This window comes from Pseudomonas sp. MBLB4136, assembly GCF_051904765.1.
Taxonomy (GTDB): Bacteria; Pseudomonadota; Gammaproteobacteria; order Pseudomonadales; family Pseudomonadaceae; genus Aquipseudomonas.
Genome location: NZ_CP196713.1, coordinates 4283316 through 4340754 on the forward strand (window position 1 = coordinate 4283316; position 57439 = coordinate 4340754).

Sequence of the window (57439 nt, forward strand, 5' to 3'; positions counted from 1 at the left end):
CGGTGCCCTGCTCGGCGGCCTGACCCTGACCCTGTAGCGCTGGGCCTCGCGGCGTCCGCCGTCGGGCCGGCGCGGCCAGCGGCACCGCGCCTAGCCGGCCGCGCCTGTTACACTGCGCGCCATTTCGTTCTTTCGCAGGTTCCAACCGTGACGTCCACCGCCTTCAACTCCCTGCCGCTGTCCGCCGCCATGCTGGCCAACCTCGAGTCCCTCGGCTACGCACAGATGACGCCGATCCAGGCGCAGAGCCTGCCGGTGATGCTCAAGGGCCTGGACCTGATCGCCCAGGCCAAGACCGGCAGCGGCAAGACCGCGGCCTTCGGCATCGGCCTGCTGCATCCGCTGAACCCTCGCTACTTCGGCTGCCAGGCCCTGGTGCTGTGCCCGACCCGCGAGCTGGCCGACCAGGTGGCCAAGGAGATTCGCCGCCTGGCCCGCGCCGGCGACAACATCAAGGTGCTGACCCTCTGCGGTGGCGTGCCCTTCGGCCCGCAGATCGGCTCCCTGGAACACGGCGCGCAGATCATCGTCGGCACCCCGGGGCGGGTGCAGCAGCACCTGGACAAGGGCACCCTGAAGCTCGACGGGCTCAACACCCTGGTGCTGGATGAGGCCGACCGCATGCTCGACATGGGCTTCTACGACAGCATCGCGGCGATCATCAATCAGACCCCGAGCCGGCGCCAGACCCTGCTGTTCTCCGCCACCTACCCGGCGGCCATCAAGCAGCTGTCCGCCGCTTTCATGCGCGACCCGCAGCAGGTCAAGGCCGAGGCCCTGCACGACGACAGCCAGATCGAACAGCGCTTCTACGAGATCGCCCCGGAGCAGCGCCTGGACGCGGTGGTCAAGCTGCTGGCCAGCTTCCGCCCCGAATCCTGCGTGGCCTTCTGCTTCACCAAGCAGCAGTGCCAGGAAGTGGTCGATCACCTGGGCGGCCGCGGCATCTCCGCCGCGGCGCTGCACGGCGACCTCGAGCAGCGCGACCGCGATCAGGTCCTGGCGATGTTCGCCAATCGCAGCCTGTCGGTGCTGGTGGCCACCGACGTAGCCGCCCGCGGCCTGGACATCGACGCCCTGGACATGGTGATCAACGTCGAGCTGGCGCGCGACTCGGAGACCCATATCCACCGCGTCGGTCGCACCGGCCGTGCCGGCGCCAAGGGCCTGGCGGTGAGCCTGGTGGCACCGGCCGAGGCGCACCGCGCCCAGGCCGTGGAGACCCTGCAGAAAGGCGCGCTGACCTGGCACCCGCTGGACAGCCTGAAGGCACAGGCCGGCGAGCCGCTGCAACCGCCGATGATCACCCTGTGCATCGGCGCCGGGCGCAAGGACAAGCTGCGCCCCGGCGACATCCTCGGCGCCCTCACCGGCGAGGCCGGGATTCCCGGCACCCAGGTCGGCAAGATCGCCCTCTTCGACTACCAGGCTTTGGTCGCGGTCGAGCGCGGCATCGCCAAGCAGGCGCTCAAGCGCCTCACCGACGGCAAGATCAAGGGTCGTTCGCTGCGCGTACGCGCACTCTGAGCCCCGACCAACCGCGGCCGCACCCGCTACAGGAGTTGATCGTGCGCAACATTCTGGTCATCGAAGACAGTCCGCTGGTACTGAAGATCCTCCAGCACCTGTTCCGTCAGGAACCCGAGCTGCAGCCGCTGTTCTGCGCCTCGCTGGCCGAGGCCCAGGTCATGCTGGAGAGCTCCGCCAGCCTGTTCTTCGCCGCCATCGTCGACCTGCACCTGCCGGATGCGCCGAACGGCGAGAGCGTCGACCTGGTGATGCACTATGGCCTGCCGTGCATCGTGCTCAGCGGCTCGTATGACGAACAGCGGCGTGACCAGCTGCTGCTCAAGGGGGTGGTCGACTACGTGCTCAAGGAGAGCCAGCACTCCTACGAGTACGCCTTCCGCCTGCTGCACCGCCTGGAAAGCAACAGCCGGGTGAAGATCCTCGTCGCCGAGGACTCCGACGCCACCCGCCAGTACATCCGCCATGTGCTGGCGCCGCACCGCTTCCAGCTGCTCGACGCCCGCGACGGCGACGAGACCCTGCGCATCCTCCAGGCGCAGCCGGATATCGACCTGCTGGTGGTCGACCACAGCATGCCCGGGCTCAGCGGCTTCGAGCTGGTCAAGCTGCTGCGCCAGCAGATGAAGCGCCACGAGCTGATCATCATCGGCCTGTCCGCCGACGCCAAGGGTTCGCTTAGCGCCAAGTTCATCAAGCACGGCGCCGACGACTTCCTGCGCAAGCCGTTCTGCCCGGAAGAGCTGAACTGCCGGGTGATCTCGACCCTGGAGCGGCGCGACCTGCTGCGCGCGCTCAAGCAGGCCGCGCAGTACGATGCGCTGACCGGCCTGAACAACCGCCGGGCCTTCTACGAGCAGAGCGTCGGTCAGCTGCAGCAGGCGCAGCGCGCCGGCCGCGCGCCAAGCGTGGCGATGATCGATCTGGACTACTTCAAGCGCATCAACGACCAGCACGGCCACGCCAGCGGCGACGCCGCCCTGGTCGCCTTCGCCGGCGCCTTCCTCGAGGCCTTTCCCGACGCCCTGCTCGCGCGCCTCGGCGGCGAAGAGTTCGCCCTGCTCAGCCAGCAGGACGCTGCCGACCTGGCCCAAGGCCTGAACCGCTTGCGTGTGCGCTGCGCCGGGCTGCCTTACAGCGCTGGCGCGCCGCCGCTGTCCTTCAGTGCCGGGGTCAGCCAGGGCGCGGGGGCCAGCCTGGAGAGCCTGCTGCACGAGGCCGACCAGCGCCTGTATCGCGCCAAGCACCAGGGCCGCGGCCTGACAGTCTGGCAGTAGCGCTACAGGCCGTGGCGCCGGAAGATGGCCGCATAACTGCCATCGGCGCGCATCGCCTCGATGGCGCGGTTGAACGCCTCGGCGATGCGCTGATGATCGGGGCGACCGAGCCCCACCAGGACATGCAGGCCGTTCTCGCTCAGCGGCTGCGCGACGAACTCCAGATCATCGCGGATGTCCCGCAGCTCGCGACCGAAATGGTAGCGCGCGACTATCTCGTCCTCCGGCATCAGCTCCACCCGCCTGGCATGGACCATGCGCGCGCCGCTGAGAAAGCTGCTGACCTTGACCTTGCGCAGTCGCCCGTCCTGGTCGAACGCCGGTGAATAGGCGTAGTCGCGCATCACCGCGATGCGATGGGGATAGAGATCGGCCAGCGTGTCGAACTGCAGCGGGCGATCCTTGCGTCGCAGCAGGCGGATGCGATTGACCATAAACGGCCGGGAGAAGTAACCGAAGGCGCTGCGTTCCTCGCTGTACCAGGCGTTGATCAACACGTCGTAGTCGCCCAGGCGCAGGCCGCGCACGGCTCGGGCCCAGGGCACCTCCACATAGTCGGTGGCATAGCCGGCACGGTTGAACGCGGTCTCGACCAGGTCCGAGGCCAGGCCATGGTTGAGCAGCTCCTGGTCGTTGAACGGCGGCCAGTGGCTGGCGACCAGGCGCAGCCGCTCCGCGGCCCCGGCGGACCAGGCCAGGCCGGACCAGGCCAGCAACAGCAGCGACAGACAACAGACGCGCAAACCTGTCATAACGGGCTATCCATAGCGAAACATTGGTCAATACTAGTCATCACGCACGAAAACACCTGTGGCCTGGGTCTCGTCGTGGCGCCCGCCTGGCCATTGCCCACCGCCCCGGCAACGCCATCCCATCCGCGAGGAACCGCCGATGAACAGCCTGCGATCGTTGTCGAGCCTCGCCCTGCTGCTGTGCAGCCTGCTCGCCCAGGCCGCCGACGGACTGGTGGTGCTGCCCAGCCCGCACAGCGCCGCCGATACCATGAACCGCCTGGAGCTCGCCGTAAAGCAGCGCGGGCTGCTGGTCTTCGCCCGGATCGACCACGCCGCCGGCGCCGCCAAGGTCGGCCAGCCGCTGCGTCCCACCGAACTGCTGATCTTCGGCAACCCCCAGGGCGGCACGCCGCTGCTGCAGTGCGCGCAGAGCGCCGGCATCGACCTGCCGCTCAAGGCGCTGGTCTGGGAGGATGCCGCGGCCCGGGTCTGGCTCGGCTACAACGACCCCGCCCATATTGCCGAACGGCATGGGATCGCGCAGTGCCCGGTGGTCGGCAAGTTGAGCAAGGCCCTAGCGGACATCGCCACGTCGGTCGTCACGCCCTGAAGCGCGGCCATCGGGTAAGATGCACGCTGTTCGGTTCCGCGCTGGCGGCGCCAGTCGGGTTGTGGGGAAGTGGCTGTGCAAGTGACGGATGTGGTGATTATCGGCGCCGGCGCCGCCGGTTTGATGTGCGCGCTGACCGCCGCCGGGCGCGGCCGGCGGGTGCTGCTGCTGGACCACGCCAACAAGGCCGGCAAGAAGATCCTGATGTCCGGCGGCGGACGTTGCAACTTCACCAATATGTACTGCGAGCCGGGCAACTTCCTCTCCGAGAACCCGCATTTCTGCAAGTCGGCCCTGGCCCGCTACAGCCAGTGGGACTTCATCGGCCTGGTGGCCAAGCACGGCGTGCCCTACCACGAGAAGAAGCTCGGCCAGCTGTTCTGCGACAACAAGTCCAGCGACATCCTCGAGATGCTCCTGGCCGAATGCGCCGAGGTCGGCGTCGAGTTGCGCCTGCAGACCTCGGTCAGCGAGGTCGCCCGAGTGGACAGCGGCTACCAGTTGCAGACCAGCGCCGGCCAGGTCGCCTGCCAGTCGCTGGTGATCGCCACCGGCGGCCTGTCGATCCCCACCCTGGGCGCCAGCGGCTTCGGCTATCAGGTGGCCAAGCAGTTCGGCCACCAGCTGTTGCCGACCCGCGCCGGGCTGGTGCCGTTCACCATCACCGACCCGCAACTGAAGACACTGTGCACGGAGCTGTCCGGCACCTCGGTGGAAGACTGCCTGGTCAGCTGCAACGGCCAGAGCTTTCGCGAGAACATCCTGTTCACCCACCGTGGCCTCAGCGGCCCGGCGATTCTGCAGATTTCCTCCTACTGGCAGCCGGGCGACAGCATCAGCATCGACCTACTGCCGCATATCGACCTGCCGGACTGGCTGGCCACCCAGCAGGCGGCGCGACCGAACAGCGAGCTGAAGACCCTGCTCGCCGAGTTGTTCACCAAGAAGATGGCCGGCCTGCTGGCCGACAGCTGGTTCGTTTCCAAGCCGCTGAAGCAGTACAGCCCCGCCGAGCTCAGGGCCATCGCCGAGAGGCTCGCCGACTGGCGCCTGGTACCGGCCGGCACCGAGGGCTATCGCACCGCCGAGGTGACACTGGGCGGCATCGACACCCGCGAGGTGTCGTCCAAGACCCTGGAGTCGCTGAAGAGCCCGGGCCTGTATTTCATCGGCGAGGTGCTCGATGTCACCGGCCACCTCGGCGGCTTCAACTTCCAGTGGGCCTGGGCCTCGGGTTACGCGGCGGCGCAGTATGTCTGAGCCATACCCCGCCATCCCGGCGCAGCTAGGCTGACTCCACCCCACTCGCCTCCTTCCAAGGATCGTTCGCCCGCATGACCCAAGACCAAGGACTGATCTTCGCCATCCTCGCCGCCACCATGGGCCTGTTCCTCTGGGGCCGCTGGCGTCACGACATAGTTGCCCTCGGCGCGCTGCTGGCCTGCGTGATCACCGGCCTGGTGCCGGATCAGCAGGCCTTCGTCGGCTTCGGCCATCCGGCGGTGATTACCGTGGCCTGCGTGCTGGTACTCAGCTTCGGCCTGCAAAGAACCGGGGCGGTCGACGCCATGGCGCAGCGGATATTGCCCGCCAATGCCGGACCGATGCTGTCGATCGCCGCCCTGACCGGGCTGGGCGCGGTGTTGTCGGCCTTCATGAACAACGTCGGCGCCCTCGCCCTGCTGATGCCGATCGCCTTGAAGATCGCCAGCAAACAAGAGCTGCCCCCCGGTCGCCTGCTGATGCCCCTGGCCTTTGGCACCATCCTGGGCGGCATGACCACGCTGATCGGCACGCCGCCTAACTTGATCGTCTCCAGCTTCCGTGCACAGAGCGGTGCCGGGCCCTTCGCCATGTTCGACTTCAGCCCGGTAGGAGTCGCCGTGGCGCTGACCGGCGTGCTGTTCATCGCCTTGGTCGGCTGGCGCCTGGTGCCGCGGCGCGAAGTGGCCGGCGCGGCCGGCTTTGATACGGGGACTTATATTACCGAGGCCCGGGTCAAGGAAGGCGCCAAGGCAGTAGGCAAGAGCCTGCGCGAGGTCGAGCAGCTGCTTGAGGAAGCCGACGCCCAGGTGGTGGGCATGGTGCGCAACAAGCTGCGCCTGTCGGCACCCAACCCGCGGCGCATCCTCCAGGCCGACGACGTGCTGATGATCGAGGCCGAGCCGGAGGCCCTCGGCGACGTGCTCAGCAAGCTGGGGCTGACCCTGGCCGCGGCGAAGAAAGCCGACAACAAGGCGGCTGATCAGGACGGCAACGCTGCCCAGGCAACGCCGGAAAAGAATAAAGCCGACGAGAAAAAAGACAGCAGCCATGAAGAGCGCGTCTTGCAGGAGCTGCTGGTACGCCCGGACTCTCCGCTGCTTGGCCTGGCGGCGAGCAATATCCGCTTGCGCCATCGCTACAACATCAACCTGCTGGCCATCTCACGGCACAGCCACCGTTCGATCAAGCGCCTGCGCTCAACCCAGTTCGAGCGCGGCGACGTGCTGCTGATGCAGGGCGAGGCAAGCGATATCAGTGATTTCGCCGGTGACTATGCCTGCGTGCCCCTGGCCGACCGCGCCATCAGCATCCCCAACCCGGGCCAGGCGGGCCTGGCCGCCGGGGTGATGCTGCTGGCGGTGGTGCTCGCCGCATTCGGCGTGCTGTCGGCGGCGGTGGCCTTCGCCGCCGGCATGCTGGTGTTCATGGTGGCGCGGATCGTCCCCCTGCGCCTGCTCTACCAGTCCATCGACTGGCCGGTGATCGTGCTGCTCGGCGCCATGATTCCGGTGGCCGGGGCCATGTCCGAGAGCGGCGCCGCCGACCTGTTGGCGCGCCTGCTGATGGAGCACGTCGCCCAGGGCAACCCAGTGGTGGTGCTGACTCTGCTGCTGGTGGTGACCATGACCCTGTCGGACTTCATGAACAATGCCGCAACCGCCGCGGTGATGTGCCAGATCGCCCTGAGCGCGGCCAGCCAATTGGGAGTCAGCCCCGACTCGCTGCTGATGGCGGTGGCGATCGGCGCGTCCTGTTCGTTCCTCACCCCCATCGGCCACCAGAACAACACCCTGATCCTCAGCCCGGGCGGCTTCCGCTTCGGCGACTACTGGCGCCTCGGCCTGCCGATGGAAATCCTCGTGGTAGTGGTCAGCGTGCCGCTGCTACTGCTGGTCTGGCCGCTCTGACGCGACCGGCGCTCAGGCGGTCGGCGTCACGCCGAGGACGATATTGAAGCGGGCCACCTGCTCGCGCGCCACCGAGCCGGCCACCGGCACGAATGGCACGATCAACAGCTCGCGCAGCCTGGGGTCGCCGATCGAGTTGAGGATGCCGTCGCGGGCGTTCAGGCGTTCGCCACGGATATAGCACTGGGTGGCAAAGCGCGGCTGCCCCGGCAGGGTGACGGCGAAGTGGATATGCGGCGTGCGCCCCGGGTAGGCCACCGGGCGGATGGTGCGGAAGCGGTAGCGACCGTCGCTGCCGGTGAGGAAGCGGCCGTAACCCTGGAAGTTCCCATCGCGCCGCGCACGGTCGCCGCCCTGGCTGTGCAGGTAGATGCCGTGGGCGTCGACCTGCCAGATCTCCACCAGGGCATCGGCCAGGGGCCGGCCGCGCGCATCGCGAATCCGCCCGTGCAGATGCACCACGGTGCCGCTGGCCGGCGTCAGGTTGTCGCCGACGATCAGCAGGTCATTGTCCCGGTCCAGCGGCAACGGGTCGGGATAGAAGGGGCCAAGGGTCTGTGCCGGGGTCAGCAGACGCTCGGCGAAGGCCCCCGGCGCACCGAGCAACAAGGCGGCGCTGCCCATGCCGGCCAGCAGCCGGCGCCGACTGATACACCCATTGCCCATGCCGTGCTCTCCCATGAGCCAATACCTGCACTAGAGATTAGCCGGGCTTGGCGGGGGCGTGACAACAGGACGGCCGAACCGCGCAACCGAGAAGGGGCCGCGGCGCCGCCCGCCATCCAGGCGGCGGGCGACCGAGCGCTCGGGCTAGAGGTGCTCCAGCACGCTGGTGGCCGAGTGGTACGCCAGGCCATGGGCCTCGGCGACGCTGCCGCAGGTGATCAGGCCCTTGGCCACGTTGAGGCCGTTGCACAGGTGCGGGTCCTCCTCCAGGGCACGCCGCGTGCCCTTTTCGGCCAGGGCGATGACGAACGGCAGGGTCGCGTTGTTCAGCGCCAGGGTCGAGGTGCGCGCCACCGCGCCGGGCATGTTGGCCACGCAGTAGTGCACCACCTCATCGACCACATAGGTGGGGTCGGCATGGGTGGTGGCCTTGGAGGTCTCCGCGCAGCCGCCCTGGTCGATGGCCACGTCGACCAGCACCGCGCCCGGTTGCATCTGCCTGATCATCTCGGCACTGACCAGCTTCGGCGCCGCCGCACCGGGGATCAGCACCCCGCCGATCACCAGATCGGCCGCCAGCACCTGCTCGCGCAGGGCGGTGCGAGTCGAGTAGAGGGTGGTGATGCGGTTGCCGTACTGGGCATCCAGGCGGCGCAGGGCATCGACGCTCTTGTCCAGCACGGTGACGTCCGCGCCCAGGCCGACGGCCATGGCCAGGGCATGACTGCCGACCACCCCGCCGCCGAGTATCACCACCTTGCCCGGGGCCACGCCCGGCACCCCGCCAAGCAGCACGCCGCGGCCGCCGCGGGCCTTCTCCAGGCAGCTGGCGCCGGCCTGGATCGACATGCGCCCGGCCACCTCCGACATCGGCGCCAGCAACGGCAGGCGGCCGTTGGCGTCGGTCACGGTCTCATAGGCGATGCAGGTGGCACCGCTGGCCATCAGCTCGTCGGTCTGCGGCCGATCGGGCGCCAGGTGCAGGTAGGTGAACAGCGTGTGGTTTGGCCGCAACCGGGCGCGCTCGACCGCCAGCGGCTCCTTGACCTTGACGATCATCTGCGCCTCGTTGAACACCTGGGCCGCATCCTTGGCGATCTGCGCGCCGACCGCCAGGTAGTCGGCGTCGCTGAAGCCGATGGCGCTGCCGGCATGGGTCTCGACCAGCACCTCATGCCCCAGCACGGTCAGCTCGGCCACCGACTGCGGTGTCAGGCCGACGCGGTACTCGTGATTCTTGATTTCCTTGGGAACACCGATGCGCATAACTACCTCCAGGCGGAAACCGGATGACCATAGGAAAAGTCTAGGCAACGCGCGCCCGGAGCCGGTCTGAATTGGCCGCGCTTTTCAGGAGTATTTCCTGAAATTTCTGTTTTTACGGCAGATCGACACTGGCGAAGGCCGCCCGCTGCCGGACGGTCCTACTGGCGCCTCAGTTGCCTTGGCCGAACAGCAGCTTGCGCGCCTCGGCGGTACGCAAGGCATCCGGGTCGCGGTTGACCTCAGCGGCCAGGGCATAGGCGCGCTGCACCGCTGGCCGCGCCGCCATGCGCGCGAGCCAGGCGGCCATGTGCGGGAAGTCCTCCAGACGCTGGCGCTGCGCCTCCCAGCCCTTGGCCCAGGGATAGATGGCCATGTCGGCGATCGAATAGGCGCCAGCCACGTACTCTCGCCCGGCGAGCTGACGATCGAGTACGCCATACAGGCGCGCGGTCTCCTTGACGTAGCGCTCGATGGCATAGGGGATCGACTCCGGCGCGTAGCGCACGAAATGGTGGTTCTGCCCGGCCATGGGCCCGACCCCGCCCATCTGCCAGTGCAGCCATTGCAGCACCTGATAGCGCGCCCGCGCCTCGCGCGGGAGGAACTGCCCGATCTTGTCCGCCAGGTACTCGAGGATCGCCCCCGACTCGAACAAGGCGATGGGTTCGCCGCCATCCCCCGGGCTGTGGTCGACGATGGCCGGGATGCGGTTGTTCGGCGCAATCTTGAGAAAGTCCGGGTCGAACTGCTCGCCCTTGCCGATGTGCACCGGCTTGATCCGGTACTCCAGGCCGCTTTCCTCGAGGAAGATGCTGACCTTGTGGCCGTTCGGCGTGGTCCAGTAGTAGAGATCGATCATACCGCCGCCTGTCCGCCCGGTTCGGCCCGCTTCACCGCTCCGCAGGCGCGCTCGTAGCCCTGCAACAGACGCTGGAACCAGGCCCCGACATGAGACTCCGTGGCCCAGGGCTGGGTGCCCAGGCACCAGGCCCAGAAGAACAGGCCGCCGACCAGGTAGTCGCTACCGCCGGCGCTGTCGCCGTCCAGGTAGGGCTGATCGGCCAGCCAGGCCTCCAGCGGCGCCAGCGCCTGACGCAGCTGCGCTGTGCCCGCCTCGGGATCGGCGAAGGCCTCCAGGCTCATGCCCAGAGCCTTCTCGCGGGTGCTGCGGAAATACGCCTGGTCAGCCGGCGCGATCACCGCGTGGACCCGCGGCACGAGGATCTTCAGCAGCGGCATGCGCAGCGCCTGGAAGATCACCCGCTCGAGCAGTCGCGCCCGACTCTGCGCCTCGCCAGTGCCCAGCAGGGGGCGTTCGGGATAGGCGCGGTCCAGGTACTGGAAGATCGCCACGCTGTCGTGCACCACGCTGTCGCCATCGCGCAGCACCGGCACCAGCTGCTGCCCGGAGCAGGCCAGCGGCGCCTTGTCGGTGAAGCACAACGGCCGGCTGTGGAACTCCAGTCCCTTGTGCAGCAGGGCCAGGCGCACGCGCCAGCAGTAGGGGGAAAACAGCAGCTCGGGGGCGACCCCGCGCAGCTCGAAGAGCTCACGCATGCTCATCTCCTTAAAGGTGAAGCCGAACGGCTCCTGAATAGAACGAAAAATCAGGCAAGGCTGCGCATCACCAGGCGCACCGTGGCCTCGATACTGGCCGGCGGCAGCCCGGATTTGACCTGGGTACGCAGGCCGCTCATCACGCACTGCAGGTAGTCGCCCAGGGCCTCGACATCGGCCTCGGCGCCGAGCTCGCCACAGGCCTGGGCCTGCCGCAGCGCCTGGCAGAAGACCTGACAGAACCCCTCGGTAGCCCGCCGCACGGTCAGCGCCACGCCAGGCTCGCGCTGGGAGAACTCGTTGGCCACGTTGACCAGCATGCAGCCGCGCGGCACCCCGTCGACGCCCTGATCGTCGAGCACCCCGAGCAGCCGCTGGCGGATATAGCCCAGGGGCGAGGGGCTGCGCTCGAGCAACGCGAGCAGCTCGGCCTGGCGCTGTTGGCAGTAGTGGTTGAACGCCGCCTCGAACCAGGCCTGCTTGCTGGGGTAGGTCTGGTACAGGCTGCTCTTCGACAGGCCGGTCGCCTGCTGCAGCTCCTGCAACGACGCGGCCTCGTAGCCACGCCGCCAGAACAGCTGCATGGCGCACTCCAGGGCCTGCTCGGGGCAGAAGGATTTGGGTCGTCCAGGATTCATGGGCCAATTAAGGACCGAACGGTCCTTAATTGCAACCCAGACTATAGTCGATATGAACCCTAGGATTTGGGCATCTTGATGCCTTGGAATAGCTCGACCGGCAATGGAAAGACGATGGTCGAGCTCTTGTCCCCGGCGATATTGCTCAGGGTCTGCATGTAGCGCAGCTGCATGGCGCCCGACTGGCGACCGAGCATCTCGGCGGCCTGCATGAGCTTTTCCGAGGCCTGCAGCTCGCCCTCGGCGTGAATCACCTTGGCCCGCCGCTCGCGCTCGGCCTCGGCCTGCTTGGCGATGGCGCGGATCATCGACTCGTCGAGGTCGACGTGCTTGATCTCGACATTGGCCACCTTGATGCCCCAGGCGTCGGTCTGCGCATCGAGCACATGCTGGATATCCACATTGAGCCGCTCGCGCTCGGCCAGCATCTCGTCCAGCTCATGCTTGCCGAGCACCGCGCGCAGGGTGGTCTGCGCCAGCTGGCTGGTGGCCTTGAGGAAGTCCTCGACCTGGATGATCGCCTTCTGCGGGTCGAGCACGCGGAAGTACACCACGGCATTGACCTTGACCGAGACGTTATCCCGGGAGATCACGTCCTGGGTCGGCACGTCCAGGACGATGGTCCGCAGGTCGACGCGCACCATCTGCTGGATGCCGGGGATGATGATGATCAGGCCGGGGCCCTTGACCCGCCAGAAGCGCCCCAGCTGGAACACCACGCCGCGCTCGTACTCGCGCAGGATGCGGAACGCCGAGACCAGCAGGGCGATCAGCAGCACCGCCAAGGCGGAAAAACTCAGTTCGAAACCCATGGTTACTCTCCTTTGGGCGGTGCCTCTTCGGCCGCCGCGACTTCCAGCATCAAACCCTTGCGCCCCAGCACCCGCACCTGCTGGCCGGCTTGCAACGGCACCTGGCTGACCACTTGCCACTTCTCACCCTGCAATTGCACCCAGCCGCCGCGCAGGTTGTCCGGCGCCACGGCGTCGATCCGTACCAGGCTGCCGAGCAGCTCGGTGTCGCCCCCGACCAGGGCGCGGCGCCTGGCGCGCAGGGCCATGCTCAGAATGACGAAGATCACTAGGCCGCTGGTGAGTCCCAGGGTCAGGATCAGCGCCAGGGGGATGCCGAAACCGGGCACATCGGTATCGATCAGGATCAGCGCACCAAAGCAGAACGCGACGATCCCGCCGATGCCCAGCACGCCGAAACTCGGCATGAAGGCCTCGGCGGCGATGAAGGCGATGCCCAGCAGGATCAGCGCCACGCCGGCGTAGTTCACCGGCAGCAGCTGCAGCGAATAGAGCGCCAGGATCAGGCAGATTCCGCCGAGCACGCCGCCGACTCCGGTACCCGGGTTGGAGAATTCGAAAAACAGGCCGTAGACGCCGAACATCATCAGCAGCAGCGCCACGCTGGGGTTGGTGATCACCGCCAGTAACTGGGTGCGCCAGTCCGGCTCGTGGCTGACCAGCACGGCGCCCTCGGTGTCCAGGGTGACCTCGACGCCCGCGGCGGTAAAGCGCTTGCCGTGCAGCTGCTCGAGCAGGTGCGCCAGGTCGTTGGCCAGGTAGTCGATCACCTTGAGCTGCAGCGCTTCGGCCGCGGACAGGCTGACCGCCTCGCGCACCGCCTGCTCGGCCCACTCGGCGTTGCGCCCGCGCATCTGCGCCAGGCCGCGGATATAGGCCGAGGCATCGTTGATCTGTTTCTTGCTCAGGGTATCGGTCGGCGCGCTGGCCTTTTCCGCCTTCTTCGCCTTTTCCGCCTTATCGGCCTGTTCCTGCTTGTCGGGCTGAGTGGCCGGTTCGCTTTCCTTGCTCGCCTCCGGCTGCTCCGGTTTCGGCGACGGCGAGCCGGGCATGCCACCGATCTGCACCGGCGTCGCCGCGCCGAGATTGGTTCCCGGCGCCATGGCCGCAATATGGCTGGCGTAGAGGATATAGGTGCCGGCGCTGGCCGCCCGCGCGCCGCTCGGCGCGACATAGCTGGCGACCGGAATCGGACTGGCGAGTATCGCCTTGATGATGTCGCGCATCGAGGTATCCAGGCCGCCGGGAGTGTCGATGCTGATCACCACCAGCTGCGCGCCCTCGTCCACCGCCCGCGCCAGCCCGCGCACCAGGTAGTCGGCACTGGCCGGGCCGATCGCGCCATCGACGCGCAGCTCCACCACCAGGGCGGGAGCCGCATTCAGCCAGGTCGGCACCAGCAACAGGGTTAGGGCCAGGCATACACGGCGCGCCGACGCCAACGTCGCGGAAAACTTCACGGTCCTCTCCATGACAGCCGCCACGGTGATGCCTCAGGCATGAGGCGCGACTGCCTGCCTAGAGGATAGTCCATGGTTCATCCCAGGCCGCCGCGTCGCCTGGCGCCCGTGCCTGGCATGCGCTCTGGCGTCGAGGGAGTGCCGCCGATCGCTCTATTCCAGTAGTCTTCGACGCAAGTCTCACGGACAAGGCCGTTCATCGATGTCGTCTCCCTCCCTGCGCCACTCCCTGCGTCGTCTCTGGGCGCTGGACAAGTTCAGCTACAGCCTGCGGGTGTTCATCGCCCTGGGCGGCAGCCTGCTGCTGTGCTGGTCGCAGGGCTGGATGCACGCGCTGATCCCGCTGTTCCTCGGGGTGATCGCCAGCGCCCTGGCGGAAACCGACGACAGCTGGCAGGGCCGGCTCACCGCCCTGCTGGTGACCCTCGGCTGCTTCAGCGCGGCGGCCTACACGGTGGAACTGCTGTTCCCCTACCCCTGGCTGTTCGTCGCCGCCCTGGCCCTGTCGAGCTTCGCCCTGACCATGCTCGGCGCCCTCGGCGAGCGTTTCGCCACCCTCGGCTGGGCCACCCTGATTCTGGCGATCTACAGCATGATCGGCGTGGAGCAGCGCGGCGGCAGCGTCGGCTTCGGCCTGGAACCGCTGCTGCTGGTGGCCGGCGCCGCCTGGTACGGCCTGCTCTCGGTGATCTGGAACGCGCTGTTCGCCCATCAGCCGGTGCAGCACAGCCTGGCCCGGCTGTTTCGCGAGCTGGGTCGCTACCTCAAGCTCAAGGCCGCACTGTTCGAGCCGCTGCGCCAGCTTGATGTGGAGCAGCGCCGACTGGCCCTGGCCAAACAGAATGGCCAGGTGGTGGCCGCGCTGAACGCCACCAAGGAAATCATCCTGCACCGGGTCGGCAATGACCGGCCGAACGCCAAGGTCGGCCGCTACCTCAAGCTGTACTTCCTCGCCCAGGACATCCACGAGCGCGCCAGCTCCTCCCATTACCCCTACAACGAACTGGCCGAGGCGTTCTTCCACAGCGACGTGCTGTTCCGTTGCCAGCGCCTGCTGCGCCTGCACGGCGAGGCCTGTGAACGACTGGCCCAGGCCATCGAACTGCGCCAGGCCTTCGAGTACCGCGAGCTGTGCTCCCAGGCGCTGGCCGACCTGCACGCCTCCCTCGACCACCTGCGCCTGCAGAGCAACCCGGCCTGGCGCCACCTGCTGCGCTCGCTGCAAGCCCTGGCCGGCAACCTCGCCACCCTCGACCGGCTGCTCGGCAATGCCAGCAACCCAGACGCCCTGGCCGAAGAACAGGACAGCAGCCTGCTGGACCGCGAACCGCAGTCGCTGAAGGACGTGGCCGAACGCCTGCGCCAACAGCTGACGCCGACCTCCCTGCTGTTCCGCCATGCCCTGCGCCTGGCCATTGCCCTGGCCGCCGGCTACGGCCTGCTGCACTGGATACACCCGGCCCAGGGCTACTGGATCCTGCTGACCACGTTGTTCGTCTGCCAGCCCAACTACGGCGCCACCCGGCGCAAGCTGGTGCAGCGCATCGCCGGCACGGTCCTGGGCCTGGTGCTTGGCTGGGCGCTGTTCGACCTGTTCCCCAATCCGATGGTGCAATCGTTCATCGCCGTGGCCGCCGGGGTGGCCTTCTTCGCCACCCGCAGCAACCGCTACACCCTGGCCACGGCGGCGATCACCCTGCTGGTACTGTTCTGCTTCAACCAGGTCGGCGACGGCTATGGCCTGATCATCCCGCGCCTGGTCGACACCCTGCTCGGCAGCCTGATCGCCGGCCTGGCGGTGTTCCTGATCCTGCCGGACTGGCAGGGCCGGCGACTGGACCGCATGGTGGCCAACACCCTGAGCTGCAACAGCACCTACCTGCGCCAGATCATCCAGCAGTACGCCAGCGGCAAGCGCGACGACCTGGCCTATCGCCTGGCGCGGCGCAATGCCCACAACGCCGACGCGGCGCTGTCCACCACCCTGGGCAACATGCTCATGGAGCCCGGGCACTTCCGCAAGGAGGCGGACATCGGCTTTCGCTTCCTGGTGCTCTCGCACACCCTGCTGAGCTACCTCTCGGGACTCGGCGCACACCGGGGAGAGATGCTCCTGGCCGATGGCCAGAACCAGTTGCTGAGCAGCGCCGAACGCCTGGCCAGCAGCCTGGATGAAATCGCCGGCGAGCTCGGTGACGGCCGAGCGGTGGCGATCCACAGCGATGCCGAGGAGCAGCTCGCCGCCGAGCTGGAGCGCTTGCCGGAGGAACTCGATGACCAGCAGCGCCTGGTGCAGACCCAACTGGCGCTGATCTGCCGGCAGCTCGGCCCGCTGCGCACCCTCGCCGCCCACCTGCTCAAGGGCCGCGGCGACAGCACGGCGAAGTGGGTGGGCCGCTAACGCAGCGCCGCGGCGATGCTGTGGATTTCGTCCCAGTGCTGGCTGACCAGCGAGAGGCAGCCGTCCTCATCCATCTCATCAGCGGGTGGAGTCAGTTTGCTGAAGCCCACCAGCTCGCTGAGCGGCGGCAAGTCGGCGGCGGGGTTGGTGTCCTTGACCGTGTGGTACAAGCCCAGATTGACCAGGTCGATCAGTTCGATCTGCCGCTGCCGCTGCAGGGTCCAATTGCCGGCATCACGGATGATCTGCACATAGGCCTCGTCCACTGCCCATTTCTTCAGCAGCATGACTCCCAGCGACTTGCTGTAGGCCCGGCACAACTTGTAATAGCGCTCCTGGCTGGGCACCAGTTCCTTGCTCTTGAATGCCGACAGTACGGCCAGCGAGCCAACCTCGCTGAGCAGACACGCCAGCACCGCATGGTCCGCCGGGATGCGCCCGACCATCCGGGCGAGAAAGGCGCAGATGCTGGCCTTGAGAGTCAGCCGATGCCAGGCCTCGAGGAACAGCTGCTTGTGCTCGGCGCTGTGCAGGGTGAACAGGCTTCTGACGCTGTGCACCATCACCACGCGGTCCACCTGCTGCAGGCCGAGCACCCGCAACACATCCAGCAGGTTCCGCGGCGCCATGCGCGAGCGCAGCAAGGCGCTGGACGCATACTTCATCAGCAGGGCGCTGAGCGCCGGATCCTGACCGATCAGCTCGACCAACTGGCTGATGCTGACCTCAGGCTCCGCGAGCGCGCGGCGGATCTTCCAGGTCAGGGTCGGCAGGCTCGGCAGCTGCTCCTGATCGCTCATCAGCTGAGTGATCAGGTCGCGATAGACCGAATAGTCCGACTGTACGGTTTCCATGATGACTTCCCCCGGTATCGCCCGGAGTGTAGCCAAGCGACCTTTCTATTGCGCGGCTTTCCTGAGCCCGGAGCGCTCCCCGACTTTTGCCAGCGAGCATTGCCACGCGGATAATCCGCCTTTCCCCGCCGCACCTTGTGAGTCGTCGATGGACAAGAACACGCTTCACCCGTTGATTATCGAACGCTTGCAGGCCGCTCTGGAGCTGGCGCAGCGCGCCGCATTGAGCGCCTACGAGGCGGCCACCGACGAACAGAACATCGCCGAGAACAAGTACGACACCCTCGGCCTGGAGGCCTCCTACCTGGCGACCGGCCAGGCACGCCGGGCGCAGGAGATCCGCCAGAGCCTGAGCGCCTGGCAGCAACTGACCCTGCGCCCCTTCGACCCGCTGCAGGGCATCCAGCTCGGCGCCCTGGTCTGGCTGGCCGATGCCCGGGAGCGCGAACAATGCCTGCTGCTCGGCCCGGACGGTGCCGGCCTGAAGCTTCAGTGGCTGGGACAGGAGGTAATGCTGGTCAGCCCGCGCGCGCCCCTGGGGCAGCGCCTGCTCGGCTGCGGCCCGGGCGATGAGGTGGAGCTGCGCATCGCCGGCGGCGTGCAGCACTTCGAGGTACTGCGGGTCGTCTGAGCCGGAGCGCAGGCCAGGCCGGCCGCGATCTGCGCTAGGCTGATAGGAGCATGGTTGTGCGCTGGCCGGCGCCCCATCGGCGCCTTATCCACCGAGCAGAGGTACTCGTCATGGAAAGCCCCATCCACAGTCTTCCGTCCCTGTTCAAGCAACTCGGGTTGCCCGCAGATCAGGCCAGCATCGATCGCTTCGTGCGCAACCACTCGCCGCTGGCGCCGACCTGCAAACTCGCCGACGCCGCCTTCTGGAGTCCGGCCCAGGCGACCTTCCTGCGCGAGGAGATCCTCGAGGACGCCGACTGGGCCGAGGTGGTCGATCAGCTCAACGTGATGCTGCGCGGCTGAGCGCTCAGCCGGGCTTGGCCGCCGACAGCTCGCGCCAGGTCAGGTACAGACGCAGGTCGAACTCCAGCTGGCCATAGCCGGGCAGCATGTGCTCGCATAACTGGTAGAAGGCCTTGTTGTGCTCGGACTCCTTCAGGTGCGCCAACTCGTGCACCACGATCATCTGCAGAAACTCCGGCGCCGCCTCCTTGAACAGCGAGGCGACGCGAATCTCCTTCTTGGCCTTGAGCTTGCCGCCTTGCACCCGCGAGATCGCCGTGTGCAGGCCCAGGGCGCGGTGGGTCAGGTCCAGGCGGTTGTCGTAGAGCACCTTGTCCAGCGCCGGCGCATTGCGCAGGTGTTCCTGCTTGAGCGCCACGGTGTAGGCGTACAGCGCCTTGTCACTCTGCACCGCATGACGACCGGCATAACGCCGGCTCAGGTAATCGCCCAGACGCTCTTCGGCAATCAGCTGGCGCACCTGCTCGAGCAACTGCGCGGGATAGCCCTGGAGGTATTTCAGTGGAGTCATGGCCGCGGCCCGGTTGCTCGCTGGGATGGATCGGGGCCGCGGAGTATGCCGCAGCACCGACCCGCAGGCCTACCGTTCGTCGCCTGAAGCCAGCTGGGCGAGGCCCCCGATCACCGAGCAGCCCCCTTGCGCGGTCGATTCGCGCGCGCCAAAGGGTGGACCAATTCACAGAGATGGTACGCACGCTCCAAAAACTGAAAAGCCGGGCTAGGCTTCCTCTTCGCGTCCGGATCGATGCAGTTAAGGACCAGTCGCCAGAGGCCACAAGCCGACCTGGCAACGCACTCTCCCTAAGGATTGGAGGAACCATGTCTAAAACAGTTACCCACTGGCGTTTTCTCAGTTGCTCTCTCGCCCTCGCCCTGTCCACCAGCCTGCAAGCCGCCCCGCCGTCCCCCAGCGACCTGCTCAACGAATTCTGGAGCCCGGCCCGACCGACCTCGGCCGGCTGCAATTCGGTGCTGCTGAACAACAGCCCGCTGGGCCTGCCCCGCTGCATGCAAGCGCGCAAGACCATGTACCACCTGCAGATGCTGCAGGACATCGCCGCCGCCAACGGCGGCACCCGCGCCGCCGGCCTGCCCGGCTACCAGGCCTCGGTGGACTACGTGAAGCAGACCCTCGAGGCGGCCGGCTACCAGGTCAGCCTGCAGCCCTTCCCGTTCACTGCCTTCTATCCCCAGGGCCCGGGCGAACTGGCGGCGCTGGCGCCGACGCCGGCCACCTATGAATGGGAGACAGACTTCACCTACCTGTCGCAGACCGAGGCCGGCAATGTCAGCGCAAGCGTCACGCCGGTCGACCTGGCCCTGGGGCCGAACAACGCCTCGACCAGCGGCTGCGAGGCGGCCGACTTCGCCGGCTTCCCGGTCGGCTCCATCGCCCTGATCCAGCGCGGCGCCTGCAGCTTCCAGCAGAAGGCCGAGAACGCCGCGGCGGCCGGTGCCGTCGGCGCGATCATCTTCAACCAGGGCAACACCGAAGAGCGCAAGGGCCTGCTCAACGCGACCCTCGGCGACTCCTACGGCGGCGGCATCCCGGTGCTGTTCGCCACCTACGACCTGGGCGCGGCCTGGGCCGCCACCGCCGATCTGCAGCTGCGCCTGGTGGTCGACGTGGTGCGCGAGAAGACCGAGACCTTCAACATCATCGCCGAAACCCGCCGGGGCAACCCGGACAACGTGGTGATGGTCGGTGCCCACCTCGATTCGGTGTTCGAGGGCGGCGGCATCCAGGACAACGGCTCGGGCAGCGCGGCGATCCTCGAGATGGCCCTGCAGATGCGCAAGGCCCACCCGCGCAACAAGGTGCGCTTCGCCTGGTGGGGCGCGGAAGAGTCAGGGCTGGTCGGCTCGACCCACTACGTGCAGAACCTCAGTGCGCAGGAGAAAGCCAAGATCAAGGTCTACCTGAACTTCGACATGATCGCCTCGCCGAACTTCGCCTACTTCATCTATGACGGCGACGGCTCGCAGTTCGGCCTCGAGGGCCCACCCGGCTCGGCGGCGGTGGAGAAGCTGTTCGAGACCTACTACCGCCTGCGCGCGCTGCCGTCGGAGGGTGACGAGATCAGCTTCCGCTCCGACTACGCGCAGTTCTTCCTCGACGGCATCGCCTTCGGCGGCCTGTTCACCGGCGCCGAAGTGCTGAAGAGCGAAGAGCAGGCGGCGAAGTACGGTGGCGACGCCGGCGTCGCCTTCGACCCCTGCTACCACCAGGCCTGCGACAACACCCTCAACATCAACCAGCAGGCCCTGGAGATCAACGGCGATGCCGCGGCGTTCGCCACCAGCTGGCTGTCGTTGTCGACCAAGATCATCGACGACGAAATCGCCGCGGCGCAGCAACCGAGCACCCGCGCCTTCAGCGCACAGCAGTCTGCCGCCTATGACATCACCCACTGGGGCAAGCACTGGGTCAAGTAAGGCATCGCCCCTGACCCACAACGAAGAAGCCAGGCCGCAGGGCCTGGCTTCTTCGCTACACGGCCCGGCAGGCGCTCGCCCACCGGACCGATGAACCCGCGCGCTATCAGCTGCCGCTGCTGAGCGCATGCCCGGGGAAGTGCTCCTTGAACTGGCGCTCGCTCTCTTCCAGGAGGCGACGCCCCTCTTCGATCTCGCGGTTACCGCGGGTCACCTGCTCACGCCCCTCCTCGAGGGCCTGCTCGGCCGAGTCGATCTGCTTCTCGCCCTTGCTGATGCGCTTCTCGCCGTCGCGCACCAGCTCCGAGCCACGATCCCAGTCCGCGGCAAACTGCTTCCTCAACTCCACACGAGCCTGCGCCTCATCGGCGTGTGCCCGCATCAGGTCGGCCGTGCTGGGCTGGCTGGCGCAACCAGCCAGCAGGGCGGAGGCAAAGCCAACAGCGATATAAATGGCATGCTTTCTCATTGATAACCTCGACTCATGTGGACTGCTTGTCTCGCATCCCGCATGCTCGCCTGCGCATTCACTGCACCGGCTCATCCATCCCTAGAAGGCATAGGGCGCACTTCTTCTTGCAGGCATGCTGACGAGTACATAATCAGCACCCTAGTCATTGAGAAGACTCAGATGCCAACAAAGTCACACTACGGCTGAAATACTATCCGCGTCCGCGATGAGCTCGAGATCTATCAATTCCGTCAAAAATCAGCTCCTGCGCCATGACAAGCCCTCCATCGCGGCCAACAAAAAAGGTTCTTCGCGGACTCTGGGGAAAGAGCGAGTTGACAGTCAGGGAAATGGGTAGATTGGCAGTCGCCAAACACACCAACTCCCAGTCCCTGCTGTCGCCGTGCATCCTATTGATCTTGCCGCTTTCTGGCCAGGCTACGAGGTCGTCGCCTGCCGCCCCGCCGCTGAAAACACCCTGCTGATTGAGCTGGAGCCCCAGGCCAACCGGCTACCCCAGTGTGGGCGCTGTGGCCAGCCCTGTCCGTTGATCCACGAACGGCGCATGCGCCAGGTGCGTGACCGTGACCTGCTGGATCGGCGTGTTGTTCTGCAGTTACCCGTGCGCCGCGTCGACTGCCTGACCTGTGGACGCGTGACCGAGCGGATCGACTGGTTGGGACCGGCCGCACGCCTGACTCGGCGCTTGCAGATCTGGCTCGAAGGCCTGTTGCAGCTCTTGCCGATAAGCCATGTCAGTCGCCTGACCGGCTTGCACTGGCACACCCTCAAGGCCATCGACAAGCGTCGATTGGAAGCCGCAGTGGGCGCCTTCGAGCCCGCTGACGTGCGGCGCTTGGTGATGGACGAGTTCGCCCTGCACAAGGGCCATCGCTACGCCACGGTGATCATGGATGCCGAGCGAACCCGCGTGCTGTGGGTCGGGCACGGCAACAGCCGCGAGGCTGTTCGGCCGTTCTTCGAGCTGCTTGGCGAGCGCTGCCAGCAGATCGAGGCGGTGGCGATGGACATGAACACGGCCTTCGACCTGGAGGTGAAGCGCCATTGCCCGCGGGCCGAGGTGGTGTACGACCTGTTCCATGTGGTGGCGCGCTACGGCCGCGAGGTGATCGACCGTATCCGCGTCGACCAGGCCAACCTGCTACGGCATGACAAACCGGCGCGCCAAGTGGTCAAGAGCAGTCGCTGGTTGCTGCTGCGCAACCGGGCCAACCTCAAGAGCGAGCAGGCGGTGCAGTTGCAGGAGCTGCTGCAAGCCAATCAATCACTGGCCACCGTCTACCTGCTCAAGGATGCGCTCAAGGACATCTGGTACGCGCCCGGCGTCTGGGAGGGCTGGCGGCGCTGGCGGGACTGGCAACGGCACGTCCGGGACAGTAGCCTGGCGCCGCTGCAGCGCTTCGCCAAGAACCTCAGGCGTTACCTCCGCGGCATCCTCGCCAGTGCCCGCTTCCCGATGCACACCAGCGTGCTGGAGGGGGTGAACAACCGCATCAAGGTCATCAAGCGCATGGCCTATGGCTTCCGCGACTCGGACTACTTCTTCCTGAAAATCAAGGCCGCCTTCCCCGGGAAAGTGCGATGAACCATAAAAAAGCCCGCTTTCGCGGGCTTTCTGGCTGACGCGGCGCGGGCTTAGTTGACCTTGGCCGCCAGCTCGCCCTTGGCATAACGCTGGAACATGCCTTCCAGGGAGATCGGCTTGATCTTCGAGGCGTTGCCGGCGGTGCCGAAGGCTTCGTAGCGGGCGATGCAGATATCGCGCATGGCGGTGACGGTGGCGGCGAAGAACTTGCGCGGGTCGAACTCGCTCGGGTGCTCGGCCATCATGCGGCGCATGGCACCAGTGGAGGCCAGGCGCAGGTCGGTGTCGATGTTGACCTTGCGCACGCCGTGCTTGATGCCCTCGACGATCTCCTCGACCGGCACGCCGTAGGTTTCCTTGATGTCGCCGCCGTACTGGTTGATCACCGCCAGCCACTCCTGCGGCACGCTGCTGGAGCCGTGCATCACCAGGTGGGTGTTGGGAATGCGCGCGTGGATCGCCTTGATCCGGTCGATGGCGAGGATATCGCCGGTCGGCGGCTTGGTGAACTTGTAGGCGCCGTGGCTGGTGCCGATGGCGATGGCCAGGGCATCGACCTGGGTGCGCTTGACGAAGTCGGCGGCCTCCTCCGGATCGGTGAGCATCTGGCTGTGATCGAGCACACCCTCGGCGCCGACGCCGTCTTCTTCACCGGCCATGCCGGTTTCCAGGCTGCCCAGGCAGCCCAGTTCGCCTTCCACCGAGACGCCACAGGCGTGGGCCATGGCCACGGCTTGCTGGGTCACGCGGACGTTGTAGTCGTAGTCGGCCGGGGTCTTGCCGTCTTCCTTCAGCGAGCCATCCATCATCACCGAGGAGAAACCCAGCTGGATCGAACGCTGACAGACATCCGGGCTGGTGCCGTGATCCTGGTGCATGCACACCGGGATATGCGGGAACTCTTCGATGGCGGCGAGGATCAGGTGGCGCAGGAAGGGCGCGCCGGCGTACTTGCGGGCACCGGCGGAAGCCTGGACGATCACCGGCGAGTCGGTCTTGTCGGCCGCTTCCATGATCGCGCGCATCTGCTCGAGATTGTTCACGTTGAAGGCCGGCACGCCGTAGCCGTATTCGGCGGCGTGGTCGAGCATCTGGCGCATGCTGATAAGTGCCATGGTTTCCTGTCTCCCGGTTTGGAGGTCGTTAATCGTGCAAGCCTGCCGCAGGGGCAGGCGCTATTCAAGTATTCGGGGATAAGGGGTCGCTGGGGCGCACCGCGGTACAGGCTTCAACGCCCGGCCCACGGCGCGCCCCGCGCGACTCAGCCCCGCGCGCGCTCTTCGAGCACGGCCACGGCCGGCAGCACCTTGCCCTCGACGAACTCGAGGAAGGCGCCACCGCCGGTGGAAATGTAGGAAATGCGCTCGGCCACGCCGTATTTGTCGATCGCCGCCAGGGTGTCGCCACCGCCGGCGATGGAGAAGGCCGGGCTCTCGGCGATGGCCTCGGCGAGCACCTTGGTGCCATTGCCGAACTGATCGAACTCGAACACCCCGACCGGGCCGTTCCACAGGATGGTCTTCGACGACTTCAACAGCTCGGCGAACTGCGCCGCGGTCTGCGGACCAATGTCGAGGATCATGTCGTCCTCGGCCACCTCGGCCACCAGCTTGACGGTCGCCTCGGCATCTTCGGCGAAGGCCTTGGCCACCACCACGTCGACCGGCAGCGGCACGCTGACCTTGGCCGCGATAGCCTTGGCGGTGTCCACCAGATCGGCCTCGTACAGCGACTTGCCGACCGGGAAGCCGGCCGCGGCGAGGAAGGTGTTGGCGATGCCGCCACCGACGATCAGCTGGTCGCAGACCTGGCTGAGGCTGTTGAGCACGTCCAGCTTGGTCGACACCTTGGAGCCGGCGACGATTGCCGCCATGGGCCCCGCCGGATTGCCCAGGGCCTTGCCCAGGGCGTCCAGCTCGGCGGCCAGCAGCGGACCTGCGCAGGCGACGGCGGCGAATTTGGCCACGCCATGGGTCGAGCCCTCGGCGCGGTGGGCAGTGCCGAAGGCATCCATGACGAACACGTCGCACAGCGCGGCGTACTGCTGGGCCAGCTCGTCGCTGTTCTTCTTCTCACCCTTGTTGAAGCGCACGTTCTCGAACAGCACCAGCTCGCCGGCGGCGACCTCGACACCGCCGAGGTAGTCGGCCAGCAGTGGCACGTCGCGGCCCAGGGCCTTGGCCAGGTAGTCGGCGACCGGCTTGAGGCTGTTCTCCTGGGAGAACTCACCCTCGCTGGGGCGGCCCAGGTGCGAGCAGACCATCACCGCCGCACCCTTCTCCAGCGCCAGCTTGATGGTCGGCAGGGCGGCGAGGATGCGCGCATCGCTCTTCACCACGCCGTCCTTCACCGGCACGTTGAGGTCTTCGCGGATCAGCACGCGCTTACCCTGGAGGTCGAGGTCGGTCATCTTCAAAACGGTCATTGGAATCAGTCCTTCACGGGGGCTGGTGGAACGGTGGCAGAGGAGACTTCGAGGAAATGCTGGGCGACATCGAGCATGCGGTTGGCGAACCCCCACTCGTTGTCGAACCAGGCCAGCAGGTTGACCAGGCGCGGGCCGGAGACGCGCGTCTGGCTGCCGTCGACCACCGCCGAATGGGGGTCGTGGTTGAAGTCGCAGCTGGCATGGGGCAGTTCGGTGTAGGCGATCAGGCCCTTGAGCGGCCCGGCTTCGGCGGCCTGGCGCAGCACCCGGTTGATCTCGGCCGCCGAGGTGTCGCGGGCGGTCTGCAGGGTGATGTCCAGGCAGGAGACGTTGACCGTCGGCACCCGGATGGCCTTGGCCTGGATGCGCCCGGCCAGCTCCGGCAGCAGGCGCTCGATGCCCTTGGCCAGGCCGGTGGACACCGGGATCACCGACTGGAAGGCCGAGCGTGTGCGGCGCAGGTCCTCGTGGTGGTAGGCGTCGATCACCGGCTGGTCGTTCATCGCCGAATGGATGGTGGTGATGGACACGTACTCCAGGCCCACCGCCTCGTTGAGCAGCTTGAGCAGCGGCACCCCGCAGTTGGTGGTGCAACTGGCGTTGGACACCAGGCGCTCGGTGCCGTCCAGGCGCTGCTGATTGACCCCGTAGACGATGGTGGCGTCGATATCCGCCTCGCCGGCCATCGGCTGCGACAGCAGCAGGCGCGGCGCACCGGCCTCGAGGAAACGCTCGGCCTCGGCACGGGTGGTGTACTGCCCGGAGCACTCCAGCAGCAGGTCGAGGTCCAGCGCCGCCCAGTCGATGCCTTCCGGCTCCTCCTGGCGCAGCACCTGCACGGAAGTGCCGTTGATATGCAGGCAGTCCCCTTCGACCCGCACCTCGCCGGGGAAGCGTCCGTGGGTCGAGTCGAATCGGGTCAGGTATTCGAGGCTGGCCTGGTCGGCCAGGTCGTTGAGGGCGACGATCTCCAGCTGCGCGCCCGCGCCGCGCTCGTGCAGCGCGCGCAGCACGCAGCGACCGATGCGGCCGTAGCCGTTGAGGGCAACTCTATAGGGACGCTTGGACATGGCGATCTCGGCAGGCTAGCAGGGTGGATGGCCGCGGCCACCCACCCCGGCGCGGTCAGGCGTCGAGCAGCTCGGCCGCGGTTTCCAGGACGTTTTCCAGGGTGAAGCCGAAGTGCTCGAACAGCGCCGCCGCCGGCGCCGATTCGCCGAAGGTGGTCATGCCGATGACCCGGCCCTCGAGCCCCACGTACTTGTACCAGAAGTCGCTATGGGCGGCCTCGATGGCGATCCGCGCGCCGACCTGCAGCGGCAGCACGGCCTGCTTGTAGCCGGCGTCCTGCTGGTCGAACACGCTGGTCGACGGCATCGACACCACACGCACCTTGCGGCCCTGCTCGCTCAGCTTGTCGTAGGCCTGCACGGCCAGGCCGACTTCCGAGCCGGTGGCGATGAGGATCAGCTCCGGCTCGCCGGCGCAGTCCTTGAGCACGTAGCCGCCGCGGGCGATGTCGCCCAGCTGGGCCGCGTCGCGGCTCTGGTGCGGCAGGTTCTGGCGGCTGAAGATCAGCGCGCTGGGGCCATCGTTGCGCTCGATCGCGCATTTCCAGGCCACCGCCGATTCCACCGCATCGGCCGGACGCCAGGTGTTGAGGTTTGGCGTGCAACGCAGGCTGGCCAGCTGCTCGATCGGCTGGTGGGTCGGGCCGTCCTCGCCCAGACCGATGGAGTCGTGGGTGTAGACGAACAGCACGCGCTTCTTCATCAGCGCCGACATGCGCACGGCGTTGCAGGCGTATTCCATGAACACCAGGAAGGTCGCGCCGTAGGGAACGAAGCCGCCGTGCAGGGCGATGCCGTTCATGATCGCGCTCATGCCGAACTCGCGCACGCCGTAGAACAGGTAGTTGCCCGAGGCGTCCGCCGCGGAAACCCCCTGGCAACCCTTCCACAGGGTCAGGTTGGAGCCGGCCAGGTCGGCCGAGCCGCCGAGGAATTCCGGCAGCAGCGGGCCGAAGGCGTTCAGCGCGTTCTGGCTGGCCTTGCGGCTGGCAATGGTCTCGCCCTTCTCGGCGACTTCCTTGATGTAGGCGGCGGCCTGCTCGGCGAAGTCGGCCGGCAGCTCGCCCTTGATGCGCCGCTGGAACTCGGCGGCCAGTTCCGGGTAGGCGGCGGCGTAGGCGGCGAAGCGCTCGTTCCACTCGGCCTCGACGGCGGCGCCGGCCTGCTTGGCGTCCCACTCGGCGTAGATCTCCGCGGGAATCTCGAACGGGCCGTGCTCCCAGCCCAGGGCGGCGCGGGTCAGGGCGATCTCGTCGACGCCCAGCGGCGCGCCGTGGCAGTCTTCCTTGCCCTGCTTGTTCGGCGAGCCGAAGCCGATGGTGGTCTTGCAGCAGATCAGGGTCGGCTGCGCGCTCTTGCGCGCGGTGTCGATGGCGATCTTGATTTCTTCGGCGTCGTGACCGTCGACGTTGCGGATCACCTGCCAGCCGTAGGCCTCGAAGCGGTTCGGCGTGTCGTCGGTGAACCAGCCTTCGACCTCGCCGTCGATCGAGATGCCGTTGTCGTCGTAGAAGGCGATCAGCTTGCCCAGGCCCAGGGTGCCGGCCAGCGAGCAGACTTCATGGCTGATGCCTTCCATCATGCAGCCGTCGCCGAGGAACACGTAGGTGTTGTGGTCGACGATGGCATGGCCGTCGCGGTTGAACTGCGCCGCCAGGACCTTCTCGGCGATGGCGAAACCCACGGCGTTGGCCAGGCCCTGGCCGAGCGGCCCGGTGGTGGTCTCGACGCCCGGGGTGTAGCCGTATTCAGGGTGGCCTGGGGTGCGGCTGCCCATCTGGCGGAACTGCTTGAGGTCCTCGATGCCGAGGTCGTAGCCGGTCAGGTGCAGCAGCGAATAGATCAGCATCGAGCCATGGCCGTTGGACAGCACGAAGCGGTCGCGATCGGCGAACTCGGGGTTGTTCGGGTTGTGCTTGAGGTAGTCACGCCACAGCACTTCGGCGATATCCGCCATGCCCATCGGGGCACCCGGGTGGCCGCTGTTGGCTTTCTGCACGGCATCCATGCTCAGGGCACGAATGGCATTGGCACGCTCACGACGGCTGGGCATCGCTGAATCTCCTGCTGGGGCTGATCACGAAAAAGGCGGCCATTTTCGCCCACCCGGGCGGTGCGGGGCAATGACAGATGGTCGCAGGTCCGGCTTTTCTCGGGCCAGGCGCGGCATCAACAAGGCAAATCGCGCCACGACAGCAATATCAAAACTTTTTGATATTGCTGTTGCTGTATGAAAAATGACCGACTAGACTTCGCGCCCTATGAATATCCGCGTGCCCCAGCTGAGCTTCGAGCCTGCCGACGAGCTGGCCGCCCTGTGCAAGGCCGGCGGCGATCCGTTGCGCCTGAACGTGCTGCGCGCCCTGGCCAACGACTCGTTCGGCGTGCTGGAGCTGGCGCAGATCTTCGCCACCGGCCAGTCGGGCATGAGCCATCACCTCAAGGTGCTGGCCCAGGCCGGCCTGGTGGCCACGCGCCGCGAGGGCAACGCGATCTTCTATCGCCGCGCCCTGGCCCAGGGCGACTCGCTCGGCGGCACGCTGCACGCGGCGCTGCTGGAGGAAGTCGACGGCCTGGCGCTGCCCGCCGAGGTGCAGGCCCGGATAACCGCAGTGCACGGCCAGCGGGCGGCGACCAGCCAGGACTTCTTCGCCCGCAGCGCGGCCAGCTTCCAGGCCCAGCAGGACCTGATCGCCGGCCTGCCGCAGTACCGCGACAGCGTGCTGGCCCTGCTCGACGCCCTGGGCTTCGCCGGCGACGCCACGGCCCTGGAGGTCGGCCCCGGCGACGGCAGCTTCCTGCCCGAGCTGGCCCGGCGCTTCGCCCGGGTCACCGCGCTGGACAACAGCCCGGCGATGCTCGAGCTGGCTCGCCAGCGCTGCATGAAGGAAGGCTTGGACAACGTCGCGCTGCAGTTGGCCGACGCATTGAATGACGAGTACCCGAGCGCCGACTGCGTGGTGCTGAACATGGTCCTGCACCATTTCGCCGCCCCCGCCGACGCGCTCAAGCAGCTGGCACTGCGCGTGAACCGCGGCGGCAGCCTGCTGATCACCGAGTTGTGCAGCCACAACCAGAGTTGGGCCAGGCAGGCCTGCGGCGATCTCTGGCTGGGCTTCGAACAGGACGATCTGGCCCGTTGGGCTATCGCCGCAGGGCTCACGCCTGGCGAAAGCCAGTACCTGGGCTTACGCAATGGTTTCCAGATTCAGGTGCGGCACTTCGCCAAACCGGATGAACACACCGGCCCACGGGCCACCCTCACCCACCGGTAATTAATTTAGGAAGACCGATAGATGAGCGAATACTCCCTGTTTACCTCCGAGTCCGTGTCCGAAGGCCATCCGGACAAGATCGCCGACCAGATTTCCGACGCGATCCTCGACGCCATCATCTCCCAGGACAAGCATGCCCGCGTGGCCTGCGAGACCCTGGTCAAGACTGGCGTGGCGATCATCGCCGGCGAAGTCACCACCTCGGCCTGGGTCGACCTGGAAGAGCTGGTGCGCAAGGTCATCGTCGACATCGGCTACGACAGCTCCGACGTCGGCTTCGATGGCGCCACCTGCGGCATCATCAACATCATTGGCAAGCAGTCCCCGGACATCAACCAGGGCGTCGACCGCAGCAAGCCGGAAGACCAGGGCGCCGGCGACCAGGGCCTGATGTTCGGCTACGCCAGCAACGAGACCGACGTGCTGATGCCGGCGCCGATCTGCTTCAGCCACCGCCTGGTCGAGCGCCAGGCCGAGGCACGCAAGTCCGGCCTGCTGCCGTGGCTGCGCCCGGACGCCAAGAGCCAGGTCACCTGCCGCTACGAGAACGGCAAGGTGGTCGGCATCGACGCCGTGGTGCTGTCCACCCAGCACAACCCGGACGTCAGCTACAACGACCTGCGCGAAGGCGTGATGGAGCTGATCGTCAAGCACGTGCTGCCGGCCGAACTGCTGCACAAGGACACCCAGTTCCACATCAACCCGACCGGCCAGTTCATCATCGGCGGCCCGGTGGGCGACTGCGGTCTGACCGGACGCAAGATCATCGTCGACTCCTACGGCGGCATGGCCCGTCACGGCGGCGGCGCCTTCTCCGGCAAGGACCCGTCCAAGGTCGACCGCAGCGCCGCCTATGCCGGCCGCTACGTGGCCAAGAACATCGTCGCCGCCGGCCTCGCCGAGCGCTGCGAGATCCAGGTGTCCTACGCCATCGGCGTGGCCCAGCCGACCTCCATCTCGGTCAACACCTTCGGCACCAACAAGGTCAGCGAAGACAGCATCATCAAGCTGGTGCGCGAGGTCTTCGACCTGCGCCCGTACGCCATCACCAAGATGCTCGACCTGCTGCACCCGATGTACCAGCCGACCGCGGCCTACGGCCACTTCGGCCGCGAGCCGGTGGAGATGAGCTACGGCGACGACAACTTCACCGCCTTTACCTGGGAGAAGACCGACAAGGCCGCCGAACTGCGCGCCGCCGCCGGCCTGTAAGCCCCCGCTATAAGAAAAAAGCCCCGCATATGCGGGGCTTTTTTATTTGTTGGACAACGGCACGAGGGCGCAGTCGCCCCCCACTCAGAACGCGCGAAACTCCTTGTGGCAGGCCTCGCAACTGTCCTCGACCCGCTGCACGACCGGCGCCAGCTCGCTCTGGCGCAGCGGCGGGGCGGTGGTGGCCTCGACCAGGGCGGCCGTCGCCCCCTCGAGCTCGCGGGCCAGCGCCTGGAAACGCGCCTGGCGCTGCCACACCTCGTCCCTCGCGCGGGTGTCGTCCTCTTCCTTGATTTGGGGGAAGTGCTGCCAGGGCTCGCGCGCCAGCTGATCCAGTTCCGCGGCGCCCTGGATAAAGCGCTGCTCGTCGAAGGCGATGCGCCCGCGCAGCATGCCGCCCAGGTCTTCGCTGGTCTTGAGCATCTGCTTGAAGATCGCCTGGCGCTTGCCCAGGGGCGAATCCGGGTCGACGCCGCCGCAGGCGGCCAGGGCCAGGCTGATGAACAGGACGGGTAAGGCGATCTTCAGTTTCATAGGCAATAGGTTCGACGGTGAAAAACGGGCCACAGTATCCCGACTCGTGGCGGCCGGGCCAAGCGCGGTGTTTTGCCGCAAATGTCGAGAGTGCGAGGCGCGCACGAATCCGTCGACCTGCCGGCAACCCTCGAGGCGGCCAATCCGGCGACGGAAAGCCTTGGGCTCGACGAGCACCGCCGCTATAATCGGCGGGCTTCACGCGACCGGCACCGCTCCGGTCGTGCCCGCCACCCGTCCGAGGGGCGCTGCAGCAGACCCTGTCCACAGGGATTTGTCAGGCTCGGATGGGGCGTGCTCTCTACCGCAGAGGGCGTTCAACGCATCAACGGCGCCCATTCGCAGACAACGAATGGAGAACTCTATCTATGAGCGCTGTAATGACGCCTGCCGGTTTTAACGACTACAAGGTCGCCGATATTTCCCTGGCCGCCTGGGGCCGTCGCGAGCTGATCATCGCCGAATCCGAGATGCCGGCGCTGATGGGCCTGCGCCGCAAGTACGCCGCCGAGCAACCGCTCAAGGGCGCGAAGATCCTCGGCTGCATCCACATGACCATCCAGACCGGCGTGCTGATCGAGACCCTGATCGCCCTCGGCGCCGAGGTACGCTGGTCGAGCTGCAACATCTTCTCCACCCAGGACCAGGCCGCCGCCGCCATCGCCGCCGCCGGCATCCCGGTGTTCGCCTGGAAGGGCGAGACCGAGGAAGAGTACGAGTGGTGCATCGAGCAGACCATCCTCAAGGATGGCCAGCCGTGGGACGCCAACATGATCCTCGACGACGGCGGCGACCTGACCGAGATCCTGCACAAGAAATACCCGGCGATGCTGGACAAGATCCACGGCATCACCGAGGAAACCACCACCGGCGTGCACCGCCTGCTCGACATGCTCAAGGCCGGCACCCTGAGAGTCCCGGCGATCAACGTCAACGACTCGGTGACCAAGAGCAAGAACGACAACAAGTACGGTTGCCGCCACAGCCTCAACGACGCCATCAAGCGCGGCACCGACCACCTGCTGTCGGGCAAGCAGGCCCTGGTGATCGGCTACGGCGACGTGGGCAAGGGCTCGGCGCAGTCGCTGCGCCAGGAAGGCATGATCGTCAAGGTCAGCGAAGTCGACCCGATCTGCGCCATGCAGGCCTGCATGGACGGCTTCGAGCTGGTTTCGCCCTACAAGAACGGCATCAACGACGGCACCGAGGCCAGCGTCGACGCCGCCCTGCTGGGCAAGATCGACCTGATCGTCACCACCACCGGTAACGTCAACGTCTGCGACGCCGGCATGCTCAAGGCCCTGAAGAAGCGCGCCGTGGTGTGCAACATCGGCCACTTCGACAACGAAATCGACACCGCCTTCATGCGCAAGCACTGGGCCTGGGAAGAAGTGAAGCCTCAGGTGCACAAGGTTCACCGCACCGGCCTGGACCTCGACCCGCTCAACGACGACTACCTGATCCTCCTGGCCGAAGGCCGCCTGGTCAACCTGGGCAACGCCACCGGCCACCCGAGCCGGATCATGGACGGCTCCTTCGCCAATCAGGTGCTGGCGCAGATCTTCCTGTTCGGCCAGAAGTTCGCCGACCTGCCGGCGGCGCAGAAGGCCGAACGCCTGTGCGTGGAAGTGCTGCCGAAGAAGCTCGACGAGGAAGTGGCCCTGGAAATGGTTAAGGGCTTCGGTGGCGTGGTCACCCAGCTGACACCGAAGCAGGCCGAGTACATCGGCGTGACCGTGGAAGGCCCGTTCAAGCCGGACAGCTACCGCTACTAAGCCTCCGGCCGCAGGCGCCCCGCGCAGCCCCCTGGGCCGTGCCGGGCGCCTCGCCTCATCAGCCTCACGCCTGGATATTCCTATGAGCCAAGAACACAGCTTCAGCTTCGAGTTCTTCCCCGCGAAGACCGAGGCCGGACATGAAAAACTGCTGAACACCGCGCGCGAACTGGCCGCCTACAAGCCGGACTTCTTCTCCTGCACCTATGGCGCCGGCGGCTCCACCCGCGACCGCACGGTCTCCACCGTGCTGCAGCTGAACGACGAGGTGCAGGTGTCCACCGCGCCACACCTGTCCTGCGTCGGCGACAGCAAGGCCGAACTGCGCCAGTTGCTGAACCTGTACAAGGACGCCGGCATCAAGCGCATCGTCGCCCTGCGCGGCGACCTGCCCTCCGGCATGGGCATGGCCAGCGGCGAGCTGCGCTACGCCAACGAGCTGGTCAGCTTCATCCGCGAGGAGACCGGCGAGCACTTCCATATCGAGATCGCCGCCTACCCGGAGATGCATCCCCAGGCGCGCAACTTCGAAGCCGATATCGCCAACTTCGTGCGCAAGGCCAAGTCCGGCGCCAGCAGCGCGATTACCCAGTACTTCTTCAACGTCGACAGCTACTTCTACTTCGTCGAGCGGGTACGCAAGATGGGCGTGGACATCCCGGTGGTGCCCGGCATCATGCCGATCACCAACTACAGCAAGCTGGCGCGCTTCTCCGATGCCTGCGGCGCCGAGATTCCGCGCTGGGTGCGCAAACAGCTGGAGGCCTACGGCGACGACAGCGACAGCATCCGCGCCTATGGCGAGCAGGTGGTCAGCGAGATGTGCGAGCGCCTGCTGCAAGGCGGCGCGCCGGGCCTGCATTTCTACACCATGAACCTGGCCGGCCCCAGCCTGGCGATCTGGAACAACCTCAAGCTGTCGCGCTGAGGCCAGACGCAACCCTGAGGCCGCCCCTTCCGGCCCCAGGGTTGTGACCGCCTGCCGGTTTGCCGCAAGCGCGCCCTTTCCCAGGCCCGACGGCCCGCGTATTCTGGCCCGATGACGGCACTCCAACGACAACTACTCGTCATCCTCCTCCTCGTCAGCTCTTGCCTAACCGCCCAGGCCCAGCCTCTGCGCCTGGTGAGCGAAGCCTGGCCCCCCTACATCTATGAGGAGCAGGGCCTGCTGCGCGGCCTGGATTACGAAGCGGCGCACATCGTCCTGCAGCGCCTGGGCGTCGAAGTGCAGTGGCAACTGATGCCCTGGAAGCGCTGCCTGGCGGCGTTCAGCCAGGGCCGGGTGGACGGCATCTTCGATGTCTTCCAGACCGCGTCACGCCAAGCCACCATGCTGTACCCCGACGAACCGCTGTCGGAAATCGAGTTCGTGCTGTTCCACAGCACCGCTAGACCCTACCGCTATCGTCGACTGAGCGACCTGGACGGGCTCAAGGTCGGGGTATCCGCCGGCTACTGGTACGCCAATCGCGCCTTTCGAGAGTCCGAGCGCTTTACCCGGGAACCGGCGCCGACCCACGCGGCCAATTTCGGCAAGCTGCAGCGCGATCGGATCGATCTGGTGATCAACGACCATCGTGCCGGGCACTTCCTGCTGAATCAGATGGGCCTGAGCAAGGCGATCGGGCACAGCCCCAAGGTGATCAGTCGCGACCGCCTGTACCTGGGCCTGCGCCGCGATGGCGGCTTCGAAGCGCTGGCCGAGCGCTTCGCCGAGGAGCTGCGCCGCTTCAAGCGCGAGCCGGGCTATGCCGCCCTGCTCGCCCGTTACGCGCCGCCCCTTGAGGTGCACCAGGTCGCCACCCCAGAAGCCGCGGACGTTGCGCCCGCCCCCTGAAAGCCGCTCGTTTTCCGGCCACCACGGCGACCGGCAGCTCGGACGGCGCAGCCCCTCAGGCCACCACCTTGTAGCTCGGCACGTAGGCGCTGCCGCCCGGCAGCTTCATGCGCTGCTGATCGACGAACGCCTGCAGCAGGCGGTCCAGTGGCCGCATGATGCTCTGGTCACCGGTGATCTGGTACGGACCATGCTCCTCGATCAGGCGAATACCCTGGACCTTCACGTTGCCGGCCACGATTCCGGAGAACGCCTGGCGCAGCTGCGCCGCCAACTCATGCACGGGCTGCTCGCGAGTCAGCTTGAGACCGGCCATGTTCTCGTGGGTGGGTTCGAAGGGACGCTGGAAGGTCTCGTCGATCTTCAGCAGCCAGTTGAAGTGGAAGGCATCGTTGCGCTCGCGGCGGAACTGGGTGACCTCCTTGATGCCTCGGGCCATCTCCCGCGCCACCTCGGCCGGATCGTCGACGATGATCCGGTAGCGCTGCTGCGCCTCCTCGCCCAGGGTCGCGCCGATGAACTGGTGCAGCTGCTGCAGGTAGGCCTCGGCGCTGCGCGGTCCGGTGAGGACCAGCGGGAAGGGCAGCTCCCTGTTGTCCGGGTGCATGAGGATGCCGAGCAGATAGAGGAACTCCTCGGCGGTACCGGCCCCGCCCGGGAAGATGATGATGCCGTGGCCGACCCGCACGAAGGCCTCCAGGCGCTTCTCGATATCCGGCAGGATGACCAGCTCATTGACGATCGGGTTGGGCGCCTCCGCGGCGATGATGCCGGGCTCGGTCAGCCCCAGGTAACGCCCGGTGACATTGCGCTGCTTGGCGTGGGCGATGGTGGCGCCCTTCATCGGGCCTTTCATCACCCCGGGGCCGCAGCCGGTGCAGACGTCCAGGCCGCGTAGGCCCAGTTCGTGACCGACGATCTTGGTGTACTTGTACTCCTCGCGATTGATCGAGTGCCCGCCCCAGCACACCACGATCTTCGGCTCCACGCCGGCGCGCAGGGTGCGGGCGTTGCGCAGCAGGTGGAAGACATAGTCGGTGATGCCCTGGGAGCTGCTGAAATCGACCCGCTTGTTCTCCAGCTCGCTCTGCGTATAGACGATATCGCGCAGGGCGCTGAACAGCATTTCCCGGGTGCTGGCGATCATCTCGCCATCGACGAAGGCATCGGCCGGCGCATTCGTCAGCTCGAGACGGATGCCGCGATCCTGCTGATGGATGCGGATCTCGAAGTCCGGATAGGCCTCCAGGATAGTCTTGGCGTTATCACTGCCCGAACCGGTGTTGAGTATCGCCAGGGCGCACTGGCGAAACAGCGCATAGACGCTGCCGCAACCGGTCTCCCGCAGCTGCTGCACTTCGCGCTGGGACAGGGTCTCCAGGCTTCCCTTCGGGGATACCGAAGCATTGGTGGTGTTTCTCGTGGCCATTGCAGGCGCTCCATCGTGGTGAGGCCGACCAAGCCTGCAGGGCTTGATCGTTGAGTCAAGTTATAGACCAGCGAACGCTCGGCCCGGCATTCGCCAGGGCACGAGCCCGGACACTGCCGGTGCTGCGCCGCACTTGTCCGGGTCGAGCGAAGCTATCCGGCCGCGGCGCTAGCGGCGCGACCGAGCGACATGGGCTGACGACTGCGCTGCATGATCTCCGAGACGATGCGACTTTGCACGTCGAGCTTTACCGCGCCGCCGCCACCAGGGGGACTATCCGCCCCTCGACAACGGCCTCCTCGAAACGCCGAGGCGGGCGCTGGCGGCCTCCTGCAGGGACCATTGCGCTTGGCTGGTAGCGGCCCGAGTCGCGAGTGCAGAGGAGACCTGGACCAGCGGACAGGCGAAAACTCCCACGGGGCCACTGTTCTGTTATACTCGGGCCTCCCCGCCAGGCTTGCGCCCGGATGCTAGCCCCCAGTTGGCCAGCAGTACCGGACGGGATTGCGCGCCCCACGCCGCGATTCAAGCCAGGCAATACACCCCATAGGGCCTCGCCCTCACTAGACAGGATTGCACATGTCCTTTGCCTCCCTCGGTCTCTCCGAGGCTTTAGTCCGTGCGGTCGAATCCGTCGGCTACACCCAACCCACGCCGGTGCAACAGCGGGCCATTCCCGCCGTGTTGCAAGGTCGCGACCTGATGGTGGCGGCTCAGACGGGTACAGGTAAGACAGGCGGCTTTGCCCTGCCGATCCTCGAGCGACTGTTCCCCAACGGTCACCCGGATCGCGAACACCGCCACGGCCCGAAACAACCGCGCGTGCTGGTCTTGACCCCCACCCGCGAGCTGGCCGCCCAGGTGCATGACAGCTTCAAGGCCTATGCCCGCGATTTGCATTTCGTCAGCGCCTGCATCTTCGGCGGCGTTGGCATGAACCCCCAGATTCAGGCCCTGTCCAAGGGTGTCGACGTCCTGGTGGCCTGCCCCGGACGCCTGCTCGACCTGGCCAACCAGAGAGCCATCGACCTCTCCCACGTCGAGATTCTGGTGCTCGATGAAGCCGACCGCATGCTCGACATGGGCTTCATCCACGACGTCAAGAAGGTCCTCGCCAAGCTGCCGAGCAAGCGTCAGAACCTGCTGTTCTCGGCGACCTTCTCCAAGGACATCACCGACCTGGCCGGCAAACTGCTGCACAACCCGGAACGCATCGAAGTGACGCCGCCGAACACCACGGTCGAGCGCATCGAGCAGCGCGTGTTCCGCCTGCAGGCCAGCCACAAGCGTGCCCTGCTCGCCCACCTGGTCACCGCCGGTGCCTGGGAGCAGGTGCTGGTGTTCACCCGCACCAAGCACGGCGCCAACCGCCTGGCCGAGTACCTCGACAAGCACGGCCTGCCGGCGGTGGCGATCCACGGCAACAAGAGCCAGAACGCCCGCACCAAGGCCCTGGCCGACTTCAAGGCCAACAAGGTGCGCATCCTGGTCGCCACCGACATCGCCGCCCGCGGCCTGGACATCGACCAGCTGCCCCACGTGGTCAACTTCGAGCTGCCGAACGTCGAGGAAGACTACGTGCACCGCATCGGCCGTACCGGCCGCGCCGGGCGCAGTGGCGAGGCGATCTCGCTGGTCGCTCCGGACGAAGAGAAGCTGCTCAAGGGCATCGAGCGGATGACCAAGCAGAAGATCGCCGACGGCGACCTGATGGGCTTCGATGCCAGCAAGGTCGAGGCCGAGCGTCCGGAAGTCCGCGAACCGCAGAAGCCGCGCCCACCACGTGGCGGCGGTGCCGGCGGCGAGCGCCACGGCAGCGGCCGCAAGGACAAGGGCAAGGACAGCGGCAAGGCCAAGTCCCAGCCGAGTCGCGGCCAGCAGCAGCCGCGGGCGGCGCGCCCGGCCGCGGCGGCCATCCCCGCCTTGCCTCCCGACCGTGCGCCGGACGAGTTCCGCGATGACGAGATCGACAACTTCGGCAACCGGGTCGACTACGTCAGCCCGCACCAGAACAAGCCGCAGAACCGCGGCCGCCGCCCCGCAGCAGCGGCTGCCGCCGGCACTCCAGCCCAGGCTCCTCGCGGACAGGGCAAGGGACCTCGCAACAGCGGCACTGGCACCGGCCAGGGCAAGCGTCAGGGTGGCCAGGGCCGCACGGGCGGTGGTCGCGCGCGTCCGCCGCGCGACGCCAGCAGCTCGCTCGGCCGCGACGAGCTGCCCCTCCAGGAACCCGCCGTGAAGAGCACCCGCGACAAGCAGCCGGTGATCATGCACAAGGGTTCGCGCAGCGACCGCTTCCCCACCCCGGAGCAGCTCGACCAACTGCCGAGCAGCCGCCCTCGGGGCGAGAAGCCGGCCCTGCTGACGCGCAACCGCGACAGCTGAGCCGTCACGCCGACAGGCGCGCCCCGCAACGGGCCTGCCTGATCAGCGGAAACGAAAACGCCGGCCCGAGGGCCGGCGTTTTCGTTGGGGCGTTCTCGCTTACTGGCGCACGCCTTCCACCGAGAGGATCAGCTCGACTTCCTGGGAAGCCGGGCCGAGGTCCATCTGGATATCGAAGTCCTTGAGCTTCAGCTTGGTCGAACCGGAGAAGCCGGCGCGGTAGCCGCCCCACGGATCCTCGCCCTGGCCGACGAAGGTGGCGGCGATGACCACCGGCTTGGTCACGCCGTTGAGGGTCAGGTTGCCGGTGATATCGGCGGTGCCCTCACCGGTGCTTTTCACCGCCGTGGACTCGAAGGTCGCGTTCGGATGCTTGCCGACATTGAGGAAGTCGCCGCTTCGAAGGTGCTTGTCGCGCTCGGCGTGATTGGTATCGACGCTGGCAGTGTCCAGCGTGACCTTGACCTTGCTGGCTTCCGGATTCTTCTCGTCGTAGCTGAAGCTGCCTTCGAACTCCTTGAAGGTACCGTACAGCCAGCTGTAACCCAGGTGGTTGATCTTGAAGTTGACGAAGGCGTGCTGGCCTTTGGTGTCGATCACGTAATCGGCGGCCAGGGCCTGGCCGGCGCCGAACAGGGCCGAGCCGAGCGCCAACGCGGCGAGGGTCTTTTTCAACATGACGAATCTCCTTGTGAGGGTGTGCGGGTCGATAGGTGGAAGCTGGCGGAAGGCCGAGCGCATCAGCGCCCGAGCATGCGCCGCAGCGTGGCGTCGCGATCGATGAAGTGGTGTTTGAGCGCGGCCAGGGCGTGGATGCCGGCGAAGACCACCAGGGCCCAGGCCAGGTACTCATGCACCAGCCCGGCGACATCCTCCTGGCCGGGAATGCCGGTGACGGTCGCCGGCACCTCGAACAGGCCGAATACGGGAATGCCACGCCCCTCGGCGGTCGAGATCAGGTAGCCGGAGACCATCAGCACGAACAGCCCCAGGTAGAGAAAGCCATGCCCTAGCTTGCTGCCCAGACGGGTCACTCGACCATGATTCAACAGGCTCGCCGGCGGCGGGCTGAGCCGTCGCCAGAGCATGCGCCCGAGCATCACCGCGAACAGCAGCAGGCCGAAGCTCTTGTGCAGCTCCGGCGCAGTCTTGTACCAGCTGCTGTAGTAGTCCAGGCCGACCATCCAGTAACCCAGGCCGAACAGGCCGAAGACCGCCACGGCCACCAGCCAGTGCAGCACTATGCTGACCAGACCGTAACGCTCTGAAGTGTTGCGCCACTGCATGTCGAATCGGCTCCACAACGCGGGCTCGCCTCGAGCCCTTGGAAAATACCCAGCAAGACTATCAACAAAGCATTCGATAAAAAGCGAAAAAATTCGCTCTGAAATATCGAGAAATACGATGCTTAATTGGCTTATCGCGTGCCAACAGCCTTAGGTCGACGAACGCCGCGCCGGTTCTGCGCGGCCCTCCCAACGGCAGCATTTGGCAGATGAACGGCAGTCCCTCGCCGGGCGGCCAACCGAGCGGATGCCCGCCCCATAGCCTCGGACACATCTGATAGGCTTGCCGCAGATGATTGGGAGAGCGTTTCGATGAGCCTGAATGACCACTGGATGCAACGCGACCTGGCCGTGCTCTGGCACCCCTGTACCCAGATGAAAGACCACGAGCAGCTACCGTTGGTGCCGATAAAGCGCGGCGAAGGCGTGTGGCTGGAAGACTTCGACGGCAAGCGCTACCTCGATGCGGTCAGCTCCTGGTGGGTCAACGTGTTCGGCCATGCCAACCCGCGGATCAACCAGCGCATCAAGGACCAGGTCGACCAGCTGGAGCACGTGATCCTCGCCGGTTTCAGCCATGCACCGGTGGTCGAGCTGTCCGAGCGCCTGGTCAAGATGACCCCGGCCGGTCTGGATCGGGTGTTCTATGCCGACAACGGCTCATCCTGCATCGAAGTGGCGCTGAAGATGAGCTTCCACTACTGGCTCAACGTCGGCCAGCCTGCGAAGAAGCGTTTTATCACCCTGAGCAACAGCTACCACGGCGAGACCGTGGCGGCGATGTCGGTCGGCGACGTCTCGCTGTTCACCGACACCTACAAGGCGCTGCTGCTCGACACCCTCAAGGTCCCCAGCCCGGACTGCTTCTACCGCCCGGAAGGGATGGGCTGGGAGGAGCACTCGCGGGCCATGTTCGCCCACATGGAACAGTGCCTGGCCGAGCACCACCGGGAGGTCGCCGCGGTAATAGTCGAGCCGCTGATCCAGGGCGCCGGCGGCATGCGCATGTACCACCCGATCTACCTCAGGCTGCTGCGCGAGGCCTGCGACCGCTACGGCGTGCACCTGATCCATGACGAGATCGCCGTCGGCTTCGGCCGCACCGGGACGATGTTCGCCTGTGAACAGGCCGGCATCCGCCCGGACTTCCTCTGCCTGTCCAAGGCCCTGACCGGCGGCTACCTGCCGCTCGCCGCCTGCCTGACCACCGACACCATCTACCAGGCGTTCTACGACGACTACTCGACCCTGCGCGCCTTCCTCCACTCGCACAGCTACACCGGCAATCCCCTGGCCTGCGCCGCGGCCCTGGCCACCCTGGACATCTTCGAGCAGGACGGTGTGATCGAGGCGAATAGACAGCTGGCTGCACGTATGGCCAGCGCCACCGCCCATCTGGCCGATCACCCCCATGTCGCCGAGGTGCGCCAGACGGGCATGGCCCTGGCCGTCGAGATGGTTCAGGACAAGGCGAGCAAGACTGCCTACCCCTGGCAGGAGCGCCGCGGCCTCAAGGTCTACCAGCACGCCCTGCAGCGCGGCGCGTTGCTGCGCCCTCTGGGCAGCGTGGTGTACTTCCTGCCGCCCTACGTGATCACCCCGGAGCAGATAGACTTCCTCGCCGAGGTGGCCAGCGAAGGCATCGACATCGCCACCCGTCAGTCGGTCAGCGTGGCGCTGCCCAGCGGCGCCCGCGTCGACTTCCGCGACCCGGGCTGAGCCCCGGTGGCAGGTGGCCCGCACCCTACAAGCGGGTCACCGATAAGGGTAAGCTTGGCGCTTTCCGTCCACGGCCTACCCTTCAGTCCCATGCGCCTCTCCCGTTTCTTCATCGACGCCCCCCTGTCCCTCGGCCAACACCAGCTGCCGGAAGCCCAGGCCCACTACATCGGCCGCGTGCTGCGCCACGCCGCCGGCGATGCCGTGCAGCTGTTCGACGGCAGCGGCCAGGAATTTCTCGGCGAGCTGATCGAGGTCGGCAAGAAGAACGTGCGGGTCGAGCTGCGCGAGCGCTTTGCCGGCCTGGCCGAATCGCCCCTGAGCATTCACCTGGGCCAGGGCCTGTCACGTGGCGAGCGCATGGACTGGGCGATCCAGAAGGCCACGGAGCTGGGTGCCAGTGACATCAGCCCGATCGTCAGCGAGCGCTGCGAAGTCCGGCTGAAGGATGAGCGCGCCGACAAGCGCATGGCCCACTGGCGCCAGGTGGCGATCAGCGCCTGCGAGCAGTGCGGCCGCTCGGTGCTGCCGCTCATCCACCCGCCGATTGCCCTCGGCGACTGGCTGCAGCGGGTCGAGGCGCAGCTCAAGCTGGTGCTGCACCCGGTGGCAGAGCCCCTGGTCAGCCATGCCCGACCGCAGTCCCTGGCGTTTCTCATCGGCCCTGAGGGCGGCCTGGCGGAAGCCGAGGTGGCGCAGGCCAAGGCCGCCGGTTTCCTCGCCGCCCGCCTCGGCCCACGGGTGCTACGCACCGAGACCGCGCCGGTGGTAGCGCTGTCCGTCGCTCAGCAGCTGTGGGGCGACTTTTAGGGCTGGAACTCTCGTCTCAATCTGGCTATCTTGTGCGCCGCCCGCGACCTGCCCCTATCCAGGCACGACGTGGCACCCGGTACGGCGAGTACTTCGCCAAGCCAACGAGTCTCCCCTACAACTACAAAAGCCATAACAGGACTGCGACTCCATAAGAGCGCCGCAGCTTGAGATGGCACGGAGCGTTCTGCGATGAATGATCTAGTCAATAGCCTCAACGGTCTCGTCTGGAGCCCGGCACTGATCTACCTGTGCCTCGGCGTGGGCCTGTATTTCACCCTGCGAGGCCGCTTCCTCCAGGTGCGCCACTTTAAGGAAATGATTCGCCTGGTCTTCGCCAAGCGCACCAGCAGCCACGGCATTTCCTCCTTCCAGGCCCTGACCATGACCCTCGCCGGTCGTGTCGGTACCGGTAACATCGCCGGCGTGGCCACTGCCATCACCTTCGGCGGCCCGGGCGCCGTGTTCTGGATGTGGATGGTTGCCTTCCTCGGCGCCAGCTCGGCCTTTATCGAATCGACCCTGGGCCAGGTCTACAAGGAAGACATCGACGGCCAGCACCGCGGCGGTCCGGCCTTCTACATCGAGAAGGGCCTGGGCATGAAGTGGTACGCCTGGGTCTTCGCCCTGGTCACCGTACTGGCTTGCGGCCTGCTGCTGCCGGGCGTACAGGCCAACTCGATTGGCAACGGCCTGAACAACGCCATGGGCATCGAGCCGAGCACCACCGCAGCCGTGCTGGCAGTCATGCTGGGCCTGATCATCTTCGGCGGCATCAAGCGCATCGCCACCTTCGCCGAGGTCGTGGTGCCCTTCATGGCCCTGAGCTACATCATCGTCGCCTGCGTGATCATCGGTCTGAACATCGAGCAACTGCCTGGCGTGGTCGCCCTGATCATCGAAAGTGCCTTCGGCATGCAGGCCGGCTTCGGCGCGATCCTCGGCCTGGCCATCATGTGGGGCGTGAAGCGCGGCGTGTACTCCAACGAAGCAGGCCAGGGCACCGGCCCGCACGCATCCAGCGCCGCGGCGGTCAGCCACCCGGCCAAGCAGGGCCTGGTGCAGGCCTTCTCCGTGTACGTCGACACCCTGTTCGTCTGCTCGGCCACTGCCTTCATGCTGCTGATCACCGGCCAGTACAACGTGCAAGGTCCTGACGGCGAAGCGCTGCACATCGGCATCGCCGGCGTCGCGGCCGGCCCTGGCTACGTGCAGACCGCCATGGAGAATATCCTGCCGGGCTTCGGTTCCTACTTCGTGGCCATCGCCCTGTTCTTCTTCGCCTTCACCACCATCATCGCCTATTACTACATCGCCGAAACCAACATCGCCTTCATCAACCGCAAGATTCACCGCCCGTGGCTGACCCTGGCGCTGAAGTTCGGCATCATCGCGGCCACCGTCTACGGCACCGTGAAGACCGCCGACCTGGCCTGGGGCCTGGGCGATCTGGGCGTGGGCATGATGGCCTGGCTGAACATCGGCGCCATCCTGCTGATGCACAAGGTCGCCTACACCTGCCTGAAGGACTACGAGGCCCAGAAGAAGCAGGGCCTGGACCCGGTCTTCAACCCCGAGAAGCTCGGCATCAAGAACGCCGACTACTGGACCGGCAAGAAAGACAGCGACACCGCCGAAGCGCCCGCCGCTGAAGCGCAGCCGCAAAGCGCCCGCTAAGCGCGACTGAAAAGCCCCGCGCGCCACGCTCCGCCGATCTGGAGCCTGGCACGCGGGGCTTTTTTGTGGGCGAATGAACGGCGCCACGGGCGCTCGTCTGCCGCGCTCCAGGGCGTGGGAGAGCGGTGTTTCCGGGCGAACGGGAGAGGAAGCAACCGGGCGCGCTCACCAAGGCGGCGAGCGGCCCTCGGGGCGACAGGCGCTAGATCAGGCCGGCGTCGGCCAATCTCTGCTCCAGAGCGATCAGGTCGGGAATCTTCAGGGTCTCTTCGCCCCAGGCCACCGCATCGAGTTCCAGCGGAGCCAGGGCCTCGTCCGCGCGCGCCAGCTCGCCATCGACCTTGATCGAGCGGGGAATCCCCTGCACCAGCAGGGCCAGGAACTTGACCTTGGGCCGTCCGCCGAGGGCGTTGATCACCGCCACCCGACAAGAGGAGCCGACCTGCACCTGGCCGTCCGAGGCCGCCTCGAAGGACAGCAACGGCAGGCGCAGGTCACGCCAGGCGATCTGCCCGAGGAACCAGGCCGGCATACCGGCGCTGACTTGCGGCGCGCGATAGGGGATCAGCTCGGCGAGTGCCACGTTGGGTAGCAACAAAGTACGGTCGGCCAGCGGCACCTGCAACGCGGTCAGGCTGCTGGCACTGTTCTGGGTGGCTACGACTTGGCTCATCTCTAGGTCCTGTACGGGCGCTTGTCCCGGTTAACTGCATTGCTCGGCCAGGTGCTTGACCAGTGCGGCGGCTAGCTCGCGCGGGTCGGCGCTGAAGCTGCTGTAGCCGCCCTCGCGCAGGCTGTCCGGCATACTCGGACAGACGCAGCTGTCGCCGCGCTGGGTCCAGATTTCACCGCCCTGGCGGCGCACGTAGGCCGCCGCGGCGCTGCCGTCGCTGCCCATGCCGCTGAAGCTGATGACCCCGCACTGGGCACCGAAATGCTGGGCGAGATTGAGCATCATCTGATCGATCGACGGGCTGTAGGGCTCCGGCCAACCGCGCTCGGCGATCTGCATCAGACGCTCGTCGCTGAAGCCCAGCTCGCGACTGATCGGCGCCACCACCACCTCGCCACAACGAATCGCTTCGCCATGCCGCGCCGGGTTGACGTGCCACTGGCTGTGCCGGCCGACCGCCTGGGGCAGCGCCGACTCGAAGCTGGCGTCGATATGCTGGGCATACACGAAGCCCACCGGCAAGCCGCCGGGCAGGGCATCGAGAAAGGCCTTGACCGCCGCCGGACCGCCAAGCGAGGCGGCCAGCAGCCAGACCTGACGCGCCGGTTCGCCGGCGGTCAGCGGCGACGTCGCCAGTGCCTGCGGCAGCTCCAGGCGAACCGGCCTCTGCGCCTCGGCGAGCAGCGCCGCCAGGCTCGGGCCGACGGCCTGGGAGGGATCGCCAACCAGTTTCTTCAGTTTGCCGAACAGCCGCCGCTCCCAGCGCGGATAGTTCTCCGAGTGGCGCTCGGGGGCATGCCCCTCGCCGAACAGCACCGGTGCCGAGACTCGCTCGAGCAGGCTGTCGACCAGCGGCGAATCCTCCGACTGGGCCAGGTCGACCAGCCACAGATCGGTCTCGCAGGAGCCCAGGGCTTCCTCGTCCAGGCGTGCCGGGTCGCTGTTGAGTACCACTTGGTAGCCGCTGCCGCTCAGGGCCTGCTGCAGCACATGGCGCTGCAGCGAGGTGTCGGCGATGACCGCAATACGTGCCGCGCTTTTCTCAGTCATTTCCGTTTGACCAGTTGGTGGATGCTGTCGAGCAGCAGGGACTCTTGGTAGGGCTTGCCAAGGTATTCGTTGACGCCGATGGCCATGGCCCGCTCGCGGTGCTTCTCGCCGGTACGCGAGGTGATCATGATGATCGGCAGGTCCTTCAGCCGCTCGTCGTGGCGCACCAGGGTCGCTACCTCGAAGCCGTCCATGCGCGGCATCTCGATGTCCAGCAGCATGATGTCGGGCTTGTGCTCCTGCAGCTGGGCGATGGCGTCGACGCCATCCTTGGCCGTCAGCACGTTCATGCCGTTGCGTTCGAGCAGGCGGCTGGTGACCTTGCGAACGGTCACCGAGTCGTCCACCACCATGACCAGGGTCGGCCGCTCGGCCTCGACCTCTTCGGCGCTCGCGGTCTTGGCCGGCAGCCGCGGCTGGGCCTGGCTGAGCAGGTGCGCATGCAGCACGCGGATGGTCGCCAGCAGGTCGAGGATCACCACCACCCGGCCGTCACCGAGGATGGTTGCGCCGGAGATGCCGTGGACCCCGGCGAACTGCGGTCCGAGGCTCTTCACCACGATCTCGCGGGAGCCCGCCAGACTGTCGACCTGCACGGCCACCGCGTGCTCGCTGGAGCGCACCAGGATCACCGGCAACGGCAGGCTCTGACCGACCAGCTTGGGCTGCTGCCCGTTGTTCAGCAGGTCGCCCAGATAGCGCAGCTCGTAGGCCTGACCGGCATACTCGAAACGCGGCGCGTCGGGCTGGTAGTAGGCCTCCAGCTCGAAGGGCGATACCCGCACGATGCCCTCGATGGTATTCAGCGGAATCGCATACAGATCCTCGCCGGACAGCACCATCAGCGCCCGGTTGACCGACACGGTGAACGGCAGGCGAATGCTGAAGCGAGTGCCCTCGCCTGGCGTCGAGTCGATGCTCATCGAGCCACCGAGCTGCTTGACCTCCGAGTGCACCACGTCCATGCCCACGCCCCGTCCGGAAATCTGCGTGACCTTCTCCGCCGTGGAGAAGCCGGCCTCGAGGATGAACTGCAGGATCTCGTGATCGGTAAGGTCCGACTCCTCGTCCATCAGGCCCCGCTCGATGGCCTTGCGGCGGACCGCCTCCAGGCGGATGCCGCCGCCATCGTCGGCCAGATTGAGGACGATGTCGCCACCCTCGCGGCCGAGGCTCAGGCGGATGCTGCCCTGTTCCGGCTTGCCGCTGGCGCGACGCACTTCGGCCGGCTCGATGCCATGGTCGACGGCGTTGCGCAGCATGTGTTCGAGGGGCGCGACGATGCGCTCCAGCACCGTGCGGTCCATTTCCCCCTCGGCGTTGCCGACGACGAATTCGACCTGCTTGCCCAGTTCCGCGGCGACCTGGCGGACGATCCGCCGCAGGCGCGGCACCAGGCGGTCGAAGGGCACCATGCGGGTGCGCATCAGGCCTTCCTGCAGCTCGGTGTTGACCCGCGCCTGTTGCAGCAACAGGGTTTCCGCATCGCGATTGCGCGCGGCCAGGGTCTCCTTCAGGTCGAGCAGGTCGGAGGCCGATTCGAACAGGGCCCGGGACAGCTGCTGCAGCTGCGAGTGGCGGTCCATCTCCAGCGGGTCGAAATCCTCATAACCGGCGCGTTCGGCCTCGGCCTGGTAGCGGCTGAGGATCTGCGCCTGGGTCTCGGTATCCAGGCGCCGCAGCTGATCGCGCACCCGGTCGATGGTCGCCTCCATCTCGCTCAGGGTGAAGCCGAAATCACTGACCTGCTGTTCGACCCGGCCACGGAAGATCGAGGTCTCGCCCGCCAGGTTGACCAGCCCTTCGAGCAGATCCGCCGGCACCTTGACCAGCTCCTGCGGCGCTCGGCGCGCGGCGGCGTCCTGGGCGGCCTGTTCGGCACGCTGCATGAACGGCAGCACCTTGGCCACCAGCTCCTGGGCAGGGCGCTCGCTGGCCGCGACTATCGGCGTCGCCAGCTGCGGCGCGCGCGGCGCACTGTCCTGCATTGGTTCCTCTGCGGGGGCCGGCGCCGCGCCGTCCGCGCTGTCGCGCAGCTGCTGGCGCAACTGGTCGAGCTCGGCCTGCAGGCCTTCGAAGCCCGACTGCACATCGAGGAACAGGCTCTCCGGCCAGGGCGCGCCCTGCTGCTGGATCTCGGTCAGGTGCTGTTCCAGGTCATGGGTCAGGTCACCCAGACGCCTCTGTCCGGCCAAGCGCGCACCGCCCTTGAGGGTGTGCAGCACGCGCAGCACGTCGTCGATGGCGCCGGCGTCCTCGCGGCTCGCCTCCCAACGGCCGAGCGCCAGTTCCATGGCATCCACCAGGTCGTCGGCCTCCTCCATGAAGATATCGAGGATGTCGGCCTCGGCAGCGAAGTGGTCGTCGACCGCGTCCACGGCCTTGAGCTGCACTGCCGACGGCATGCTCAGCTGCTCGTCCGGGTTGGCGCGAAAGCCCTTGATGGTTTCGATCAGCGCCTGTCCATTGGGTACGGCGCGTTGGCCACGCACCGCCTCGAGCATCTCGGCGAGACTGTCGTGACAGGTCTGCAGCAGGCCAAAGAGCGCCGGGCTGGCCCGCAGCCGGCCGCCGCACAGGCCTTCGTAGAGAAACTCCAGCTCATGGGCCAGATCGCCGATCTCGCGGATCTCGGCCATCCGCGCGCCACCCTTGAGGGTGTGCAGGTCGCGTTGCAGGGCTTCCAGCTCGAGGCTGTTATCGACGTCGTCGATCCAGCGTTGCAGGGCCGCACCGGCGCTGTCGATGATGTCGAAACCTTCCTCGAGGAAGATCTCCACCAGCTCCGGATCGCGCTCATCGGCTGCCGGCCGAGGCTCGCCCGGTGTTTCGTCAGCCTCGCAAGCGTCTTGTGGCCGCGGCACGTCGGCGCTTTCGTTCAGCTCGAGCCCGGACTGAAATTCAGACTCAGACTCAGACTCAGACTCAGACTCAGACTCAGACTCAGGTTCGGGTTTGGGCTGACGCTCGGGTTCCCACTCGGCATCCTGAGCATCCTCAGCTCCCGAGATTTCGGCTTCGGCTTCGGCTTCGGCTTCGGCTTCGGCTTCGGCTTCGGCTTCGGCTTCGGCTTCGGCTTCGGCTTCGGCTTCGGCTTCGGCTTCGGCTTCGGCTTCGGCTTCGGCTTCGCAAGCAGGCTCGGGGAGGTTCGGCGCCGGGGTCAAGTCCGGCGTACGGCCTTGGCGAAACCCACGAATCGCCTCAATCAGGTCAGTCGGCTCCGGCAACTCGGCGCGGCGCTGCAACTGTTCGAGCAGCACAGCCAGGCGGTCATGGCTTTGCTGCAGCAGCTCGGCGAGGGGTTGCGAATGGCTGTAACGTCGGTCCAGCAGCCCCTCGTACAGGGATTCCAGCTCATGGGCGAGATCGCCGATCGGGCCGATCTGCGCCATCCGGGCGCCCCCCTTGAGGGTGTGCAGGTCGCGCTGCAAGGATGAAAGCGCCGCCTTCTGGTCAGGCTCGGCCAGCCAGCGCTCCAGTGCCTTGCCGGCACTTTCCAGGATATCGACCGCCTCTTCGAGGAAGATCGCCACCATTTCCTCGTCCAGCACATCGAAGGATGCAGCGCTTTCCGTGTCGTCCACAGCCTGCTCGAGCTGTAGCTCGACTTCCGTCGCCAGTTCATCGTCGCCGTCGCTCGTCCAGCGATCCAGCTCTGCCGCGGCGGTGGCTTCGTCCAGTTCGACTATCTCCAGCCCGCCTTGGCCGTCGTCGGACAACAGGGCCAGGGCGCTCGGATCCAGGGCCTCGCCGAGCAAGCTGCGCAGCGCCGCGACACGCTCAGGCTGGGCGCTGACCTGCAGGCCCGCGGCGACCTGATCCATCATGCCGATCAGCGCTTCGTGGGCTTGCTCGGCTTCGCTGAAGAAGCGCTCGCTGACCGCCAGACTGCCCTCCTCAACCGCGCCGTAGAGATCGAGCAGGGCCTCGCAGAGCTCCTCGATCTGCGGCAGTTCGGCCATATCGGCGCCACGCCCCAGGGTGGTCAGCTCCTCCAGCAGGGCGCTGAGCTCCTGACGCTCAGACGGGTGCTGGTGCCAGCGGCGCAACAGATCCTCGGCATCCAGCAGGATGTCCATGCCCTCGGCAAGGAAGATGCTGATCAGCTGCGGGTCGCGCGTTTCGCCCTGCTCGCTCTTGCGGCCGTTCTCGGCGGCGGCGAGGCGCTCCTGGTGCAGCTTCTGGGTGCGCTCGAGGAATTCCGGGGCACCCGGTAGCGGCGCCAGGGGCTGACTCTCCAGCTGCTCGAGGCCGACACGGAACAGCTGCTCGGCGGCGCTCAGCAGCTCGGCCTCGGTCATGTCCATCGGAATCAGATTGGCCTTGAATTCCTTGACCAGCTTCTCCAGCGGCGCGGCGATCTCCGCCACCGGCAATATGCCGGCCATGTAGGCGCTGCCCTTGAGCGTATGCAGGGCGCGCTGAAGGTCGTCGGTGACCGGCTGCGGCAGCTCCTGGGCGCAATCGGCGAGGAAGCCGACCAGGGTATCGAGGTGGGTTTCCGCTTCGTTGCGGAAGATCTCCAGCAGTTGCGGGTCGAGCGTCTCGCCGATTTCCTCCAACGCGGCGGTAGCCTCGCTTTCGCCCGCTGGCGCGGCTACCGGCGCAACCGGGGCGTCAGACTTTGGGAGGCTTTCACCCTTGGCCAGGGCATGGGCAGAGGCCGCGAGCAGATCGACGTCATCGCGCTGGCGCTGAGCATTGGCAGCGAACTCCTCGACCAGCGCCGGCATCACCTCGACCACCTCGCCGACCACCCGCTGCACTTCGGCATCGGGCTGAATACTGCGATCGAGCACGCGGTTGAGCAGGTTCTCGATCGACCAGGCCAGCTCGCCGATAACCAGCGCACGGACCATGCGCCCGCTTCCCTTGAGGGTGTGGAAGGCGCGGCGCACCTCGACCAGGGCATCCTTGTTTGCCGTATCGGCGCACCACTGCGGCAGGAACTGGCCGATGGTCTCCAGGACTTCCCCGGCCTCCTCGATAAAGACCTCCGCCAGCTCCTCGTCGATCGGCTCCTCATCGGCCGGCGGCGGCAGCAGGCTGGGCGGCACTTCGCCGGCAGGCGGGTTGATCGCCTGCTGCGGTGCGGCCATGACATCGGCCAGCGACAGCGGCTTGTCAGCCTCAGGCACCTGCTCCTCGGCGTCGCCCTCGCTCGGTGTCGGCGCGCTGGGCAGTTCGACCTCGGGAATCTCCAGGGCCGCCAGTTCATCCTCGTCCCAGTGCCCAGGGCTGGCCGGCTCTTGCAGGTCCAGTTCATCCAGTTGCAGGCCATCGAACGCAAGCGGCGCCTCGCCCGCTGCCTCGTCCTCCAGTGCCGGCGAGCTCTCCACCTCGGTCTCGGGCGCGGCCTCGAGAAGCTCGCTCGGTACAGCTTCGGCCTGCTCGGACAGGGATGGCGGCTCATCCGCCGAGCAATCCTCGGCGGTCGGTGCGGTGCCAAGTTCGGCGAACTCCGCGCTCAACTCGTCATCCGCCAACGCTTCGAGCGACTCGCGACCCTCCTGCGCCTCGGGGTCCAGGGCTGTGGGCGCTTCTTCGGCCAGCACCTCGATGTCGTCCAGCGGGTCGGCCAAGGGAGCAGGTGCCGGCTCTGGTTGCTCGACCCGATCGAGGATCGACGGCTTCTCCTTGAGCGGATAGCCGAGGCTCTCGAGACTCTCCTCGGCCACATCGAGGATCAGATCGCCCTGACTGGCGTGATCCTCGGCCAGTCGCTCGAGGTAATACTCGACGCTGGTGATGGCGTCGGCAAGGGTGTCGAGGTGCTGCCAGTTGGGCACGGCCTTGCGCGCCAGCAGCTGCTCCTCGATGTAGCGATTGCAGGCCTTCAGCAGGTCCGCCGCGCGTTGCAGCGGGATCATGCCGAGGCCGCCGCGCACCTGGGTCAGCAGCTCGGGCACCCGGGCCAGATGTTCGTGGTTCCACTGCGAGGCAATGAACTCGATGATCGCGTCCTTGGCCTGCTCCAAGCCATTGCGTGCTTCCTTGATCACCAGCTGATGGATCTGCGCCACGTCGGTGGTCGGCAGATGGCTGTCCTCGCGGCCGGCATCCTCCGCCGGGCCGACCATGCCCGCCAGCGTCGCTTCGACGTACAGCAGGGCACCGGCGACATCCATCAGCACGGCATCGTCGGGCTGGCGCTGGCCCAGGGACAGGCCGTGGACCACATCGATCTGGTCGACTATGACCTTGCGCGGCTGGGCAAAGCCCAGCACCGCCAGGGTGTCGGCGATCTGCTTGAGCGGCGCCAGCAGGGCATCGAGCTCGGCCACGTGACTGCGATCACTGCGCACGAACAGGTCGAGGCTGTCCTTGACCCGCACCAGCTCCTCGCACAGGGCTGCGACCACCGAGCGCATGGCATCGCGATCGGGGCCGGCCAGGCGGGCCCGCTCCTCGTCCACCACCTCGTTGGTCGGCAGGGCATCGTCGAGCCGGTATTGTTCCTTCAGGCTACGAATCCGCGGCGACTGCGCCGGCGCCTTGGCGACATAGAACAGCAGGTTCTTGGTCAGCTCGTCGGACGCCGGCTGGTTGATACCGTCGGCCCCCTGCTCCAGCAGGCGCTTGAGTTCCTTGTCGACCTGACGTAGCAGGGTGCGCACCGAGGTACCGTTGACCACACTGCCATTGGCCAGTCCCTCGACCAGACCGGAGGCGATCTGCCAGAGCGGACCGAGCGGAGCCCCCTTGCACAGGGTTTCCAGACGCGCGAAGACCCGCGCCATGTAGCCCAGGTTGGTGCCCAGATCTTGGTTGCGGATCACCCCGACCAGGGCCACCTGCAACATCTGTCGCAGCTTGCGCAGCAGCACCGGCAACTCGGCGGTGCGCAGCTGGGCCAGGGACTCGACCGACAGCGCCGGGGCACGGGCGGACATGTCCGGGGAGAACAGACTGGTTTCCGACAGCAGCTTCTCGCCGCGGGCGGCTCGCAGGTCGTTGAGCAGCGGCAACACGACCATCGGCAGGTCGCGGCGCGCGGTCTGGATCCGGTCGAGATAGGTCGGCAGCTGCAGGATCGCCTGCATCAGCACTTCCAGCGCCTCGCCCTGGTTGGCCACGCGGCCCTCCATCAGGGCCTGGGCCAGGTGCTCCATTTCCTCGGCGAGCAAGGCCGCGCCGTAGAACTCGACCATCTGCAGGGTACCGTGCACCTGATGCACATAGGTCAGGCAGAAACGCATGCGCGTCGAGTCCTGCGGATTTTCGACGAACGCCTCCAGGGCCTGACGCGCCTGCTTCAGGGTTTCCGCGATTTCGCCCTTGACCCACTCCAGGGCGACATAGTCGTGCCGATCACCCATAGCCACTCCACTCATAAAGCCCTATCCCTTGCGGGTAAACGCCAGCACTCGCTCGTCGGCCACCGGGATCAACTCCGGATGCTGCCAACCGACCACTTCACCTACACCGACCACCAGCAGCCCTCCCGGTGCCAGGCGCTCAGCCAGGCGATTGAGGATCTCGCGGCGACGCCAGCGGCGAAAATAGATCAGCAAGTTCTGACAGAAAATTACGTCCATACCGGACATTGGCGCCTTGGCCAGTTCCAGCACGTTGAGCCTGGCGCAGCAGACGCGCGCGGCCAGACTCGGCAGTACCTTGAAGCGTCCATCGGCCTGAGTCGCGAAATAACGCTGACGCAGGTCTTCCTCCATCTGTTCGAGCTTGCGTGCCCCATACAGGCCCTCGCGGGCCTTGCTCAGGGCATTGAGACTGATGTCCGTACCGGTCACGCCGAAGTGCTCCGGCCATTCGCTGTCACGCAGTACCTGAGCGGCGCTGATGGCCAGCGAGTATGGCTCCTCACCGCTGGAGCAACCCACACTCCATAAGGCCAGGGGGCGCTGCAGCCCCCGGTCAAGCTGTTCAGCCAGGTGGCGTTCGAGCACCTCGAAAGACGCGGGATGGCGAAAGAAGCGGGTCTCCTGCACGGTCAGACGGTCCAGCAGGGTCGACCACTCCACCGCACCGCGCGGACCATCGGTGACCTGGCGGTAATAGGCGGCGTAATCGCCGACCCCCAGCTCGCGCATCCGCGCACTCAGGTTGGTCTGCAGAAATGCCCGGCGCTGCTCGGTGATCACCACCCCGGTGCGCTCTTCGAGCAGGCTCTGCCAGTCGCGAAACTCCGCGGCGGACATGTCCACCACGGGTTGCAAGGCCCAGACGCCTGACTGCATGTCGTGCCCCTCGCTGATGGCCATCGGCCGGCTCTGGCGACCGTCTCGGGTCGCCGCCGCGCATTCGCTTATGCCTGCTCCCCGGCTTCCGGCAAGGTAAAGCCGGAAACCGACTTGCGCATCTCGCTGGCCATCTTGGCCAGGGTACCAATGCTCTTGGCCGTGGCGGTGGTGCCGGAGGAGGTTTGCGAGGTGATCTCCTGGATCACGTTCATGGTGTTGGAGATATGACCGGCCGAGGAGGCCTGCTGGCGCGCCGCGTTGGAGATGTTCTGGATCAGCGCCGCTAGGGTCTTGGATACCTTCTCGATCTCTTCCAGCGCCACCCCGGCGTCCTGCGCCAGACGCGCACCGCGCACCACCTCGGAAGTCGTCTGCTCCATCGAGATAACGGCCTCGTTGGTGTCGGTCTGAATGGTCTTGACCAGTGCCTCGATCTGCTTGGTTGCCGCAGAAGATCGTTCTGCGAGGCGCTGTACCTCGTCCGCTACCACGGCGAAGCCTCGGCCCGCGTCACCGGCCATGGAGGCCTGGATCGCGGCGTTCAGGGCGAGGATGTTGGTCTGGTCGGCAATGTCGTTAATCAGGCTAACGATGTCACCGATCTCCTGGGACGACTCACCGAGGCGCTTGATCCGCTTCGAGGTGTCCTGGATCTGCTCACGGATGTTATCCATGCCGGTGATGGTGTTGTGTACGACTTCGTTACCCTTGTTGGCGATGGCTACGGAACGTTCCGCTACCGCGGAAGATTCGCTGGCGTTCGCCGATACCTGGTCAATCGACACGGCCATTTCGTTGATCGCCGCCGATGCCCCGGCGATTTCCTGGGCCTGGTGCTCGGACGCTTCGGCCAGGTGCATCGCCGTGGCCTGGGTTTCCTGGGCGGCGCCCGCAACCTGAACGGCGGTCAGGTTGATCGTGGCTACCAGGTCACGCAGCTGGTCGATGGAGTAGTTGATGGAGTCGGCGATGGCACCGGTGAAGTCCTCGGTTACCGTCGCGGCCACAGTCAGGTCACCATCGGCGAGGTCGGCGATTTCGTCGAGCAGGCGCAGAATCGCCGCCTGGTTGCGGTCGTTCTTTTCCGCGGTTTCGCGCAGCTGGCGGTTGGTCTCGCGCACCATCACCAGGCCGATCAGGATGATCGCAGCCAGGGCCAGGGCGCCCAGCACATAGCCGGCGAGGGTGTTCAGGGCCCGCCCGCCCGCCAGGTCTTCGAAGCCGGCGGCGAGCTCGGAGGCCTTGTCCAGCAGGGTCTGCGACACGCTGAAGATGGTGTTGGCCGACTCCCGTACCTGGAACAGTTCCGGCGAGGTCTCGAGGATCTCGTCCACCGAACCGGAGACGAACTCGAACAGCTCGGAAATCTCCGCCAGACGCTCGAGAGCCTCGGCATCGGTCACCTTGGCGATCTCCATCGCCGCGTTGCCTTCGAGCATCGCGCTCAAGACACGGCCGAACAGGCTGGCATCGCGACCGAACATGTCGGCGGCCTGCACCGAGTCTGCGTCACCGGCCAGGACCTTGTTCACCGAGCCGAGAATACGCTCGGCCAGCAGCGACTGGCGCTGGGCCACGGAGACCTGGGCTGCCGGGGCACCGCTTTCCAGGAGGATGTCGACCACTTCCTCATACTCGACCTGCAGCTGCGGGATGGTCTCCGCCAGGGTTACGGCAACCTGGTGCAGAGAAAGTACCGTCTGCTCGCTGGCCAGAATAGCGTCGGTGTTCTGCCGCAGGCTGTCCCAGTCCTGCTGCACAGCGGCCATCTGCGCCTGCACGGCGTCAGGCGCCGCGGGTACGCCGCTGGCACTGTTGCCGTCGGTCAGATAGCCCCAGCGGGTCTGGAAGTCGTTGCGCGCCTCGCGCAACAGGCCGAACGCCTCGGCGGTACCTGCCGCGGCTTCGGAGGCGTTCTTGGCGATCCGCTGGGACAGCACGCGCAGCTCACCGGAGTGGCTGATGTACTCGGTATCGTAGTTGGAATGGGTGTTGATGTAGGCGAAGTTGGCGAACAGCAACACGATGGAGACGATCAGGACGATGAACAGTCCGGCGATCAGCGTGCTGCTGCGCGTACCCGCGAATAGATTGCCTGCATTGAGTTTTTTCATTATCTGGCCCCCGCCTGGACCGACCGCACTACGGTTCCCATGTAACGCCAAAAGGCCGACCACGCCGGCCCCACCGAAAAGCTGTTAATACGCCACGTCGAGAAACCCCTGATGCTGGGCCAGCGCATGAGGGCTGAAGACCAACCAGGGTTGCTCGCGTTGAAACACGCCATGAATAAAGGGTTGGATGGACGCTTCGAGCGGCGGCAGCTGCTCGGAGAAGGCGTCCACTGGAAAATGCTGCATGCCGAACACTTCATCGACCGTCAGACCGGCGAATACCTCCTGGTGATCGACCACCAGCACACGCCTCTGCTTGCGCAGTGGCGACAACTCGTTGCCGAAGAACCCGCACAGGTCCATCACCGGCAGCAGCCGGCCACGCACGTTGGCGACCCCCTTCACCCAGCTCTTGACGCCAGGCAGCAGGGTGTAGCGTGGCTCGTGCAGCACTTCGCCGACCTCACCCATGGGCGCGACGAACATGCGCTCGCCCATGCGAAAGCCGATGCCGCTCCAGGTCTGCACCGCGGCCTGCTGCAACGGCAGGCCAGCCGCCAGTTGCCGACAGCGCTGGTCGATTTCGAGGAGCAGTTGAAAGGGTGTCTGCGCGTCCGACATGCCAGCCTTGGCCTTCTTCTTATCTAATAGCGGACTGAGCCGGGATCAACCGGCCAATACCGAATTAATGGTTTTCAGCAGCGTTTCTTCGTCGACCGGCTTGGTCAGGTAGTCCTTGGCGCCCTGGCGCTTGCCCCAGACCTTGTCGGTTTCCTGGTCCTTGGTGGTGACGATGATCACCGGGATGTGGCTGGTGTCGGCGTCCTTGGTCAGCTGGCGGGTCGCCTGGAAGCCGTTGAGCCCCGGCATGACGATATCCATCAACACCGCGTCGGGCTTCTCCTGGCGCGCCAAGGCGACGCCATCGGCGCCATTTTCCGCCTTGAGTACCTGATGCCCGTGCTTCTCCAGCATGGCGGTCAGCTTGTACATCTCGGTCGGCGAGTCATCAACAATCAGAATTCGAGCCATGGTGTTTCCCAATACATGAATAGGCGTCTAGGACTGTGCCACTTGGTGGTCAGGATGCTTGATCCACTGGAACGAAGTCGGGTACGTGAGCCTTGATCGCCCCGAGCAGCTCTTCCTTGCTGAAGGGCTTGGTCAGGTACTGATCGGAGCCAACGATGCGCCCCTTAGCCTTGTCGAACAAGCCGTCCTTGGAGGACAGCATGATCACCGGCGTGGACTTGAACGCACTGTTGTTCTTGATCAGGGCGCAGGTCTGGTAGCCATCGAGCCGCGGCATCATGATGTCGACGAAAATGATACTCGGGTGGCTGTCGGCGATCTTTGCCAGGGCATCGAAACCGTCTACCGCGGTGATTACCTCGCAACCCACCTTCTTCAGCAGGGTTTCCGCGGTACGACGAATCGTCTTCGAGTCGTCGATCACCATCACCCTCAAGCCTTCGGAATGCTGTTCCATGTTTGCCCTACCATCGCCTCGGTGAGTCGTTA

General features: G+C 66.4%; 47 protein-coding genes and 1 riboswitch (1 of these 48 running past the window's edge). Of the genes, 20 read left to right on the forward strand and 27 right to left on the reverse strand.

Annotated elements, in window-relative coordinates; genetic code table 11:
* From ACSX1D_RS19660 to ACSX1D_RS19670, 3 genes are all read left to right on the forward strand, one after another.
* Positions 1-37, forward strand: partial view of a TldD/PmbA family protein gene (locus ACSX1D_RS19660; RefSeq protein ID WP_439860065.1) — the 3' portion only. The gene continues 1295 nt to the left of window position 1, outside the view; the window shows 37 of its 1332 coding nt (coding positions 1296-1332); its start codon lies off the left edge, out of view; its stop codon occupies positions 35-37.
* Positions 38-147: 110 nt separating this feature from the next.
* On the forward strand, positions 148-1527 hold the full coding sequence (dbpA, locus tag ACSX1D_RS19665; protein ID WP_439860066.1) for an ATP-dependent RNA helicase DbpA: 1380 nt from the start codon (positions 148-150) through the stop codon (positions 1525-1527).
* 41 nt (positions 1528-1568) lie between these two features.
* Positions 1569-2804: a diguanylate cyclase domain-containing protein gene (locus ACSX1D_RS19670; protein WP_439860067.1), complete on the forward strand. Its 1236-nt coding sequence runs from the start codon at positions 1569-1571 to the stop codon at positions 2802-2804.
* A 2-nt stretch (positions 2805-2806) separates the two neighbouring features.
* Here the strand turns inward: ACSX1D_RS19670 and ACSX1D_RS19675 are convergent, their stop codons facing one another.
* Positions 2807-3556 carry a substrate-binding periplasmic protein gene (locus tag ACSX1D_RS19675; RefSeq protein ID WP_439860068.1) on the reverse strand — a complete coding sequence of 250 codons (750 nt, stop codon included), beginning with the start codon at positions 3554-3556 and terminating at the stop codon, positions 2807-2809.
* A 139-nt stretch (positions 3557-3695) separates the two neighbouring features.
* Here ACSX1D_RS19675 and ACSX1D_RS19680 point away from each other — a divergent pair, with 139 nt between their 5' ends.
* The 3 genes from ACSX1D_RS19680 (at position 3696) to ACSX1D_RS19690 (ending at position 7321) form a co-directional block, all read left to right on the forward strand.
* Positions 3696-4148: a DUF302 domain-containing protein gene (locus ACSX1D_RS19680; protein WP_439860069.1), complete on the forward strand. Its 453-nt coding sequence runs from the start codon at positions 3696-3698 to the stop codon at positions 4146-4148.
* 75 nt (positions 4149-4223) lie between these two features.
* Entirely contained in the window at positions 4224-5408 is a 1185-nt protein-coding gene (locus tag ACSX1D_RS19685) for an NAD(P)/FAD-dependent oxidoreductase (RefSeq protein ID WP_439860070.1), read from the forward strand.
* 74 nt (positions 5409-5482) lie between these two features.
* Positions 5483-7321 carry an SLC13 family permease gene (locus tag ACSX1D_RS19690; protein ID WP_439860071.1) on the forward strand — a complete coding sequence of 613 codons (1839 nt, stop codon included), beginning with the start codon at positions 5483-5485 and terminating at the stop codon, positions 7319-7321.
* A 12-nt stretch (positions 7322-7333) separates the two neighbouring features.
* Here the strand turns inward: ACSX1D_RS19690 and ACSX1D_RS19695 are convergent, their stop codons facing one another.
* The 7 genes from ACSX1D_RS19695 to ACSX1D_RS19725 all read right to left on the reverse strand — a co-directional run bounded on the left by ACSX1D_RS19695 (position 7334) and on the right by ACSX1D_RS19725 (position 13720).
* Positions 7334-7987 (reverse strand): intradiol ring-cleavage dioxygenase, encoded by a 654-nt coding sequence (locus ACSX1D_RS19695; protein ID WP_439860072.1) that lies wholly within the window; start codon positions 7985-7987, stop codon positions 7334-7336.
* A gap of 144 nt (positions 7988-8131) precedes the next feature.
* Positions 8132-9253: an alanine dehydrogenase gene (gene ald / locus ACSX1D_RS19700; RefSeq protein WP_439860073.1), complete on the reverse strand. Its 1122-nt coding sequence runs from the start codon at positions 9251-9253 to the stop codon at positions 8132-8134.
* Between the two features lie 169 nt (positions 9254-9422).
* Complete coding sequence (locus tag ACSX1D_RS19705; protein ID WP_439860074.1) at positions 9423-10112, reverse strand: glutathione S-transferase N-terminal domain-containing protein; 690 nt, start codon at positions 10110-10112, stop codon at positions 9423-9425.
* Entirely contained in the window at positions 10109-10810 is a 702-nt protein-coding gene (locus tag ACSX1D_RS19710; protein WP_439860075.1) for a glutathione S-transferase family protein, read from the reverse strand. The genes ACSX1D_RS19705 and ACSX1D_RS19710 overlap by 4 nt, the downstream gene beginning before the upstream one ends.
* Positions 10811-10860: 50 nt before the next feature.
* The gene (locus tag ACSX1D_RS19715; RefSeq protein WP_439860076.1) at positions 10861-11448 is read right to left on the reverse strand and encodes a TetR/AcrR family transcriptional regulator; all 588 of its coding nucleotides are present in this window, start codon (positions 11446-11448) and stop codon (positions 10861-10863) included.
* A 59-nt stretch (positions 11449-11507) separates the two neighbouring features.
* The gene (locus tag ACSX1D_RS19720) at positions 11508-12260 is read right to left on the reverse strand and encodes a slipin family protein (RefSeq protein WP_439860077.1); all 753 of its coding nucleotides are present in this window, start codon (positions 12258-12260) and stop codon (positions 11508-11510) included.
* Positions 12261-12262: 2 nt separating this feature from the next.
* On the reverse strand, positions 12263-13720 hold the full coding sequence (locus ACSX1D_RS19725) for an NfeD family protein (protein WP_439860078.1): 1458 nt from the start codon (positions 13718-13720) through the stop codon (positions 12263-12265).
* Positions 13721-13922: 202 nt separating this feature from the next.
* Here ACSX1D_RS19725 and yccS point away from each other — a divergent pair, with 202 nt between their 5' ends.
* Positions 13923-16121 carry a YccS family putative transporter gene (yccS, locus tag ACSX1D_RS19730; protein ID WP_439860079.1) on the forward strand — a complete coding sequence of 733 codons (2199 nt, stop codon included), beginning with the start codon at positions 13923-13925 and terminating at the stop codon, positions 16119-16121.
* Here yccS and ACSX1D_RS19735 read toward each other — a convergent pair.
* Positions 16118-16975 carry an HDOD domain-containing protein gene (locus ACSX1D_RS19735; RefSeq protein ID WP_439860080.1) on the reverse strand — a complete coding sequence of 286 codons (858 nt, stop codon included), beginning with the start codon at positions 16973-16975 and terminating at the stop codon, positions 16118-16120. The two genes, yccS and ACSX1D_RS19735, sit on opposite strands and share 4 nt — an antisense overlap.
* Before the next feature lie 148 nt (positions 16976-17123).
* Here ACSX1D_RS19735 and ACSX1D_RS19740 point away from each other — a divergent pair, with 148 nt between their 5' ends.
* Both ACSX1D_RS19740 and ACSX1D_RS19745 read left to right on the forward strand, forming a co-directional pair.
* Entirely contained in the window at positions 17124-17606 is a 483-nt protein-coding gene (locus ACSX1D_RS19740) for a GreA/GreB family elongation factor (RefSeq protein WP_439860081.1), read from the forward strand.
* A gap of 110 nt (positions 17607-17716) precedes the next feature.
* On the forward strand, positions 17717-17950 hold the full coding sequence (locus ACSX1D_RS19745; RefSeq protein ID WP_439860082.1) for a DUF2789 domain-containing protein: 234 nt from the start codon (positions 17717-17719) through the stop codon (positions 17948-17950).
* Between the two features lie 4 nt (positions 17951-17954).
* Here the strand turns inward: ACSX1D_RS19745 and ACSX1D_RS19750 are convergent, their stop codons facing one another.
* Entirely contained in the window at positions 17955-18461 is a 507-nt protein-coding gene (locus ACSX1D_RS19750; protein ID WP_439860083.1) for a YgjP-like metallopeptidase domain-containing protein, read from the reverse strand.
* A 308-nt stretch (positions 18462-18769) separates the two neighbouring features.
* On the opposite strand from ACSX1D_RS19750, the gene ACSX1D_RS19755 reads away from it, so the two are divergent.
* Positions 18770-20386, forward strand: coding sequence for a M28 family metallopeptidase (locus tag ACSX1D_RS19755; protein ID WP_439860084.1), 1617 nt, complete (start codon positions 18770-18772; stop codon positions 20384-20386).
* A gap of 106 nt (positions 20387-20492) precedes the next feature.
* Here the strand turns inward: ACSX1D_RS19755 and ACSX1D_RS19760 are convergent, their stop codons facing one another.
* Positions 20493-20855, reverse strand: a complete 363-nt coding sequence (locus ACSX1D_RS19760; RefSeq protein WP_439860085.1) for a hypothetical protein — start codon at positions 20853-20855, stop codon at positions 20493-20495.
* Positions 20856-21240: 385 nt separating this feature from the next.
* Here ACSX1D_RS19760 and ACSX1D_RS19765 point away from each other — a divergent pair, with 385 nt between their 5' ends.
* The gene (locus ACSX1D_RS19765; RefSeq protein WP_439860086.1) at positions 21241-22443 is read left to right on the forward strand and encodes an ISL3 family transposase; all 1203 of its coding nucleotides are present in this window, start codon (positions 21241-21243) and stop codon (positions 22441-22443) included.
* A gap of 50 nt (positions 22444-22493) precedes the next feature.
* Here ACSX1D_RS19765 and fba read toward each other — a convergent pair whose 3' ends face one another.
* From fba to tkt, 4 genes are all read right to left on the reverse strand, one after another.
* Complete coding sequence (gene fba / locus ACSX1D_RS19770) at positions 22494-23558, reverse strand: class II fructose-bisphosphate aldolase (RefSeq protein WP_208707286.1); 1065 nt, start codon at positions 23556-23558, stop codon at positions 22494-22496.
* 146 nt (positions 23559-23704) lie between these two features.
* The gene (locus ACSX1D_RS19775) at positions 23705-24868 is read right to left on the reverse strand and encodes a phosphoglycerate kinase (protein WP_439860087.1); all 1164 of its coding nucleotides are present in this window, start codon (positions 24866-24868) and stop codon (positions 23705-23707) included.
* Positions 24869-24873: 5 nt separating this feature from the next.
* Entirely contained in the window at positions 24874-25941 is a 1068-nt protein-coding gene (epd, locus tag ACSX1D_RS19780) for an erythrose-4-phosphate dehydrogenase (protein WP_439860088.1), read from the reverse strand.
* A 55-nt stretch (positions 25942-25996) separates the two neighbouring features.
* On the reverse strand, positions 25997-27994 hold the full coding sequence (tkt, locus tag ACSX1D_RS19785) for a transketolase (RefSeq protein ID WP_439860089.1): 1998 nt from the start codon (positions 27992-27994) through the stop codon (positions 25997-25999).
* A 208-nt stretch (positions 27995-28202) separates the two neighbouring features.
* Here tkt and ACSX1D_RS19790 point away from each other — a divergent pair, with 208 nt between their 5' ends.
* Complete coding sequence (locus ACSX1D_RS19790; protein ID WP_439860090.1) at positions 28203-29216, forward strand: ArsR/SmtB family transcription factor; 1014 nt, start codon at positions 28203-28205, stop codon at positions 29214-29216.
* 21 nt (positions 29217-29237) lie between these two features.
* The gene (gene metK / locus ACSX1D_RS19795) at positions 29238-30428 is read left to right on the forward strand and encodes a methionine adenosyltransferase (protein WP_208707291.1); all 1191 of its coding nucleotides are present in this window, start codon (positions 29238-29240) and stop codon (positions 30426-30428) included.
* Between the two features lie 84 nt (positions 30429-30512).
* Here the strand turns inward: metK and ACSX1D_RS19800 are convergent, their stop codons facing one another.
* Positions 30513-30962 (reverse strand): c-type cytochrome, encoded by a 450-nt coding sequence (locus ACSX1D_RS19800; RefSeq protein ID WP_439860091.1) that lies wholly within the window; start codon positions 30960-30962, stop codon positions 30513-30515.
* Between the two features lie 234 nt (positions 30963-31196).
* Positions 31197-31306, forward strand: a riboswitch (S-adenosyl-L-homocysteine riboswitch).
* Positions 31307-31330: 24 nt separating this feature from the next.
* Here ACSX1D_RS19800 and ahcY point away from each other — a divergent pair.
* The 3 genes from ahcY (at position 31331) to ACSX1D_RS19815 (ending at position 34574) form a co-directional block, all read left to right on the forward strand.
* Positions 31331-32737 carry an adenosylhomocysteinase gene (ahcY, locus tag ACSX1D_RS19805; protein ID WP_439860092.1) on the forward strand — a complete coding sequence of 469 codons (1407 nt, stop codon included), beginning with the start codon at positions 31331-31333 and terminating at the stop codon, positions 32735-32737.
* Between the two features lie 82 nt (positions 32738-32819).
* Complete coding sequence (gene metF / locus ACSX1D_RS19810) at positions 32820-33665, forward strand: methylenetetrahydrofolate reductase [NAD(P)H] (RefSeq protein ID WP_439860093.1); 846 nt, start codon at positions 32820-32822, stop codon at positions 33663-33665.
* A gap of 195 nt (positions 33666-33860) precedes the next feature.
* On the forward strand, positions 33861-34574 hold the full coding sequence (locus tag ACSX1D_RS19815) for a substrate-binding periplasmic protein (RefSeq protein WP_439860094.1): 714 nt from the start codon (positions 33861-33863) through the stop codon (positions 34572-34574).
* 55 nt (positions 34575-34629) lie between these two features.
* On the opposite strand, the gene ppnN is transcribed toward ACSX1D_RS19815, so the two are convergent.
* Positions 34630-36003: a nucleotide 5'-monophosphate nucleosidase PpnN gene (ppnN, locus tag ACSX1D_RS19820; protein WP_439860095.1), complete on the reverse strand. Its 1374-nt coding sequence runs from the start codon at positions 36001-36003 to the stop codon at positions 34630-34632.
* A gap of 579 nt (positions 36004-36582) precedes the next feature.
* Between ppnN and ACSX1D_RS19825 the strand changes: the two genes are divergently transcribed.
* Complete coding sequence (locus ACSX1D_RS19825; protein ID WP_439860096.1) at positions 36583-38388, forward strand: DEAD/DEAH box helicase; 1806 nt, start codon at positions 36583-36585, stop codon at positions 38386-38388.
* A gap of 99 nt (positions 38389-38487) precedes the next feature.
* Here the strand turns inward: ACSX1D_RS19825 and ACSX1D_RS19830 are convergent, their stop codons facing one another.
* Positions 38488-39066, reverse strand: a complete 579-nt coding sequence (locus ACSX1D_RS19830; protein ID WP_208707298.1) for a YceI family protein — start codon at positions 39064-39066, stop codon at positions 38488-38490.
* A gap of 62 nt (positions 39067-39128) precedes the next feature.
* The gene (locus ACSX1D_RS19835; protein WP_439860097.1) at positions 39129-39674 is read right to left on the reverse strand and encodes a cytochrome b; all 546 of its coding nucleotides are present in this window, start codon (positions 39672-39674) and stop codon (positions 39129-39131) included.
* Positions 39675-39986: 312 nt separating this feature from the next.
* Here ACSX1D_RS19835 and ACSX1D_RS19840 point away from each other — a divergent pair, with 312 nt between their 5' ends.
* From ACSX1D_RS19840 to ACSX1D_RS19850, 3 genes are all read left to right on the forward strand, one after another.
* Positions 39987-41393, forward strand: coding sequence for an adenosylmethionine--8-amino-7-oxononanoate transaminase (locus tag ACSX1D_RS19840; RefSeq protein WP_439860098.1), 1407 nt, complete (start codon positions 39987-39989; stop codon positions 41391-41393).
* 90 nt (positions 41394-41483) lie between these two features.
* Entirely contained in the window at positions 41484-42203 is a 720-nt protein-coding gene (locus ACSX1D_RS19845; protein WP_439860099.1) for a 16S rRNA (uracil(1498)-N(3))-methyltransferase, read from the forward strand.
* Between the two features lie 192 nt (positions 42204-42395).
* Positions 42396-43880, forward strand: coding sequence for an alanine/glycine:cation symporter family protein (locus tag ACSX1D_RS19850; RefSeq protein ID WP_439860100.1), 1485 nt, complete (start codon positions 42396-42398; stop codon positions 43878-43880).
* A 202-nt stretch (positions 43881-44082) separates the two neighbouring features.
* On the opposite strand, the gene ACSX1D_RS19855 is transcribed toward ACSX1D_RS19850, so the two are convergent.
* The 8 genes from ACSX1D_RS19855 to pilG form a co-directional block, all read right to left on the reverse strand.
* Positions 44083-44553 carry a chemotaxis protein CheW gene (locus ACSX1D_RS19855; protein WP_439860101.1) on the reverse strand — a complete coding sequence of 157 codons (471 nt, stop codon included), beginning with the start codon at positions 44551-44553 and terminating at the stop codon, positions 44083-44085.
* A gap of 30 nt (positions 44554-44583) precedes the next feature.
* Entirely contained in the window at positions 44584-45603 is a 1020-nt protein-coding gene (locus ACSX1D_RS19860; RefSeq protein WP_439860102.1) for a chemotaxis protein CheB, read from the reverse strand.
* Entirely contained in the window at positions 45600-52922 is a 7323-nt protein-coding gene (locus tag ACSX1D_RS19865) for an Hpt domain-containing protein (protein WP_439860103.1), read from the reverse strand. The genes ACSX1D_RS19860 and ACSX1D_RS19865 overlap by 4 nt, the downstream gene beginning before the upstream one ends.
* 21 nt (positions 52923-52943) lie before the next feature.
* Positions 52944-53801, reverse strand: a complete 858-nt coding sequence (locus tag ACSX1D_RS19870; RefSeq protein ID WP_439862369.1) for a CheR family methyltransferase — start codon at positions 53799-53801, stop codon at positions 52944-52946.
* Positions 53802-53869: 68 nt separating this feature from the next.
* Positions 53870-55918 (reverse strand): methyl-accepting chemotaxis protein, encoded by a 2049-nt coding sequence (locus ACSX1D_RS19875; RefSeq protein WP_439860104.1) that lies wholly within the window; start codon positions 55916-55918, stop codon positions 53870-53872.
* Positions 55919-56002: 84 nt separating this feature from the next.
* Complete coding sequence (locus ACSX1D_RS19880) at positions 56003-56539, reverse strand: chemotaxis protein CheW (RefSeq protein ID WP_439860105.1); 537 nt, start codon at positions 56537-56539, stop codon at positions 56003-56005.
* 45 nt (positions 56540-56584) lie between these two features.
* Positions 56585-56950 carry a response regulator gene (gene pilH / locus ACSX1D_RS19885; protein WP_208707308.1) on the reverse strand — a complete coding sequence of 122 codons (366 nt, stop codon included), beginning with the start codon at positions 56948-56950 and terminating at the stop codon, positions 56585-56587.
* 49 nt (positions 56951-56999) lie between these two features.
* Positions 57000-57407 (reverse strand): response regulator, encoded by a 408-nt coding sequence (gene pilG / locus ACSX1D_RS19890; protein WP_208707309.1) that lies wholly within the window; start codon positions 57405-57407, stop codon positions 57000-57002.
* Between the last annotated feature and the right edge of the window lie 32 nt (positions 57408-57439).

Excerpts from the sequence above, each read along its gene's own strand:
- ACSX1D_RS19675 (WP_439860068.1), bottom strand. The coding sequence starts at position 3,556 with ATGACAGGTTTGCGCGTCTGTTGTCTGTCGCTGCTGTTGCTGGCCTGG.
- ACSX1D_RS19680 (WP_439860069.1), top strand. The coding sequence starts at position 3,696 with ATGAACAGCCTGCGATCGTTGTCGAGCCTCGCCCTGCTGCTGTGCAGC.
- ACSX1D_RS19690 (WP_439860071.1), top strand. The coding sequence starts at position 5,483 with ATGACCCAAGACCAAGGACTGATCTTCGCCATCCTCGCCGCCACCATG.
- ACSX1D_RS19695 (WP_439860072.1), bottom strand. The coding sequence starts at position 7,987 with ATGGGCAATGGGTGTATCAGTCGGCGCCGGCTGCTGGCCGGCATGGGC.
- ald (WP_439860073.1), bottom strand. The coding sequence starts at position 9,253 with ATGCGCATCGGTGTTCCCAAGGAAATCAAGAATCACGAGTACCGCGTC.
- ACSX1D_RS19705 (WP_439860074.1), bottom strand. The coding sequence starts at position 10,112 with ATGATCGATCTCTACTACTGGACCACGCCGAACGGCCACAAGGTCAGC.
- ACSX1D_RS19710 (WP_439860075.1), bottom strand. The coding sequence starts at position 10,810 with ATGCGTGAGCTCTTCGAGCTGCGCGGGGTCGCCCCCGAGCTGCTGTTT.
- ACSX1D_RS19715 (WP_439860076.1), bottom strand. The coding sequence starts at position 11,448 with ATGAATCCTGGACGACCCAAATCCTTCTGCCCCGAGCAGGCCCTGGAG.
- ACSX1D_RS19720 (WP_439860077.1), bottom strand. The coding sequence starts at position 12,260 with ATGGGTTTCGAACTGAGTTTTTCCGCCTTGGCGGTGCTGCTGATCGCC.
- yccS (WP_439860079.1), top strand. The coding sequence starts at position 13,923 with ATGTCGTCTCCCTCCCTGCGCCACTCCCTGCGTCGTCTCTGGGCGCTG.
- ACSX1D_RS19735 (WP_439860080.1), bottom strand. The coding sequence starts at position 16,975 with ATGGAAACCGTACAGTCGGACTATTCGGTCTATCGCGACCTGATCACT.
- ACSX1D_RS19740 (WP_439860081.1), top strand. The coding sequence starts at position 17,124 with ATGGACAAGAACACGCTTCACCCGTTGATTATCGAACGCTTGCAGGCC.
- ACSX1D_RS19745 (WP_439860082.1), top strand. The coding sequence starts at position 17,717 with ATGGAAAGCCCCATCCACAGTCTTCCGTCCCTGTTCAAGCAACTCGGG.
- ACSX1D_RS19750 (WP_439860083.1), bottom strand. The coding sequence starts at position 18,461 with ATGACTCCACTGAAATACCTCCAGGGCTATCCCGCGCAGTTGCTCGAG.
- ACSX1D_RS19755 (WP_439860084.1), top strand. The coding sequence starts at position 18,770 with ATGTCTAAAACAGTTACCCACTGGCGTTTTCTCAGTTGCTCTCTCGCC.
- ACSX1D_RS19760 (WP_439860085.1), bottom strand. The coding sequence starts at position 20,855 with ATGAGAAAGCATGCCATTTATATCGCTGTTGGCTTTGCCTCCGCCCTG.
- fba (WP_208707286.1), bottom strand. The coding sequence starts at position 23,558 with ATGGCACTTATCAGCATGCGCCAGATGCTCGACCACGCCGCCGAATAC.
- ACSX1D_RS19775 (WP_439860087.1), bottom strand. The coding sequence starts at position 24,868 with ATGACCGTTTTGAAGATGACCGACCTCGACCTCCAGGGTAAGCGCGTG.
- epd (WP_439860088.1), bottom strand. The coding sequence starts at position 25,941 with ATGTCCAAGCGTCCCTATAGAGTTGCCCTCAACGGCTACGGCCGCATC.
- tkt (WP_439860089.1), bottom strand. The coding sequence starts at position 27,994 with ATGCCCAGCCGTCGTGAGCGTGCCAATGCCATTCGTGCCCTGAGCATG.
- ACSX1D_RS19790 (WP_439860090.1), top strand. The coding sequence starts at position 28,203 with ATGAATATCCGCGTGCCCCAGCTGAGCTTCGAGCCTGCCGACGAGCTG.
- metK (WP_208707291.1), top strand. The coding sequence starts at position 29,238 with ATGAGCGAATACTCCCTGTTTACCTCCGAGTCCGTGTCCGAAGGCCAT.
- ACSX1D_RS19800 (WP_439860091.1), bottom strand. The coding sequence starts at position 30,962 with ATGAAACTGAAGATCGCCTTACCCGTCCTGTTCATCAGCCTGGCCCTG.
- ahcY (WP_439860092.1), top strand. The coding sequence starts at position 31,331 with ATGAGCGCTGTAATGACGCCTGCCGGTTTTAACGACTACAAGGTCGCC.
- metF (WP_439860093.1), top strand. The coding sequence starts at position 32,820 with ATGAGCCAAGAACACAGCTTCAGCTTCGAGTTCTTCCCCGCGAAGACC.
- ppnN (WP_439860095.1), bottom strand. The coding sequence starts at position 36,003 with ATGGCCACGAGAAACACCACCAATGCTTCGGTATCCCCGAAGGGAAGC.
- ACSX1D_RS19825 (WP_439860096.1), top strand. The coding sequence starts at position 36,583 with ATGTCCTTTGCCTCCCTCGGTCTCTCCGAGGCTTTAGTCCGTGCGGTC.
- ACSX1D_RS19830 (WP_208707298.1), bottom strand. The coding sequence starts at position 39,066 with ATGTTGAAAAAGACCCTCGCCGCGTTGGCGCTCGGCTCGGCCCTGTTC.
- ACSX1D_RS19835 (WP_439860097.1), bottom strand. The coding sequence starts at position 39,674 with ATGCAGTGGCGCAACACTTCAGAGCGTTACGGTCTGGTCAGCATAGTG.
- ACSX1D_RS19840 (WP_439860098.1), top strand. The coding sequence starts at position 39,987 with ATGAGCCTGAATGACCACTGGATGCAACGCGACCTGGCCGTGCTCTGG.
- ACSX1D_RS19845 (WP_439860099.1), top strand. The coding sequence starts at position 41,484 with ATGCGCCTCTCCCGTTTCTTCATCGACGCCCCCCTGTCCCTCGGCCAA.
- ACSX1D_RS19850 (WP_439860100.1), top strand. The coding sequence starts at position 42,396 with ATGAATGATCTAGTCAATAGCCTCAACGGTCTCGTCTGGAGCCCGGCA.
- ACSX1D_RS19855 (WP_439860101.1), bottom strand. The coding sequence starts at position 44,553 with ATGAGCCAAGTCGTAGCCACCCAGAACAGTGCCAGCAGCCTGACCGCG.
- ACSX1D_RS19860 (WP_439860102.1), bottom strand. The coding sequence starts at position 45,603 with ATGACTGAGAAAAGCGCGGCACGTATTGCGGTCATCGCCGACACCTCG.
- ACSX1D_RS19865 (WP_439860103.1), bottom strand. The coding sequence starts at position 52,922 with ATGGGTGATCGGCACGACTATGTCGCCCTGGAGTGGGTCAAGGGCGAA.
- ACSX1D_RS19870 (WP_439862369.1), bottom strand. The coding sequence starts at position 53,801 with ATGCAGTCAGGCGTCTGGGCCTTGCAACCCGTGGTGGACATGTCCGCC.
- ACSX1D_RS19875 (WP_439860104.1), bottom strand. The coding sequence starts at position 55,918 with ATGAAAAAACTCAATGCAGGCAATCTATTCGCGGGTACGCGCAGCAGC.
- ACSX1D_RS19880 (WP_439860105.1), bottom strand. The coding sequence starts at position 56,539 with ATGTCGGACGCGCAGACACCCTTTCAACTGCTCCTCGAAATCGACCAG.
- pilH (WP_208707308.1), bottom strand. The coding sequence starts at position 56,950 with ATGGCTCGAATTCTGATTGTTGATGACTCGCCGACCGAGATGTACAAG.
- pilG (WP_208707309.1), bottom strand. The coding sequence starts at position 57,407 with ATGGAACAGCATTCCGAAGGCTTGAGGGTGATGGTGATCGACGACTCG.